Origin of the sequence: Streptomyces sp. NPDC093089, assembly GCF_044754405.1 — a bacterium.
Taxonomy (GTDB): domain Bacteria; phylum Actinomycetota; class Actinomycetes; order Streptomycetales; family Streptomycetaceae; genus Streptomyces.
Window position 1 is genome coordinate 146,464 of sequence record NZ_JBIVPA010000001.1, and the last position, 55,763, is coordinate 202,226.

At 72.5% G+C, this 55,763-nt stretch carries 53 protein-coding genes and 1 tRNA gene (1 of these 54 running past the window's edge); 24 read left to right on the plus strand and 30 right to left on the minus strand.

Annotated elements, in window-relative coordinates; genetic code table 11:
* The 3 genes in view from ACIQFX_RS00650 to ssd are tightly spaced (each overlapping or abutting the next) and all read right to left on the minus strand, a layout consistent with a single transcriptional unit that may run on beyond the window.
* Positions 1 to 346, minus strand: the 5' portion of a protein-coding gene (locus ACIQFX_RS00650; protein WP_402457181.1) for a type II secretion system F family protein. It extends 548 nt beyond the left edge of the window; only the first 346 of its 894 coding nucleotides appear in the window; the start codon lies at positions 344 to 346; its stop codon lies off the left edge, out of view.
* The gene (locus ACIQFX_RS00655; protein WP_402457184.1) at positions 346 to 1,524 is read right to left on the minus strand and encodes a TadA family conjugal transfer-associated ATPase; all 1,179 of its coding nucleotides are present in this window, start codon (positions 1,522 to 1,524) and stop codon (positions 346 to 348) included. The genes ACIQFX_RS00650 and ACIQFX_RS00655 overlap by 1 nt, the downstream gene beginning before the upstream one ends.
* Positions 1,521 to 2,642 (minus strand): septum site-determining protein Ssd, encoded by a 1,122-nt coding sequence (gene ssd, locus ACIQFX_RS00660; RefSeq protein WP_402457187.1) that lies wholly within the window; start codon positions 2,640 to 2,642, stop codon positions 1,521 to 1,523. Before ssd ends, ACIQFX_RS00655 begins: the two co-directional genes overlap by 4 nt.
* A gap of 448 nt (positions 2,643 to 3,090) precedes the next feature.
* On the opposite strand from ssd, the gene ACIQFX_RS00665 reads away from it, so the two are divergent.
* Positions 3,091 to 3,957, plus strand: a complete 867-nt coding sequence (locus ACIQFX_RS00665) for an HAD family hydrolase (protein WP_402457190.1) — start codon at positions 3,091 to 3,093, stop codon at positions 3,955 to 3,957.
* Between the two features lie 441 nt (positions 3,958 to 4,398).
* Here ACIQFX_RS00665 and ACIQFX_RS00670 read toward each other — a convergent pair whose 3' ends face one another.
* Positions 4,399 to 5,217 carry an oxidoreductase gene (locus ACIQFX_RS00670; protein WP_402457193.1) on the minus strand — a complete coding sequence of 273 codons (819 nt, stop codon included), beginning with the start codon at positions 5,215 to 5,217 and terminating at the stop codon, positions 4,399 to 4,401.
* A gap of 102 nt (positions 5,218 to 5,319) precedes the next feature.
* Between ACIQFX_RS00670 and ACIQFX_RS00675 the strand changes: the two genes are divergently transcribed.
* Entirely contained in the window at positions 5,320 to 6,306 is a 987-nt protein-coding gene (locus tag ACIQFX_RS00675) for an ATP-binding protein (protein WP_402457196.1), read from the plus strand.
* Here ACIQFX_RS00675 and ACIQFX_RS00680 read toward each other — a convergent pair.
* Entirely contained in the window at positions 6,284 to 7,615 is a 1,332-nt protein-coding gene (locus ACIQFX_RS00680) for a hypothetical protein (protein WP_402457199.1), read from the minus strand. The genes ACIQFX_RS00675 and ACIQFX_RS00680 overlap by 23 nt on opposite strands.
* Before the next feature lie 261 nt (positions 7,616 to 7,876).
* Between ACIQFX_RS00680 and ACIQFX_RS00685 the strand changes: the two genes are divergently transcribed.
* The 6 genes from ACIQFX_RS00685 to ACIQFX_RS00710 all read left to right on the plus strand — a co-directional run bounded on the left by ACIQFX_RS00685 (position 7,877) and on the right by ACIQFX_RS00710 (position 15,944).
* A complete protein-coding gene (locus ACIQFX_RS00685; protein WP_402457202.1) occupies positions 7,877 to 10,231 on the plus strand; it encodes a SulP family inorganic anion transporter in 2,355 nt (784 codons plus the stop codon).
* Between the two features lie 252 nt (positions 10,232 to 10,483).
* Complete coding sequence (gene acs / locus ACIQFX_RS00690; RefSeq protein ID WP_402457206.1) at positions 10,484 to 12,439, plus strand: acetate--CoA ligase; 1,956 nt, start codon at positions 10,484 to 10,486, stop codon at positions 12,437 to 12,439.
* Between the two features lie 347 nt (positions 12,440 to 12,786).
* A complete protein-coding gene (gene nhaA, locus ACIQFX_RS00695; protein WP_402457209.1) occupies positions 12,787 to 14,178 on the plus strand; it encodes a Na+/H+ antiporter NhaA in 1,392 nt (463 codons plus the stop codon).
* Positions 14,179 to 14,216: 38 nt separating this feature from the next.
* On the plus strand, positions 14,217 to 14,702 hold the full coding sequence (locus tag ACIQFX_RS00700; protein ID WP_402457212.1) for a phage holin family protein: 486 nt from the start codon (positions 14,217 to 14,219) through the stop codon (positions 14,700 to 14,702).
* Positions 14,699 to 15,634 (plus strand): alpha/beta fold hydrolase, encoded by a 936-nt coding sequence (locus ACIQFX_RS00705; RefSeq protein ID WP_402457215.1) that lies wholly within the window; start codon positions 14,699 to 14,701, stop codon positions 15,632 to 15,634. The genes ACIQFX_RS00700 and ACIQFX_RS00705 overlap by 4 nt, the downstream gene beginning before the upstream one ends.
* A 121-nt stretch (positions 15,635 to 15,755) precedes the next feature.
* A complete protein-coding gene (locus ACIQFX_RS00710; protein WP_384897798.1) occupies positions 15,756 to 15,944 on the plus strand; it encodes a hypothetical protein in 189 nt (62 codons plus the stop codon).
* Between the two features lie 20 nt (positions 15,945 to 15,964).
* On the opposite strand, the gene ACIQFX_RS00715 is transcribed toward ACIQFX_RS00710, so the two are convergent.
* From ACIQFX_RS00715 to nth, 3 genes are all read right to left on the minus strand, one after another.
* On the minus strand, positions 15,965 to 17,164 hold the full coding sequence (locus ACIQFX_RS00715) for a MarP family serine protease (protein WP_402457220.1): 1,200 nt from the start codon (positions 17,162 to 17,164) through the stop codon (positions 15,965 to 15,967).
* 81 nt (positions 17,165 to 17,245) lie between these two features.
* Positions 17,246 to 17,950: an NUDIX hydrolase gene (locus ACIQFX_RS00720; protein WP_402457223.1), complete on the minus strand. Its 705-nt coding sequence runs from the start codon at positions 17,948 to 17,950 to the stop codon at positions 17,246 to 17,248.
* Positions 17,951 to 18,059: 109 nt separating this feature from the next.
* The gene (gene nth / locus ACIQFX_RS00725; RefSeq protein ID WP_402457227.1) at positions 18,060 to 18,908 is read right to left on the minus strand and encodes an endonuclease III; all 849 of its coding nucleotides are present in this window, start codon (positions 18,906 to 18,908) and stop codon (positions 18,060 to 18,062) included.
* 230 nt (positions 18,909 to 19,138) lie between these two features.
* Between nth and ACIQFX_RS00730 the strand changes: the two genes are divergently transcribed.
* Entirely contained in the window at positions 19,139 to 19,813 is a 675-nt protein-coding gene (locus ACIQFX_RS00730; protein ID WP_015034542.1) for a Crp/Fnr family transcriptional regulator, read from the plus strand.
* A 74-nt stretch (positions 19,814 to 19,887) separates the two neighbouring features.
* On the opposite strand, the gene ACIQFX_RS00735 is transcribed toward ACIQFX_RS00730, so the two are convergent.
* From ACIQFX_RS00735 to ACIQFX_RS00755, 5 genes are all read right to left on the minus strand, one after another.
* A complete protein-coding gene (locus ACIQFX_RS00735) occupies positions 19,888 to 20,772 on the minus strand; it encodes a prohibitin family protein (RefSeq protein WP_402457230.1) in 885 nt (294 codons plus the stop codon).
* 111 nt (positions 20,773 to 20,883) lie between these two features.
* Positions 20,884 to 21,714, minus strand: coding sequence for an MBL fold metallo-hydrolase (locus tag ACIQFX_RS00740; RefSeq protein ID WP_402457233.1), 831 nt, complete (start codon positions 21,712 to 21,714; stop codon positions 20,884 to 20,886).
* On the minus strand, positions 21,711 to 22,598 hold the full coding sequence (locus ACIQFX_RS00745; protein WP_402457236.1) for an NUDIX hydrolase: 888 nt from the start codon (positions 22,596 to 22,598) through the stop codon (positions 21,711 to 21,713). Before ACIQFX_RS00745 ends, ACIQFX_RS00740 begins: the two co-directional genes overlap by 4 nt.
* A gap of 89 nt (positions 22,599 to 22,687) precedes the next feature.
* Positions 22,688 to 23,158, minus strand: a complete 471-nt coding sequence (locus ACIQFX_RS00750; protein ID WP_402457239.1) for a RidA family protein — start codon at positions 23,156 to 23,158, stop codon at positions 22,688 to 22,690.
* The gene (locus ACIQFX_RS00755; protein ID WP_015034547.1) at positions 23,155 to 23,313 is read right to left on the minus strand and encodes a DUF4177 domain-containing protein; all 159 of its coding nucleotides are present in this window, start codon (positions 23,311 to 23,313) and stop codon (positions 23,155 to 23,157) included. The genes ACIQFX_RS00750 and ACIQFX_RS00755 overlap by 4 nt, the downstream gene beginning before the upstream one ends.
* Before the next feature lie 192 nt (positions 23,314 to 23,505).
* On the opposite strand from ACIQFX_RS00755, the gene ACIQFX_RS00760 reads away from it, so the two are divergent.
* Entirely contained in the window at positions 23,506 to 24,468 is a 963-nt protein-coding gene (locus ACIQFX_RS00760; RefSeq protein ID WP_402457242.1) for an ArsA family ATPase, read from the plus strand.
* Between the two features lie 164 nt (positions 24,469 to 24,632).
* Positions 24,633 to 25,955, plus strand: a complete 1,323-nt coding sequence (locus ACIQFX_RS00765; RefSeq protein WP_402458529.1) for an ArsA family ATPase — start codon at positions 24,633 to 24,635, stop codon at positions 25,953 to 25,955.
* Between the two features lie 19 nt (positions 25,956 to 25,974).
* Here ACIQFX_RS00765 and ACIQFX_RS00770 read toward each other — a convergent pair whose 3' ends face one another.
* The gene (locus tag ACIQFX_RS00770; RefSeq protein ID WP_030206027.1) at positions 25,975 to 26,319 is read right to left on the minus strand and encodes a WhiB family transcriptional regulator; all 345 of its coding nucleotides are present in this window, start codon (positions 26,317 to 26,319) and stop codon (positions 25,975 to 25,977) included.
* Positions 26,320 to 26,735: 416 nt separating this feature from the next.
* On the opposite strand from ACIQFX_RS00770, the gene ACIQFX_RS00775 reads away from it, so the two are divergent.
* A complete protein-coding gene (locus ACIQFX_RS00775) occupies positions 26,736 to 28,976 on the plus strand; it encodes a transglycosylase domain-containing protein (RefSeq protein ID WP_402457245.1) in 2,241 nt (746 codons plus the stop codon).
* 164 nt (positions 28,977 to 29,140) lie between these two features.
* On the opposite strand, the gene ACIQFX_RS00780 is transcribed toward ACIQFX_RS00775, so the two are convergent.
* Positions 29,141 to 29,605, minus strand: a complete 465-nt coding sequence (locus ACIQFX_RS00780; protein WP_402457248.1) for a GatB/YqeY domain-containing protein — start codon at positions 29,603 to 29,605, stop codon at positions 29,141 to 29,143.
* Positions 29,606 to 29,679: 74 nt separating this feature from the next.
* On the opposite strand from ACIQFX_RS00780, the gene ACIQFX_RS00785 reads away from it, so the two are divergent.
* The 3 genes from ACIQFX_RS00785 to ACIQFX_RS00795 all read left to right on the plus strand — a co-directional run bounded on the left by ACIQFX_RS00785 (position 29,680) and on the right by ACIQFX_RS00795 (position 31,486).
* Positions 29,680 to 30,618 (plus strand): metallophosphoesterase, encoded by a 939-nt coding sequence (locus ACIQFX_RS00785; protein WP_402457251.1) that lies wholly within the window; start codon positions 29,680 to 29,682, stop codon positions 30,616 to 30,618.
* Between the two features lie 18 nt (positions 30,619 to 30,636).
* Positions 30,637 to 31,374, plus strand: a complete 738-nt coding sequence (locus tag ACIQFX_RS00790; RefSeq protein ID WP_402457254.1) for a Pr6Pr family membrane protein — start codon at positions 30,637 to 30,639, stop codon at positions 31,372 to 31,374.
* Positions 31,375 to 31,412: 38 nt separating this feature from the next.
* Positions 31,413 to 31,486 (plus strand) — tRNA-Pro (locus ACIQFX_RS00795).
* A 109-nt stretch (positions 31,487 to 31,595) separates the two neighbouring features.
* Here the strand turns inward: ACIQFX_RS00795 and ACIQFX_RS00800 are convergent.
* Positions 31,596 to 32,474, minus strand: coding sequence for a glycosyltransferase family 2 protein (locus ACIQFX_RS00800; protein WP_402457258.1), 879 nt, complete (start codon positions 32,472 to 32,474; stop codon positions 31,596 to 31,598).
* 228 nt (positions 32,475 to 32,702) lie between these two features.
* On the opposite strand from ACIQFX_RS00800, the gene ACIQFX_RS00805 reads away from it, so the two are divergent.
* The gene (locus ACIQFX_RS00805) at positions 32,703 to 33,899 is read left to right on the plus strand and encodes a protein kinase (protein WP_402457261.1); all 1,197 of its coding nucleotides are present in this window, start codon (positions 32,703 to 32,705) and stop codon (positions 33,897 to 33,899) included.
* A gap of 67 nt (positions 33,900 to 33,966) precedes the next feature.
* Here ACIQFX_RS00805 and ACIQFX_RS00810 read toward each other — a convergent pair whose 3' ends face one another.
* A complete protein-coding gene (locus tag ACIQFX_RS00810) occupies positions 33,967 to 34,248 on the minus strand; it encodes a hypothetical protein (protein WP_367823341.1) in 282 nt (93 codons plus the stop codon).
* A 154-nt stretch (positions 34,249 to 34,402) separates the two neighbouring features.
* On the opposite strand from ACIQFX_RS00810, the gene ACIQFX_RS00815 reads away from it, so the two are divergent.
* Positions 34,403 to 36,244: an alkyl/aryl-sulfatase gene (locus tag ACIQFX_RS00815; protein WP_402457266.1), complete on the plus strand. Its 1,842-nt coding sequence runs from the start codon at positions 34,403 to 34,405 to the stop codon at positions 36,242 to 36,244.
* A 30-nt stretch (positions 36,245 to 36,274) separates the two neighbouring features.
* Here the strand turns inward: ACIQFX_RS00815 and ACIQFX_RS00820 are convergent, their stop codons facing one another.
* Positions 36,275 to 37,282: a YdcF family protein gene (locus ACIQFX_RS00820; RefSeq protein WP_402457269.1), complete on the minus strand. Its 1,008-nt coding sequence runs from the start codon at positions 37,280 to 37,282 to the stop codon at positions 36,275 to 36,277.
* A 40-nt stretch (positions 37,283 to 37,322) separates the two neighbouring features.
* The gene (locus tag ACIQFX_RS00825) at positions 37,323 to 38,681 is read right to left on the minus strand and encodes a tetratricopeptide repeat protein (RefSeq protein WP_402457272.1); all 1,359 of its coding nucleotides are present in this window, start codon (positions 38,679 to 38,681) and stop codon (positions 37,323 to 37,325) included.
* A gap of 196 nt (positions 38,682 to 38,877) precedes the next feature.
* Here ACIQFX_RS00825 and ACIQFX_RS00830 point away from each other — a divergent pair, with 196 nt between their 5' ends.
* Together ACIQFX_RS00830 and ACIQFX_RS00835 are read left to right on the plus strand one after the other, a co-directional pair.
* On the plus strand, positions 38,878 to 39,915 hold the full coding sequence (locus tag ACIQFX_RS00830) for an Lrp/AsnC family transcriptional regulator (RefSeq protein WP_402457275.1): 1,038 nt from the start codon (positions 38,878 to 38,880) through the stop codon (positions 39,913 to 39,915).
* A gap of 42 nt (positions 39,916 to 39,957) precedes the next feature.
* Complete coding sequence (locus tag ACIQFX_RS00835; RefSeq protein WP_376488440.1) at positions 39,958 to 40,248, plus strand: DUF6191 domain-containing protein; 291 nt, start codon at positions 39,958 to 39,960, stop codon at positions 40,246 to 40,248.
* 37 nt (positions 40,249 to 40,285) lie between these two features.
* Here ACIQFX_RS00835 and ACIQFX_RS00840 read toward each other — a convergent pair whose 3' ends face one another.
* Entirely contained in the window at positions 40,286 to 41,116 is an 831-nt protein-coding gene (locus ACIQFX_RS00840; RefSeq protein ID WP_402457279.1) for a class I SAM-dependent methyltransferase, read from the minus strand.
* Positions 41,117 to 41,187: 71 nt separating this feature from the next.
* Between ACIQFX_RS00840 and ACIQFX_RS00845 the strand changes: the two genes are divergently transcribed.
* Together ACIQFX_RS00845 and ACIQFX_RS00850 are read left to right on the plus strand one after the other, a co-directional pair.
* Positions 41,188 to 43,011 (plus strand): prolyl oligopeptidase family serine peptidase, encoded by a 1,824-nt coding sequence (locus ACIQFX_RS00845; RefSeq protein WP_402457282.1) that lies wholly within the window; start codon positions 41,188 to 41,190, stop codon positions 43,009 to 43,011.
* Between the two features lie 142 nt (positions 43,012 to 43,153).
* Positions 43,154 to 43,894, plus strand: a complete 741-nt coding sequence (locus tag ACIQFX_RS00850) for an SURF1 family protein (protein ID WP_402457286.1) — start codon at positions 43,154 to 43,156, stop codon at positions 43,892 to 43,894.
* A gap of 72 nt (positions 43,895 to 43,966) precedes the next feature.
* On the opposite strand, the gene ACIQFX_RS00855 is transcribed toward ACIQFX_RS00850, so the two are convergent.
* The 7 genes from ACIQFX_RS00855 to ACIQFX_RS00885 all read right to left on the minus strand — a co-directional run bounded on the left by ACIQFX_RS00855 (position 43,967) and on the right by ACIQFX_RS00885 (position 50,407).
* Entirely contained in the window at positions 43,967 to 45,220 is a 1,254-nt protein-coding gene (locus ACIQFX_RS00855; RefSeq protein ID WP_402457289.1) for a hypothetical protein, read from the minus strand.
* A complete protein-coding gene (locus tag ACIQFX_RS00860) occupies positions 45,217 to 45,969 on the minus strand; it encodes a SigE family RNA polymerase sigma factor (protein WP_402457291.1) in 753 nt (250 codons plus the stop codon). Before ACIQFX_RS00860 ends, ACIQFX_RS00855 begins: the two co-directional genes overlap by 4 nt.
* Positions 45,970 to 46,232: 263 nt before the next feature.
* Positions 46,233 to 47,291 carry an aspartate-semialdehyde dehydrogenase gene (locus ACIQFX_RS00865; protein ID WP_402457295.1) on the minus strand — a complete coding sequence of 353 codons (1,059 nt, stop codon included), beginning with the start codon at positions 47,289 to 47,291 and terminating at the stop codon, positions 46,233 to 46,235.
* On the minus strand, positions 47,288 to 48,559 hold the full coding sequence (locus ACIQFX_RS00870) for an aspartate kinase (protein ID WP_376488433.1): 1,272 nt from the start codon (positions 48,557 to 48,559) through the stop codon (positions 47,288 to 47,290). Before ACIQFX_RS00870 ends, ACIQFX_RS00865 begins: the two co-directional genes overlap by 4 nt.
* Positions 48,560 to 48,698: 139 nt before the next feature.
* The gene (locus ACIQFX_RS00875) at positions 48,699 to 49,367 is read right to left on the minus strand and encodes a DUF5063 domain-containing protein (RefSeq protein WP_402457299.1); all 669 of its coding nucleotides are present in this window, start codon (positions 49,365 to 49,367) and stop codon (positions 48,699 to 48,701) included.
* Between the two features lie 35 nt (positions 49,368 to 49,402).
* Entirely contained in the window at positions 49,403 to 50,002 is a 600-nt protein-coding gene (gene recR, locus ACIQFX_RS00880; protein WP_033202382.1) for a recombination mediator RecR, read from the minus strand.
* 69 nt (positions 50,003 to 50,071) lie between these two features.
* Positions 50,072 to 50,407, minus strand: coding sequence for a YbaB/EbfC family nucleoid-associated protein (locus tag ACIQFX_RS00885; RefSeq protein WP_376488431.1), 336 nt, complete (start codon positions 50,405 to 50,407; stop codon positions 50,072 to 50,074).
* Positions 50,408 to 50,697: 290 nt separating this feature from the next.
* On the opposite strand from ACIQFX_RS00885, the gene ACIQFX_RS00890 reads away from it, so the two are divergent.
* On the plus strand, positions 50,698 to 51,402 hold the full coding sequence (locus tag ACIQFX_RS00890; protein ID WP_402458532.1) for an SLATT domain-containing protein: 705 nt from the start codon (positions 50,698 to 50,700) through the stop codon (positions 51,400 to 51,402).
* 95 nt (positions 51,403 to 51,497) lie between these two features.
* Here the strand turns inward: ACIQFX_RS00890 and ACIQFX_RS00895 are convergent, their stop codons facing one another.
* From ACIQFX_RS00895 to ACIQFX_RS00905, 3 genes are all read right to left on the minus strand, one after another.
* Entirely contained in the window at positions 51,498 to 52,148 is a 651-nt protein-coding gene (locus tag ACIQFX_RS00895; RefSeq protein WP_402457302.1) for a hypothetical protein, read from the minus strand.
* A 127-nt stretch (positions 52,149 to 52,275) separates the two neighbouring features.
* Positions 52,276 to 52,989, minus strand: coding sequence for a GntR family transcriptional regulator (locus ACIQFX_RS00900; RefSeq protein WP_402457305.1), 714 nt, complete (start codon positions 52,987 to 52,989; stop codon positions 52,276 to 52,278).
* A gap of 88 nt (positions 52,990 to 53,077) precedes the next feature.
* Positions 53,078 to 54,442 carry an aspartate aminotransferase family protein gene (locus ACIQFX_RS00905; protein WP_402457308.1) on the minus strand — a complete coding sequence of 455 codons (1,365 nt, stop codon included), beginning with the start codon at positions 54,440 to 54,442 and terminating at the stop codon, positions 53,078 to 53,080.
* Between the two features lie 144 nt (positions 54,443 to 54,586).
* On the opposite strand from ACIQFX_RS00905, the gene ACIQFX_RS00910 reads away from it, so the two are divergent.
* Positions 54,587 to 55,192: a DJ-1/PfpI family protein gene (locus ACIQFX_RS00910; protein WP_402457311.1), complete on the plus strand. Its 606-nt coding sequence runs from the start codon at positions 54,587 to 54,589 to the stop codon at positions 55,190 to 55,192.
* The gene (locus ACIQFX_RS00915; protein ID WP_402457313.1) at positions 55,189 to 55,680 is read left to right on the plus strand and encodes a MarR family winged helix-turn-helix transcriptional regulator; all 492 of its coding nucleotides are present in this window, start codon (positions 55,189 to 55,191) and stop codon (positions 55,678 to 55,680) included. Before ACIQFX_RS00910 ends, ACIQFX_RS00915 begins: the two co-directional genes overlap by 4 nt.
* The last annotated feature ends 83 nt before the right edge of the window (positions 55,681 to 55,763 follow it).

Consider the following 55,763-nt stretch of genomic DNA (forward strand, 5'->3'; position numbering starts at 1 on the left):
TCCTGCGTCCGGCGGCCCGCAGACGCCGCTCCACCACCGGCACGGCGACCGCTCCCAGTACCAGCGGCACCGGCGACTCCCCGAGCAGTGCGAGCACTCCGGCCGCCGGCAGGCACAGCCAGGCGCGCCGCCCCCGCAGCACGGCCCACCACCGCGCGGCCATCTCCGGCCACGCCGCCCCGGCGCCGGACCGGACTTCACGGCTGCCGGAAGCGCCGGCCGGGAGCAGCGCCCGCGCCCGGCCCAGGCCGCGCCGCCGTTCGACCGCCCACCACAGGGCGAGGACCGCGCAGAGCACCGCCGCGCCTTGTGCCGAGTCCTGTGCGAGCACCGCTCGCCCCGTCATCACGACCCCTCTCCGATCAGGGCCCTCAGCCGCTCCCAGCCCTGCTCCCGTTCGAAGCCGGAGGCGCTCCACCGCAGCGCGGGAACCGTGCGGACGAGGCCGTCCCGGTCGCGCTCCAGGACGTGGACCTCGGCGATCCGCCGCCGTCCGTCCCGGTCCCGTACGAGGTGGAGGACCGCGGAGAGTCCGGCGCCCAGTTGGCTGTGGAGGGCGGCCCGGTCGAGCCCGGCCGCCGTTCCGAGGGCTTCGAGGCGGGCCGGTACGGCCGCCGCCGTGTTGGCGTGGAGCGTGCCGCAGCCTCCGTCGTGGCCCGTGTTGAGGGCAGCGAGGAGGTCCACTGCCTCGCCGCCCCTGACCTCGCCGACGACGAGCCGGTCGGGCCGCATCCGCAGGGCCTGGCGGACCAGGTCCCGCAGGGTGACGAGTCCGGCGCCCTCCTGGTTGGCGGGCCGTGCCTCGAGGCGGACCACGTGCGGGTGGTCCGGTCGCAGCTCCGCCGAGTCCTCGGCGAGCACGATCCGCTCCCGCTCCCCCACCAGGCCGAGCAGGGAAGCGAGCAGCGTGGTCTTCCCGGTCCCCGTGCCGCCGCTGACGAGGTACGACACGCGCGCGTCGATGAGGGCCCGGAGGACCGGGGCGCCGCCCGGCGGCACCGTGGCCGCCGCGGCGAGCTCGTCGAGCGAGAAGGCGCGCGGGCGCACCACCCGCAGCGACAGGCAGGTCGAGCCGACCGCCACCGGCGGCAGCACCGCGTGCATCCGGGTGCCGTCGGGGAGCCGCGCGTCCACCCAGGGGCGGGCGTCGTCGAGTCGGCGCCCGGCCACCGCCGCGAGCCGTTGCGCGAGCCTGCGGACGGCGGTGGCGTCGGGGAAGGCCACCGGGGCCCGTTCGAGCCCGGCGCCGCGGTCCACCCAGACCCGGTCGGGCGCCGAGACCAGGACGTCGGTGACCGCCGGGTCGGCGAGCAGCGGCTCCAGCGGTCCGGTGCCGATCAGTTCGCACCTCAGTGCCTCGGCCGCGCCGAGGACTTCCGTGTCGCCGAGCAGTCGGCCCTGCGCCCTCAGCGCGGCGGCGACCCGCGCCGGGGTGGGTTCGGCGCCGCTCGCCGCGAGCCGCTGCCGTACGGCGTCGAGGAGCCCCGCGCCGCCGCCCCCGCCGCCGGGCCACGTGCCGGTCATGCGGCACCGCCCGGGGCGAGCGCGCGCTCCCAGAACGCGCCGCAGAACCGTCCGAGCGGCCCGCGGGGTTCGGCGCCCGGCGGCACTCCCGCGTCCTGGTCCGTCACGATCCCCGGGTCGTAGGGGAGTTCACCGGCGAGCGGCAGCCGCAGCGCGTCGGCGACCCACCGCTCGTCGAGTCCGGCCGCGTAGGGTCCGCGGACCACGGCCCGCACGTCGCGGACGGCCGTGCCGAGGGTGGTGGCGACCCGGTGGGCGGCCGCGACGGCCCGCAGCTCGCCCGGTACGACGAGCAGGCCGAGGTCGAGCTGGGCGAGCGCCTCGGCCGCCGCCCCGTCGGTCGCCCGCGGCAGGTCGACCACGACGACCCCGCCCCGGCGGCGCGCAGCGCCGAGCACGGACCGCACCGCCTCGGGCGGCACCGGCGCGGCGGGCTCCCTGCCCCAGCTGAGCACCCGGACCCCCCGCACCGACGGCAGGGACTCCTCCAGGGCGCCGCCGGCCAGGCGGCCCTTCGAGGCGGCGAAGTCGGGCCAGCGTCTGCCCTCCTCGCGTTCGCCGCCGAGCAGTACGTCGAGCCCTCCGCCCAGCGGGTCCCCGTCGACGAGCAGGGTGCGCCGCCCGGTGCGCGCGGCGGCGAGCGCGAGGCCGCACGCCAGGGTGGAGGCGCCGGCGCCGCCGCGGCCGCCGACGACCCCGACGGTCAGCGCCTGCCGGCCGGCTCCCTCCGCCGCGTCGGCGATCCGGTCGACGAGGAGGCCCTCGGCGTCCGGCAGTCGCAGCACGCTCTCCGCGCCGATCTCGACGGCCAGTCGCCACACCCCCGGGTCGTCCCGGTCGCGGCCGACGAGGAGGGTTCCCGGCCGTCGCTCGGCGCCCCGGCAGCGGGCCGCCGCGTCGTCGCCGACGAGCACGAGCGGCGGTTCGGTCCAGCTCGCGCGCCGCTCCGGCACGCCGTGGTGCACCTCGGGCTCGACGCCGGCCGCGGCGCACAGCCGGAGGAGGTCGTCGAGCAGCCCGAGGTCCTCGGTGACGATCAGCGGCCCGGCACGGCGCGGTTCGTCCGGAGCCGTCGACTCCGTCCGGCGCGATTCCGTACCCGTCCTGGATGCCTCCACGGCACGCCCCTCTCGTGATTCCTGCCGTCCGCGAACTTCGCGTCGGGAATCACCGTGGGGCCCTCGGGGAAATCGTGCGGAAGTCACCTAGAAACTGGGGATAACCGAAGCCCTGTGAATAACTTCGCCACCCCTCGGAGGACTCCCCGGAACGCATCCCGCCGGTTACTGTGGGTGATGAATCGAGCGTCCGGCGAGCCGCGCACGGACGGGCGGCCGAAGGCCGGAGAGAAGGGAGCAGGCCATGTCCCACGGGACCGAAACGGCTCCGGACATGCGACGACCCCCGCCGGGGGGGAGAGCGGGGGTCGTCTTTCCGGCCGACTCGGGGGGGGAGGAGCCGGACCGGGTTAGCACGGTCGCGAACGATCCGTGACTTCCATGGTGTACCCGAGAGCCTTCTCAGGCAAACCCACGCGCCCCAGCGTACGCCGAATGGCGGGCACCTATGCTCAGCCTTGTGGAAAACCACTCCTTGCCGCGCACAGCCGCCTTCTTTGACCTGGACAAGACGGTCATTGCGAAGTCATCGACGCTGACCTTCAGCAAGTCCTTCTACCGAGGCGGACTGATCAGCCGCCGCGCCGCCCTGCGGACGGCGTACATCCAGTTCGTCTTCCTGGCGGGCGGGGCCGATCACGACCAGATGGAGCGGATGCGCGAATACCTTTCCGCGCTCTGCAAAGGCTGGAACGTCGCCCAGGTGAAGGAGCTCGTCGCCGAGACCCTTCACGACCTGATCGACCCGATCATCTACGACGAGGCCGCCTCCCTCATCGAGGAGCACCACGCCGCGGGCCGGGACGTCGTCATCGTGTCGACGTCCGGAGCCGAGGTGGTCGAGCCGATCGGCGAGATGCTCGGGGCGGACCGTGTCGTCGCCACCCGGATGGTGGTCGGCGACGACGGCTGCTTCACCGGCGAGGTCGAGTACTACGCATACGGCCCGACGAAGGCCGAGGCGGTCAGGGAGCTCGCCGAGTCGGAGGGCTACGACCTCTCGCGCTGCTTCGCGTACAGCGACTCGGCGACCGACATCCCGATGCTGGAGGCCGTCGGCCACCCGTACGCGGTCAATCCCGACCGGACGCTCCGCCGCGAGGCCACCGCCCGGGAATGGCCGGTTCTCTCCTTCGAGAAGCCGGTCCGGCTCAAGCAGCGGCTGCCCGAGTTCCGGATGCCGCCCCGGCCCACGCTCGTCGCCGCGGCGGCCGTGGGCGCGGCGGCGGTGGGCGCCGGCCTCGTCTGGTACGCCGCCCGGCGCAGGCAGGCCGCGCTCGCCCACCGGCTCGCCGATGACTTTGCCCGAATTTGAGCAATGCGCCAGAGAAGTGAGGCCAGCACTTTCGCTTCCTCACGGACAGGAGTAAAAAGGAATCAGGCCCGCGAGACCGAGGACATCCGAGAGGATCACCTGTTGAGCATGAAGGCCCCACGGACCTAAGCACCGAAACCGGGCACCCACGCGACGTCGACCCGTCGATTACGGGCCAGCCGCACCAGGCCACGGGCAAAGTTCCCGGCCTGATGGGCACATATCGAGGACGCTTGGTAACTGGGTGGAAGTGCCAGCGGCGGTACCAGGACTGGTGCCGCCGCAACCCGTTCCGGGCCCCGCGCGGGGCCCGGAATCTTTTTGCCGCCTCACCCGAGTCCGAGCCCACCCCGAGCCCGGCCCACCCCGAGCCCCGGCCGGGCGCGGACCGTTCGCGGACCGTTCGCGGAGGCGACGGCCCCGGGTCCGGCCCCGGCCGTCTCAGGCGGCGCCGCGCTGGAGCGCCTCGCAGACGGCGGTCGACTCGCGGACTCCCAGTTCGACCGAGCGCCCGCAGTGGGCGATCCAGGCTCCGACGCCCTCCGGGGTGCCCGACAGGTAGCCCTCGAACGCCGACACGTAGGCGGCGCGCCCCTGCTCCGCGTGGCCGACCTCGGCCGGGCAGATCGCCTTCGGGTCGAGGCCGCTGCCGATCAGCGCGATCCGCTCGGCCGCGCGCGCGACCAGACCGTTGTACGAGGTGAAGGGGCGCAGCGCGAGCAGTTCGCCGTGCACCACCGCGGCCGTCACCAGGGCCGGGGCGTCGCCGCCCGCGACGATCAGTTCCGCGAGGCCGTCGAGACGGCCTGCGACCTCGGCGGGGGCGGGCACGGGCGCCTCGATCAGCGGCTCGTCGACGGTCTCGCCGTCCAGCCGGGGCCGCCCCACCGACGCGCCGGGGTCGCCCGCGGCGACCAGGTGGAGCCGGGCGAGCACGCGCAGCGGCGACTGACGCCAGATGGAGAGCAGCTGCCCGGCCTCGGCGCCGAGGCGCAGGGCGGCGCCGACGGTGCGGGCCTCGGGGTCGGCGCTGAAGTCGCTGCGCCGGCGGACCTCTTCCAGGGCCCAGTCGGCGCCGGCGAGGGCGGCCGAGCCGCGTGCTCCGCGCAGTGCCGCCTCGGAGGAGATCTCGTTGCTGCGGCGGCGCATCACGCGGTGGCCGTAGACCCGGTCGACGGCCTTGCGTACGGAGTCCACCGCGTCGGCGACGCCCGGGAGCGAGCCGAGGGCGGCCAAGGGGTCAGAGGCGTGCGTACTCATAAGTAAGGAGGCTACGCGCCCCGGGGGCCCGCCCCACGAAGGAGTGGTCTTCTTCACGCTCCTTGACCACGGCAAGCGATCGTGCCACTACGCTAGGTGAACATGAAGATCGCTTTCGTCGGGAAGGGCGGCAGCGGCAAGACGACGCTGTCCTCGCTCTTCATCCGCCATCTCGCCGCCAACGAAGCCCCGGTCGTCGCCGTCGACGCCGACATCAACCAGCACCTCGGCGCCGCGCTCGGCCTGTCCGAGACGGAGGCCGCCGCGCTGCCCGCGATGGGCGCGCACCTGCCGCTCATCAAGGAGTACCTGCGGGGCTCCAACCCCCGGATCGTCTCCGCCGACACGATGATCAAGACGACACCGCCCGGGGAGGGTTCGCGGCTGCTGCGGGTCCGCGAGGACAACCCGGTGTACGAGGCGTGCTCCCGGCCGGTGCCGCTCGACGACGGCGACGTCCGGCTGATGGCGACCGGCCCCTTCACCGAGGCGGACCTCGGAGTGTCCTGCTACCACTCGAAGGTCGGGGCGGTGGAACTCTGCCTCAACCACCTGGTCGACGGCGCCGACGAGTACGTGGTCGTCGACATGACCGCGGGCTCGGACTCCTTCGCCTCCGGCCTCTTCACCCGCTTCGACATGACGTTCCTGGTCGCCGAGCCGACCCGGAAGGGCATCTCGGTCTACCGCCAGTACAAGGAGTACGCGCGGGACTTCGGCGTCGCGCTGAAGGTCGTCGGGAACAAGGTGCAGGGCCGGGACGACCTCGACTTCCTGCGCGAGGAGATCGGCGAGGACCTGCTCGTGACGGTCGGCCACTCGGACTGGGTCCGCGCGATGGAGAAGGGCCGCCCGCCCCGCTTCGAGCTCCTGGAGGCGGACAACCGCATGGCCCTCCAGGCCCTCCAGGACGCGGCCGACGACTCGTACGCCCACCGCGACTGGGACCGCTACACCCGTCAGATGGTCCACTTCCACCTGCGCAACGCGGAGAGCTGGGGCAACGTGAAGACCGGGGCCGACCTGGCTTCGCAGGTCGACCCCGGGTTCGTGCTGTCGGAAGGGCTCAGCGCCGTTCAGCCTGCTTGACGGCGGGCGCCGGGACCGCCGGGACGCCTCCCGCCGGGGCGCCGGCGGGGGCCGCGGGCTGGGGGGCGAGGAAGGTCTTCCAGCCGCCGGCGGGGGCCTCGCCGACCTTGAGGGTGCGCATCTTGGCGATGACGTCGGGGTCCTGGGCGTCGAGCCAGTCGGCGAGCTGGCGGAAGGAGACGCACTTGACGTCCCGCTGCACGCAGACCGTGGCGATGGTCTCCTCGATGGCCCGCATGTACGTGCCGCCGTTCCAGGACTCGAAGTGGTTGCCGATGATCAGCGGCGCCCGGTTGCCCCGGTAGGAGCGCTCGAAGGCCTGCACCAGGCCGTCGCGCATCTGGTCGCCCCAGTAGGCATGCCGGGAGGGGTCGCCCTGGGTCGTGCCGGGGGACTGGTTGACCAGGAAGTTGTAGTCCATGGAGAGCGTCTGGAAGGCGCGGCCGGGGACCGGTACGAGCTGCATCGACAGGTCCCAGAGGCCCAGGTCCTTCTTGGGCCAGATCTGGTCGTTGACGCCGCTGGTGTCGTAGCGGAAGCCCATCTGCGCCGCCGCCTGGACGAAGTTCGTCCGGCCTTCCAGGCAGGGGGTGCGGGCGCCGACGAGCTCCTGGTCGTAGTCGAAGGGGAGCGGCTGCTCGGAGCGCAGTCCGGCGTTGGTCTTCCAGTTCTTGACGAAGGACTTGGCCTGCTGGATCTCGCTCTTCCACTCCTCGACGGACCAGGTGCCGACGCCGCCGTCGGCGCCGCAGAAGTGCCCGTTGAAGTGGGTGCCGACCTCGTTGCCCTCCTGCCACGCGCCGCGCAGTTCGCGGACGGTGGCGCGGATGCCCTCGGTGTCGTTGAAGCCGATGTCGGAGCGGCCGACGCCGTGTTGCGGCGGGTCGTAGAGGTGCTTCTTCTCCTCGGGCAGCAGGTACACGCCGCTGAGGAAGTACGTCATCTTGGCGTCGTACTTCTTGCCCACCGCGCGGAAGTGGGAGAACAGCTTCTGGCTGTCCTCGCCGGCGCCGTCCCAGGAGAAGACCACGAACTGCGGCGGGGTCTCCCCCGGCTTGAGGCGCTGCCAGACCGGCTGGTGGGGCTGGGCACCGGTGAAGGCGGTGGAGCCGTCGCCGATCAGCCGGGGCGCGGCCTGCGGGGCCGCCGCGGGGGGCTTCTTGGCGCCGCTGCCGCCCGGCGTGCCCTTCGTGGCCGTGTCGCCGGAGCCGCCCGAGCAGCCGGCGAGGCCGGTGGCGAGAGCCAGCGCGAGGGCGCCGGTGGCGAGCGCCCTCTTCTGGACAGTGGTCGTTCTCCCGGCGGCTGTCATCCGCGCACCTCTCCTCGGATCCTCAGATTTCCCTACAAGCGGCGTCAACGTCGCACCGCCGGGACCGGAGCGCGTCAACGACAAGCGGCATAGGCACGTTCTGTCACCGGAACCGGTGAATCATTGCCCTATTTGCCCTGAAAATAATGCCGGACTCTTTACTCTCCATTACTCTTCATTTACCAAGAGTTAGCTCATCGGTGTCCCCGCCGCACCACCCCGCACGAGCCGCGACCGCGCTGCCCCGGAGGAGACGGGAACATGACCCTCTGCCCCCCTGCCCGCACGACCACCCGGCCGCGAGTCCAGCGGCCCCACAGTCCGCCGGACGGACCACGCCGCTTCCGCATCGCCGGCGCCGACCTGTCCGCCTCGATCGCCGTCTTCCTGATCGCGCTGCCGCTCTCCCTGGGCATCGCGCTCGCCACCGGGGCCCCGCTCCAGTCCGGACTGGTCGCCGCCGCCGTCGGCGGCCTCGTGGCCGGCCGGTTCGGCGGCTCGCCGCTCCAGGTGAGCGGCCCCGCGGCCGGTCTCACCGTCGTGACGGCCGAGCTCATCCAGCTGTACGGCTGGCGCACCACCTGCGCCATCACCGTCCTCGCGGGCCTCGCCCAACTGGGGCTCTCCGCCCTGCGGGTGGCCCGTTCCGCGCTCGCCGTCTCCCCCGCCATCGTGCACGGCATGCTGGCCGGCATCGGCGTCACCATCGCCCTCGCGCAGCTCCACATCGTGCTCGGCGGCACCCCACAGAGCTCCACCGTGGACAACGCCCTGGGCCTGCCCGCCCAGTTGGCGCACGTCCACCCGGCCGCGCTCGGCATCAGCGCCCTCACCGTGGCCGTCCTGCTCTGCTGGCCGCGGCTGCCGGGCCGGGCCGGACGTCTCCTGCGGAAGGTTCCGGCCGCGCTCGTCGCGGTGGCCGGGGCGACGGCGGTGGCGGCGTTCGCCGGGCTCGCCGTCCCCCGGGTCGACCTGCCGTCCTGGAGCAGCCACGCCCTGCCGGGACTGCCCGAGGGCCCGGTCCTCGGCATCGCGGCCGGCGTGCTCACGATCACGCTGGTCACCAGCGTGCAGTCGCTGCTCTCCGCCGTCGCGGTCGACAAGCTCGTCGCCGGCCGTCCGGGCGGCGCGCAGGGCGTCCCGCGTTCCCGCCTCGACCGCGAACTCGCCGGCCAGGGCGCGGCGAACGTGCTCTCGGGCGCCCTCGGCGGGCTCCCGATCGCCGGGGTCGCGGTCCGCAGCGTCGCCAACGTCTCGGCGGGTGCGGTGAGTCGGGCCTCGACGATGCTGCACGGCCTGTGGATCGTGCTCGCGTCCCTGCTGCTCGTGCCGCTGCTCGACCTGATCCCGCTGCCCGCGCTCGCCGCCCTCGTCATGGTGGTCGGCATCCAGATGGTCAGCATCACCCGCATCCGTACGGTCACCCGGCACCGCGAGGTCGTGGTCTACGCGGTGACGCTGACGGGTGTCGTCCTCGTCGGACTCCTGGAGGGGGTCGCCCTCGGCATCGTCGTGGCCATCGCGGTGGCCCTGCACCGGCTCGCGCGCACCCGCATCACGCAGGAGGAGCGGGACGGGCGCCAGCTGCTGCGCGTGCGGGGCCAGTTGACCTTCCTGGCAGTCCCCCGGCTGAGCCGGGCGCTGCACCAGCTGCCGCACGGCTCCGACGTGGTGGTGGAGCTGGACGGCTCCTTCATGGACCACGCGGCCTACGAGACGCTGACCGACTGGACCGCCGGGCACCTCGCCCACGGCGGCACCGTCGAAACCACCGGTCCCTCCGGTGCCCGGATCGCCGAACCCGCTCCGGGCCCCGCCTCCGCCTCGCACTCCTGCTGCCGCCCCTGGACGCCCTGGCACAACCACCAGTGCGGGGAGGAGCTGGTCGAGCGGGCCGCGAGCGACGCCCCCGAGCGGACGACGGGGCTGCACCTGGCGAGCGGCATCGGCAAGTTCCAGCGGAACACCGCCCCGCTCGTCCGGGACGAGCTCGCGCGGCTCGCCCGCGAGGGCCAGAGCCCCTCGCAGCTCTTCCTGACCTGCGCCGACTCCCGACTCGTCACGAGCATGATCACGTCGAGCGGCCCCGGCGACCTCTTCACCGTGCGCAACGTCGGCAACCTCGTGCCGCTCCCCGGCGAGGAGAGCGGTGACGACTCGGTGGCGGCGGCGATCGAGTACGCGGTGGACGTGCTCCGGGTCGACTCGATCACCGTCTGCGGCCACTCCGGCTGCGGCGCGATGCAGGCCCTGCTGAACGGCGGCCCCGACGACCCGCCCACACCGCTCCGCCGCTGGCTGCGCCACGGCCGGCCCAGCCTGGAGCGGATGGCGAGCCGCCGGCACGCCTGGGCCCGGATCTCCGGGCGCCTGCCGGCCGACGCGGTCGAGCAGCTCTGCCTGACCAACGTGGTCCAGCAGCTGGAGCACCTGCGGGCGTACGAGCCGGTGGCGCGCCGGCTGGCCGAGGGGACGCTCACGCTGCACGGCGTGTACTTCCACGTGGGCGAGGCGCAGGCCTATCTGCTCGCCGACGCGGACGAGGTCCACAGCTACGACGACGTCTTCACCCAGGTACTGCCGACGGACCACCTGGAGGCGGCACGGGCGTCCTGAACCGGCGCTCGGGATCGCGCCACTCCCCGGCGCGGGAACGCGCCACTGCGCGTCCTGAACCTTCGGCCCCGGCCGTCCGTGAGACTGTGTGGCCCCTTTCTCCCACCGCTCGGGAGCAAGGGGCCACCGCACGTCTGGCGACTCACAGGTCTAAACCAATTGCCTGGAGGCTCTTGTCACCCGGGCATCTGACTGGTGAGCTATGACGCGGGACACACAAGTACAGAGGACGCCCTGGGAAAGGGAGATGTCGTGAGCAACGAAAGCCTGGCCAATCTGCTCCGGGAAGAGCGCCGCTTCGCGCCGCCCGCCGAGCTGGCCGCGCACGCCAACGTGACGGCGGAGGCGTACGAGCAGGCCAAGGTGGACAGGCTGGGCTTCTGGGCCGAGCAGGCCAAGCGTCTGACCTGGGTCACCGAGCCGACCGAGACCCTCGACTGGTCGAACCCGCCGTTCGCCAAGTGGTTCGCGGACGGCGAGCTGAACGTGGCGTACAACTGCGTCGACCGGCACGTCGAGGCCGGCCACGGCGACCGGGTCGCCATCCACTTCGAGGGCGAGCCGGGCGACAGCCGCGCCATCACCTACGCCGAGCTCAAGGACGAGGTCTCCAAGGCCGCCAACGCCCTGACCGAGCTGGGCGTCGGCAAGGGCGACCGGGTCGCCGTCTACCTCCCGATGATCCCCGAGGCGGCCGTCACCATGCTGGCCTGCGCCCGCCTCGGCGCCGCCCACTCGGTGGTCTTCGGCGGCTTCTCGGCCGACGCCGTGGCCTCCCGCATCCAGGACGCCGACGCCAAGGTGGTCGTCACCGCCGACGGCGGCTACCGCCGCGGCAAGCCGAGCGCCCTGAAGCCGGCCATCGACGAGGCCGTCGCCAAGTGCCCGCAGGTCGAGCACGTCCTCGTGGTCCGCCGTACGGGCCAGGAGACCGCCTTCACCGAGGGCCGCGACGTGTGGTGGGACGACATCGTCACCCGCCAGTCCGCGGAGCACACCCCGGAGTCCTTCGACGCGGAGCACCCGCTCTTCATCCTCTACACCTCCGGCACCACCGGGAAGCCGAAGGGCATCCTGCACACCTCCGGCGGCTACCTCACCCAGGCCGCGTACACCCACCACGCCGTCTTCGACCTCAAGCCGGAGACCGACGTCTACTGGTGCACCGCCGACATCGGCTGGGTCACCGGCCACTCGTACATCGTCTACGGCCCGCTGGCCAACGGCGCGACGCAGGTCATGTACGAGGGCACCCCGGACACCCCGCACCAGGGCCGGTTCTGGGAGATCGTGCAGAAGTACGGCGTCACCATCCTCTACACGGCGCCCACCGCGATCCGCACCTTCATGAAGTGGGGAGACGACATCCCCGCGAAGTTCGACCTGTCCAGCCTCCGCGTGCTCGGCTCGGTGGGCGAGCCGATCAACCCCGAGGCCTGGGTCTGGTACCGGGAGCACATCGGCGCGGGCAAGACCCCGATCGTGGACACCTGGTGGCAGACCGAGACCGGCGCGATGATGATCTCGCCGCTGCCCGGCGTCACCGAGACCAAGCCGGGCTCCGCCCAGCGCCCGCTGCCGGGCATCTCCGCCACCGTCGTGGACGACGAGGCGAACGAGGTCCCGAACGGCGGCGGCGGCTACCTGGTCCTCACCGAGCCGTGGCCGTCGATGCTCCGCACCATCTGGGGCGACGACCAGCGCTACATCGACACGTACTGGTCCCGCTTCGAAGGCAAGTACTTCGCCGGTGACGGCGCCAAGAAGGACGACGACGGCGACATCTGGCTGCTCGGCCGGGTCGACGACGTCATGCTCGTCTCGGGCCACAACATCTCGACGACCGAGGTCGAGTCGGCCCTGGTGTCGCACCCGTCCGTCGCCGAGGCGGCCGTCGTCGGCGCCGCCGACGAGACGACCGGCCAGGCCATCGTCGCCTTCGTCATCCTGCGCGGCACCGCGAGCCAGGACGAGAACCTCGTCGCCGACCTGCGCAACCACGTGGGCGCGACGCTCGGCCCGATCGCCAAGCCGAAGCGGATCCTGCCGGTGGCGGAGCTGCCGAAGACCCGCTCGGGCAAGATCATGCGCCGTCTGCTGCGCGACGTGGCGGAGAACCGGGAGCTCGGCGACGTCACCACGCTGACCGACTCCTCGGTCATGTCGCTCATCCAGACCCAGCTGCCGGACGCCTCCAGCGAGGACTGAGCCGCAGCGGCCGTACGACGTGAGCGCCCGTACGACGTGAGCGCCCGTACGACGTGAGCGGCCGCCCCGAACCGTTCGGGGCGGGCGCTCACGCGTCCCCCCAGGGGCAGGCGACGGGTACCCCCAGGCGCGCGGGCGCACCCGGGGCGGGCGCTCAGGCTCGCCCCTCACCCCCGTCCGGCGGGACGAAAGCGATGATTCTCCCTAAAGTGAATCTCGCCGGACACAACCCTTCGCTCGTTAGGTAAGGTAAAGATCGCGTCAGGAACGCGTCAGTAACACCTAGGTGCGCCGGGAAGTCTGGTCGGCATGTGCTTCGCCCTGCCTGCCCGACGGAGGACCCCCACGTGTCTGCGCCCACCGACCGCAAGTTCCTCGGACTGCTCCCCCTGCCCGAGCGGCGGTACCTGACCGACGCCCTGCGCACCGAGACCGTCGGCGGCGTGCTGCTCCTCGTCGCCGCCGTCGCCGCCCTGATCTGGGCCAACTCGCCGCTGAGCGAGAGCTACGAGTCCGTGCGGAACTTCCACATAGGACCGGCCGCCCTCGGCCTCGACCTGTCGATCCAGCACTGGGCCGCCGACGGACTCCTCGCGGTCTTCTTCTTCGTCGCCGGCATCGAGCTCAAGCGCGAACTCGTCGCGGGCGAGCTGCGCGACCCCCGGGCCGCCGCGCTGCCCGTCGTCGCCGCGCTCTGCGGCATGGCCGCGCCCGCCCTCGTCTACACCCTGGTCAACACCCTCGGCAACGGCTCGCTGGACGGCTGGGCCGTGCCCACCGCGACCGACATCGCGTTCGCGCTCGCCGTCCTCGCCGTCATCGGCACCTCGCTGCCGTCCGCGCTGCGCGCCTTCCTGCTGACCCTCGCCGTCGTCGACGACCTCTTCGCGATCCTGATCATCGCGATCTTCTTCACCGGCGACCTGAACTTCGCCGCGCTCGGCGGCGCCTTCGCCGGCCTCGCCGTCTTCTGGCTGCTGCTCCGCAAGGGCGTCCGCGGCTGGTACGTGTACGTGCCGCTCGCCCTGGTCGTCTGGGGCCTGATGTACAACAGCGGCGTCCACGCCACCATCGCCGGCGTCGCCATGGGCCTGATGCTGCGCTGCACCCCCCGGGAAGGCGAGGAGCACTCCCCCGGCGAGCACATCGAGCACCTGGTGCGGCCGGTCTCGGCGGGCCTCGCCGTCCCCCTCTTCGCGCTCTTCTCCGCCGGCGTGAGCGTCTCCGGCGGCGCGCTCCGCGACGTCTTCACCCAGCCGGTCACCCTCGGCGTCGTTCTCGGCCTCGTCGTCGGCAAGGCGGTCGGCATCTTCGGCGGCACCTGGCTCACCGCCCGGTTCACCCGTGCGGAGCTCAACCCCGACCTGTCGTGGCCGGACGTGTTCGCCGTCGCCACGCTCGCCGGGATCGGCTTCACCGTCTCGCTCCTCATCGGCGAACTCGCCTTCGCCGGGGACGCCGTCCTCACCGACGAGGTGAAGGCCGCGGTCCTGATCGGCTCGGCCGTCGCCGCCGTGCTCGCCTCGGTCCTGCTGAAGCTGCGGGTCCGGAGGTACCGGGCGATCTGCGCCGACGAGGAGCGCGACGACGACCAGGACGGCATCCCCGACATCTACGAGCAGGACAATCCGGAGTACCACCTCCGGATGGCGGAGATCTACGAGAAGAAGGCCGCCGAACACAGGGAGCGCGCCGAACTGGCGGGGGCATCGCGCGACCGGGCCGACGGTCCGGCATGATCTGAGTCGGACCGTAGACAGAAGGAGAGGGAGCAGCGATGAGCGACCCGTTCGACGGCACGGAGCGCAGCCTCGGCCAACTGGTCGCCTCGGCGACCGCCGAGATGTCCGCATTGGTGCACGACGAGATCGCCCTGGCCAAGGCCGAGATCCGACAGGACGTCAAGCGGGGGGCCATGGGCAGCGCGGCGGGCATCGCGGCCGCTGTGGTGCTGCTGTTCTCGCTGCCGATGCTGAGTTTCGCGCTGGCGTACGCCATCAACACCTGGACCGGCGGGCACAACGGCAACGGGGGCTGGAACCTCGTCTGGTGCTTCCTGCTGTCCTTCGCCTTCAACGTGCTGCTCGCGGTGCTGCTCGGCCTGATCGCATACGCCAAGTTCAAGAAGGTCAAGCCGCCGGAGAAGTCCATCGCCTCCGCCAAGCAGACGGCGGCGATCATGCAGAACGCGAAGCCGCACCCCCGTCCGGCGCGCAGGCCGGCCCTCGACAAGGCCCCCACTGTGGCACGCTCGTCCGTATGACCCTCCCCGAGAGCAGCAACGGCAACGCCGGGCCCGTACGGCTCGACGGGCCGTGGACCCATCGCGACGTGGCGGCCAACGGCGCCAGGTTCCACATCGCCGAGATGGGCGACGGCCCGCTGGTGCTGCTCCTGCACGGCTTCCCGCAGTTCTGGTGGACCTGGCGCCACCAGCTGCCCGCCCTCGCCGAGGCGGGGTTCCGGGCCGTCGCGATGGACCTGCGCGGGGTGGGCGGCAGCGACCGCACGCCCCGGGGTTACGACCCCGCCAACCTGGCCCTCGACATCACCGGTGTCGTCCGCTCCCTCGGCGAGCCCGACGCGGCGCTCGTCGGGCACGACCTGGGCGGCTACCTCGCCTGGACGGCGGCCGTGATGCGGCCCAAGCTGGTGCGCCGCCTGGTGGTCTCCTCGATGCCGCACCCGCGCCGCTGGCGCTCGGCGATGCTGTCGGACTTCGCCCAGTCGCGGGCCGGCTCGCACATCTGGGGCTTCCAGAGGCCGTGGATTCCGGAGCGTCAGCTCGTCGCGGACGACGCGGCGCTGGTGGGCGAACTGATCCAGGACTGGTCGGGGCCGAAGCCGGCCGACGACGAGGCGATCGAGGTGTACCGGCGGGCGATGTGCGTCCCGTCGACGGCGCACTGCTCGATCGAGCCGTACCGCTGGATGGTGCGGTCCCTGGCCCGCCCGGACGGCATCCAGTTCAACCGGCGCATGAAGCGGCCGGTGCGGGTGCCGACGCTGCACCTGCACGGCTCGATGGACCCGGTGATGCGGACCCGCAGCGCCGCCGGTTCGGGCGAGTACGTGGAGGCGCCGTACCGCTGGCGGCTCTTCGACGGCCTGGGGCACTTCCCGCACGAGGAGGACCCGGTGGCCTTCTCCACGGAGCTCGTCAACTGGTTGAAGGACCCCGAGCCCGACCGCTGACGCGCCCTCACCCTCCGGGAGGGGCACGGATGTCCCTCGAACGGCCATGTGCCCGGCGCATACTCCAATTGGCGGGCCCCCGGGCGGTTACCGACCTTGGGGCCCGGGCAGAGGTCGGAGTATGGGCTGGACGCACGACTACAGTGACACAGCACGCGACCGCCGCTCGGCCACGGGGCCGGCCTCCCGGGAGAGGGGTGGCCCGCAGGACCAGGGCCGCGCGCACGCCGTGCCAGAGGTGGGGATCTCGCGCATCCTGCGCCGCCGGGCCCGCTGGGTCTCGGCCCGGCTCCGGCATCCCCGCGACTGACCCGAAGGCCCCCTGGGGGCCTACAGGGCGCAGGCCTGGGTGTCGACCTGCTGGTTGGCGGTCCGGCCGCGCTCGATGTCCTCGCGGATCTCGTCGACCGTCAGGGCGTATCCGGTGTTCGCGTCGTCGAGGGAGCGGGCGAAGATCACGCCGTACACCTCGCCGTCCTCGGTGAGGAGCGGGCCGCCGGAGTTCCCCTGCCGGACCGTCGTGTACAGCGAGTAGACCTCCCTGCGGACCTGGTCGCGGTGGTAGATGTCGGGCCCGGTGGGGCTGATGCGGCCCCGGACGCGCGCCGACCGGACGTCGTACGAGCCGTTCTCCGGGAAGCCGGCGACGATCGCGCCGTCGCCGCTGCGGGCGTCCTCGTCGGTGAAGGTCAGCGGCGTGGCCTTGAGGTCGGGCACGTCCAGGACGGCGATGTCGCGCTGCCAGTCGTAGAGGACGACCTTGGCGTCGTAGAGCCTGCCCTCGCCGCCTATCTGGACGGTCGGCTCGTCGACGCCGCCGACGACGTGGGCGTTGGTCATGATCCGGCGGTCGGCGAAGACGAAGCCGGTGCCTTCGAGGACCTTGCCGCAGCTCTGGGCGGTGCCGACGACCTTGACGATGGAGCGCTGGGCGCGTTCGGCGACGGGGCTGCGGGCGAGCGCCGGGTCCGGGGGCAGGACCTCGGTGATGGGCTCGTTCGCGAACGGGCTGAAGACCTGGGGGAAGCCGCTGCGGGCGAGCGTCGAGCTGAAGTTGGCGAACCAGGTGGAGGCCTGATCCGGCATCACCCGGGACACGCCGAGGAGCACCTTCGAGTTGCGCACCTCCTTGCCCAGGGTGGGCAGTGTGGTGCCGGCCAGGGCGGAGCCGATGAGCCAGGCCACCAGGAGCATGGCGACCACGTTGACCAGGGCGCCGCCGGTGGCGTCGAGGGCGCGCGCGGGCGACCAGGTGATGAACCGGCGCAGCTTGTTGCCGAGGTGGGTGGTGAACGCCTGGCCGATCGAGGCGCAGACGATGACGATCATCACGAAGACGACCGTCGCCGAGGTCGACACCTCGCTGTTGTCGGTCAGCTGGTCCCAGAGGATCGGGAGCAGCAGGACGGCGACGAGACCGCCGCCGAGGAACCCGAGCACCGAGAGGATGCCGACCACGAATCCCTGGCGGTAGCCGATGACCGCGAACCAGACGGCGGCGACCAGCAGCAGGATGTCCAGCACGTTCACCGTCAGTAGCCTCGCAGATTCGTTTCCGGTCGCCCGGGGCGAGCTCGACCGAGGCCGGGACCCGCACCGAAGGTCAGCCTGTCATGAGCGCCAGTCGAGCGGGACCTGTCTCGTGCGGTCCCAGGGGCGCTCCCAGCCGGCGAAGTGGAGCAGCCGGTCGATCACTCCGGCGGTAAAACCCCAGACCAGAGCGGATGCGACGAGGAACGCGGGGCCCTGGTGGCCGCTCGGGTGGAGGGTGGTCGCGCGGTTCGCGGGGTCCGTGAGATCCGCCACGGGCACGGTGAAGACCCGGGCGGTCTCGCCGGGGTCGACGACCCCGACCGGGCTGGGGGTGCGCCACCAGCCGAGGACGGGGGTGACGACGAAGCCGCTGACCGGGATGTAGAGCCGGGGCAGTACGCCGAAGAGCTGGACGCCCGAGGGGTCGAGGCCGGTCTCCTCCCGGGCCTCGCGGAGGGCGGCGCGCAGCAGTCCGCCGTCGGCGGGGTCGCCGTCCTCGGGGTCGAGGGCGCCGCCGGGGAAGGAGGGCTGTCCGGCGTGCGAGCGGAGGCTGCCGGACCGCTCCATGAGGAGCAGCTCGGGTCCGCGCTCGCCCTCGCCGAAGAGGACGAGGACGGCGGACTGGCGTCCGGCCCCGCTCGCGGGCGGCAGGAAGCGGCTCAGCTGCTCGGGCTCGACCGTGCGGGCGGCCCGGTCGACGGGGCCCAGCCAGGCGGGCAGGCCGTCCCGGCTGAGCAGGCCGCCGGTGCCGGTCCCGTGGATGTCTTCGTCAGTGCGCGTCATAGGCACCCCCGTGGTTCACAACGCGATCGGTGGACGGGTTCGTTCCCGTGACCCCCGTTCGGGGGCCCGGCTCCGGGGGTGGGGCCGCGGCCCCACCCCCGGGGAGGCGTCAGTCGCTCGCCCCGGGGGGCGGCGCCGGGCGTCCGGGGTAGCCGGGCGGCGGGTTCAGCCGCTGGCCGGGGAGGCCGCCCATCTCGTACTTGAGCAGCTTCCTGGCCTTCTCGGGATCGGTCTCGCCCTCGCCGTACGAGGGGCAGAGGTGGGTGATCGGGCAGGCGCCGCAGGCGGGCTTGCGGGCGTGGCAGATCCGGCGGCCGTGGAAGATCACCCGGTGCGAGAGCATCGTCCACTCGCTCTTCGGGAAGATCTCGGCGATCTCGGCCTCGATCTTGACCGGGTCCTCCTGATCGGTCCACTTCCAGCGCCTGGCCAGGCGCATGAAGTGGGTGTCGACGGTGATGCCGGGGACGCCGAAGGCGTTGCCCAGGACGACGAAGGCGGTCTTGCGGCCGACTCCCGGGAGCTTGACGAGGTCGTCGAGGCGGCCGGGGACCTCGCCGCCGAAGTCGTCCCTGAGGGCGGTGGCGAGCCCCATGATCGACTTGGTCTTGGCGCGGAAGAAGCCGGTGGGGCGGATGAGCTCCTCGACCTCCTCGGGCACGGCGGCGGCGAGGTCCTCGGGCGTGGGGTACTTCGCGAAGAGGGCGGGGGTGGTCTGGTTGACCCGCAGGTCGGTGGTCTGTGCCGAGAGGACCGTGGCGACGAGCAGCTCGAAGGGATTGCGGAAGTCGAGCTCCGGATGGGCGTACGGGAAGACCTCGGCCAGTTCCCGGTTGATCTTCCGTGCTCTGCGGACCATCGCAAGCCGTGACTCGGGCTTCGACGCCTTCCGATTCGGGGCTTTCACCCGTTTCGACACGCCGTGTTCGCCCACGGCGGAATTACCTTCGGCCGACACTCTTCCAGCCCCCTTGGCCTGCGCTCTCACCGGCGAGTTGGACACCCGGCCAGCCTAGGGGCCACCGCCGACATCCGCCCCGGGCACGGCCGATCGGAGTCCAATCGGGCCCCTGACGTACGGACGGGTAGCTCTGTGGGTCAAACTTGCTGTGATTGATCGCACGGTTTTGTGCGTCCGGCATCATGGGACCCAGGTCCTTTGAGCAGGTCGACAGTAGGAGAGAACTCGTGGACGACGTTCTGCGGCGCGCCCCGCTCTTCGCGGCGCTCGATGACGAGCAGGCAGCCGAGCTGCGCGCCTCGATGAGTGAGGCGACGCTCGCCCGTGGCGACGCGCTCTTCCACGAGGGCGACCCCGGTGACCGCCTGTACGTGGTCACCGAGGGCAAGGTGAAGCTGCACCGCACCTCCCCCGACGGGCGCGAGAACATGCTGGCCGTCCTCGGCCCCGGCGAGCTCATCGGCGAGCTCTCGCTCTTCGACCCGGGCCCGCGCACCGCCACCGCCACCGCGCTGACCGAGGTCAAGCTGCTCGGCCTCGGCCACGGCGACCTCCAGCCCTGGCTGAACGCCCGCCCCGAGGTCGCCACCGCGCTGCTGCGCGCGGTCGCCCGCCGGCTCCGCAAGACCAACGACCAGATGTCCGACCTGGTCTTCTCCGACGTCCCGGGCCGTGTCGCCCGCGCGCTCCTCGACCTGTCGCGCCGCTTCGGCGTGCAGTCGGAGGAGGGCATCCACGTCGTCCACGACCTCACCCAGGAGGAGCTGGCCCAGCTGGTCGGCGCCTCCCGCGAGACGGTCAACAAGGCGCTCGCCGACTTCGCCCAGCGCGGCTGGCTGCGCCTGGAGGCCCGCGCCGTGATCCTGCTCGACGTCGAGCGCCTCGCGAAGCGCTCGCGCTAGCACCCCGCCGTACGCGGAAGGCCGCCCCGGTCCGAGGACCGGGGCGGCCTTTCACGTGTCCGCCGGGCGGGCGGTCAGCGCTTCGAACCGTCCACGATCACCGGGGTCGAGGTGCCGTCGCCGCAGGGCACCGCGTAGACGGCGTTCTTCGCGGCGGCCTCCTTGAAGGCGTCGATGCACTGGTTCATGAGGACCTTGTCGGTCAGCGAGTCGTTGAGGATCTTGTTGGCGCGGGCGATGCCCTCCGCCTCGATGCGGCGCCGGTCGGCCTCGGCCTTGGCCGTACGGGAGGCCTCGATCGCCCGCTCGGTGGCCTGCTGCTGCTGGATCTTGCGGTCGATCTGGCCCTGGAGGGCGTCCGAGGGCTTCACGTTGCGCAGGTTGACCGTGGTCACGACGATGCCGCGCGGGGCCAGGCGCTCCTTGATCAGGTCACCGATCTCGGCGTTGATCTTCTCGCGGTCGGAGGCGTACCCCTGCTCGCTCGAGTAGCGGGCGAAGACGTTGCGGACGATCTCTCGGCTGTCCGGGTAGACGAGCCGCTGCTGGATGGCGTCCTCGGTGCCCGCGAGCTTGTAGAGCTCGACGGCCTTGGACGGGACGACGGCCCACTTCACCGTCACCTCGGCGTACATGACACCGCCCTGGGAGGAGCGGACCTCGACCACGTCCTTGTCGGAGAGGTTGAGGTCGACCGGGCGGGTCGAGAACGTCGTGACGTTCGTGAACGGCGACTTCACGTGCATGCCCGAGGTCATGGGCGAGCCCACCTTGCCGAAGGCGACCGGCACGCCGACCTCGTACGCGCTGATCACGTACGTCATGCTCACGATCAGCGAGAAGACGCCGGCCAGGACCGCTCCGAGGGCGCCGAACTTCAGCCCGTTGGAGTCGTTGGCACGACCGACGAAGTAGAGCACCACTGCGGCGATGACCAGCAGGATGGCGATGACGAACACGGGCGTTCCCCCCGAAAGCTACGGCCAGAAGTAAGCGGAGCGTAAAACACGGGTCAAGAAGACCGAAGGGTCGGGGGCCCTCTCGGTTCAGGATCGTGACAACTCCGCCGCTCAGACCTGTCCGCGCTCCCTCAGGTACTCCAGCTGCGCCCGGACGGACAGCTCCGCCGCAGGCCACAGCGAACGGTCCACGTCCGCGTAGACGTGGGCGACGACCTCCGACGCCGTCCGCAGGCCGCCCGCGACCGCCGACTCGACCTGGGCCAGCCGGCCCGCCCGGTGCGCGAGGTAGAACTCCACGGCCCCCTGCGCGTCCTCCAGGACCGGCCCGTGCCCCGGCAGGACCGTGTGGACCCCGTCGTCGACGGTCAGCGAGCGCAGCCGCCGCAGCGAGTCCAGGTAGTCGCCGAGCCGCCCGTCCGGATGCGCGACCATCGTCGTCCCGCGCCCCAGGATCGTGTCGCCCGTCAGCACCGCCCGGTCGGCGGGCAGATGGAACGAGAGCGAGTCCGAGGTGTGCCCGGGCGTCGGGACGACCCGCAGCTCCAGACCGCCGACGGTCACCACGTCCCCCGCGCCGAGCCCCTCGTCGCCGAGCCTCAGCGCCGGGTCGAGGGCCCGTACGGCCGTCCCCGTCAGCTCGGCGAAGCGCCCGGCGCCCTCCGCGTGGTCCGGGTGGCCGTGGGTCAGCAGGGTCAGCCCGACCCGCTTGCCGAGCTTCTCGGCCGTGTCGACCACATGGCGGAGGTGGCCCTCGTCGAGCGGACCCGGGTCCACCACGACGGCGAGCTCCGAGCCGGGCTCCGAGAGGAGCCAGGTGTTGGTGCCGTCCAGCGTCATCGCGGACGGGTTCGGCGCCAGGACGTTCACGGCGCGGTCCGTCGCGGGCCCGGAGGCCACCAGACCGCGCGGCTGCCCCGGCAGCGCCGCCGCGTCGCTCATCGCCCGTCCCCCGTCGGAATGATCTTGGTGAACTCCTCGTGCCCCGGCCAGCTCAGCACCAGCTCGTCGCCCTCCAGACGGGCCCGGGCGAGCACCGGCGCCATGTCCTGGCCGCCCGCCGCCGCCGGCACCTCGGCCGCCGTGCCGTACCGCTCCAGGGCGCGCAGCGTCGAGATCGTCGGCGGCATCATCATCAGCTCGCCCCGGTCGTAGCCCGCCGCGGCCTCCGCCGGACGGATCCAGACCGTGCGGTCCGCCTCGCCGGAGACGTCCCGGGTGCGCTGCCCGGCCGGCAGCGCGGCCACGAAGAACCAGGTGTCGTACCGGCGCTGCTCGAACTCCGGCGTGATCCAGCGGGCCCACGCGCCCAGCAGGTCCGAGCGCAGGACGAGCCCGCGCCGGTCGAGGAAGTCGGCGAACGACAGCTCACGGGCGACCAGTGCCTCCCGGTCCCGCTCCCACTCCTCGCCGGTCGTGTCGCCGACCACCGTGTCCGCGGTCTCGCCGGCGAGCAGGACGCCCGCCTCCTCGAACGTCTCGCGCACGGCGGCGCAGACCACGGCCTGGGCCTGCGCGGCGTCGTCGAGGCCGAGCCGCCCGGCCCACTCCTCCAGCGGCGGGCCCGCCCAGCGGACCGGCTGCTCGTCGCGCGGGTCGACACCGCCGCCGGGGTAGGCGTACGCGCCGCCCGCGAAGGCCATCGAGGTGCGGCGGCGCAGCATGTGGACCTCGGGGCCCGCCGCGCCGTCCCGCAGGAGCATGACGGTGGCGGCACGCCGGGGCGTCACCGGGGTGAGCTCACCGGCGGCGAGGGCACGGATGCGGTCGGGCCATTCCGGCGGGTACCACTGACCGTTCGTCTGATTCGGCTGACCATTCGGCATGGCCGGATGCTATGCGCAAGCATCGGAATGCACGAGAGCCGGCTTCCCCGGAACGGGGAAACCGGCTCCACGCGGGTGCGTGCGGGTGATCAGGCCTCGACGAGCTCGACCTGGACCTCGACCTCGACCGGGGCGTCGAGCGGCAGCACGGCCACGCCGACGGCGCTGCGCGCGTGCACGCCCTTCTCGCCGAGCACGGCGCCGAGCAGCTCGCTGGCGCCGTTGACGACGCCCGGCTGGCCGGTGAAGTCGGCGGCGGAGGCGACGAAACCGACGACCTTCACGACGCGCTTGATGCGGTCGAGGTCACCGGCGACCGACTTCACGGCCGCGAGGGCGTTGAGCGCGCACGTGGCGGCGAGCTGCTTGGCCTCCTCGGCGGTGACCTCGTCGCCGACCTTGCCGGTCACCGACAGCTTGCCCGCCACCATCGGGAGCTGGCCCGAGGTGTAGACGTACACGCCCGACTGCACGGCCGGCTGGTACGCGGCCAGCGGGGGCACGACCTCCGGCAGGGTCAGGCCGAGCTCGGCGAGCCTCGCCTCGACGGCCCCGCTCACGACTTGGCCCGCTTCAGGTAGGCCACGAGCTGCTCGGGGTTGTTCGGCCCGGGCACGACCTGGACGAGCTCCCAGCCGTCCTCGCCCCAGGTGTCCAGAATCTGCTTGGTCGCGTGCACCAGAAGCGGCACCGTGACGTACTCCCACTTGGTCATGGGGCCGACTGTATCCGCTGCCGCGGGGCTGCCCTCCGAGGCGGCCCCCGCAGCCGCCCGACGGCTCCTCGCCGCATCCCTGCTCGTGCCCTCCGCCGCGCCCCTCCTCGTGTCCCCCGACACGTCCCCTAGGGAGCTTCTCCGGGGCGGTCCCCTGATTGGGCACGGCCGCCAGTGGTTAGGCTCGACAGCGTGAGCAGGCTCCAGGTCGTCAGCGGCAAGGGTGGTACCGGTAAGACGACGGTCGCCGCCGCCCTCGCCCTCGCCCTCGCGACGGAGGGGAAGCGAACCCTCCTCGTCGAGGTCGAAGGCAGACAGGGCATCGCACAGCTCTTCGAGACGGAGGCCCTTCCGTACGAGGAGCGCAAGATCGCCGTCGCGCCGGGCGGCGGCGAGGTGTACGCGCTGGCGATCGACGCCGAGCGCGCGCTCCTCGACTACCTCCAGATGTTCTACAAACTGGGCAGCGCGGGCCGGGCCCTGAAGAAGCTCGGCGCGATCGACTTCGCGACGACGATAGCCCCGGGCGTCCGGGACGTGCTGCTGACCGGCAAGGCCTGCGAGGCGGTCCGGCGGCGCGAGAAGCACGGCGGCCACACCTACGACCACGTCGTCATGGACGCCCCGCCCACCGGCCGCATCACCCGCTTCCTCAACGTCAACGACGAGGTCGCCGGCCTGGCCAGGATCGGCCCGATACACAACCAGGCGCAGGCCGTCATGCGGGTCCTCAAGTCCCCCGAGACGGCGGTCCACCTGGTGACCCTCCTGGAGGAGATGCCGGTCCAGGAGACCGCCGACGGCATCGCCGAGCTCCGCGCCGCCGAACTCCCGGTGGGGCGGGTCGTGGTGAACATGGTCCGCCCGCACGTCCTCGACGGCGCGGCCGTACGGGCCGCCTCCGGCGACCACCGGGACGCCATCGCACGGACCCTGGCCTCGGTCGGCGTCGCGGGCGGCGCGGGCCTGGTCGAGCCGCTCCTCGACGAGGCGGTCGAGCACGCCCGCCGGGTGGAGCTGGAGCGGGACCAGCGCGCCGTCCTGGACGGCATCGGGGTCCCGGCGTACGAACTCCCCTTCCTGGGGGACGGGGCGGACATCGCGGGGCTCTACCGGCTCGCGAAGGAACTGCGGAAGCAAGGGGTGGGCGCGTGACGCAGCAGGCAGCCACCGGCGGTCCCGACACAGTGCCCGCCGCGGACGCCCCCGACCGGACCGCCCCGGCGCCCGGCCCCGGCGCGGCCACCGCCGCGGACGGCCCCGGCGCGGCCACCGCCTCGGACGGTCCCACCCCGGCCGTCGCGAGCGGGCTCGATGCTGTGCCGGTGCTGGACCTGGATCCGCTGATCGACGACCGGGGCACCCGGATCATCGTCTGCTGCGGTGCCGGCGGGGTCGGCAAGACGACCACGGCGGCGGCGCTCGGCGTGCGGGCGGCGGAGCGCGGACGGCGGGTGGTGGTCCTCACCATCGACCCGGCCCGCCGACTCGCCCAGTCCATGGGCATCGACTCCCTCGACAACACCCCGCGCAAGGTCGACGGGATCAAGGGCTCCGACGGCGGCGAACTGCACGCGATGATGCTCGACATGAAGCGGACCTTCGACGAGATCGTCGAGGCGCACGCGGATCCCGAGCGGGCGCGGGCGATCCTGGGGAACCCCTTCTACCAGTCCCTGTCGGCCGGGTTCGCCGGTACGCAGGAGTACATGGCGATGGAGAAGCTGGGGCAGCTCCGGGCCCGCGACGAGTGGGACCTGATCGTCGTCGACACCCCGCCGTCCCGGTCCGCGCTGGACTTCCTCGACGCGCCGAAGCGCCTCGGGTCGTTCCTCGACGGGAAGTTCATCAAACTGCTGATGGCCCCGGCGAAGGTGGGCGGCCGGGCCGGGATGAAGTTCCTCAACGTCGGCATGTCGATGATGACGGGCACGCTCGGGAAGCTGCTCGGGGGTCAGTTCCTCAAGGACGTCCAGACGTTCGTGGCGGCGATGGACACGATGTTCGGCGGTTTCCGGACCCGCGCCGACGCCACGTACAAGCTGCTCCAGGCCCCGGGCACGGCGTTCCTCGTGGTCGCGACGCCGGAGCGGGACGCGCTGCGGGAGGCCGCGTACTTCGTGGAGCGGCTGGCCGCCGACGAGATGCCGCTGGCGGGCCTCGTGCTCAACCGCGTCCACGGCAGCGGCGCCGCCCGGCTCTCGGCCGAGCGGGCGCGGGCCGCCGCGGAAAATCTTGACGAGGGGCGCATTGTGGATCAGGGGGGCGGGAAGGCTGAACTGCGTGGCTCCCCGGCCACCGAGCCCGAGCCGTCCGACCTCGCCACCGCCGCCGCAATCCCCGTTCCACAGGCTGCCCCCACAGCCGAACCGGGCGCACAGCACGACGACGAAGCCGCAGACACCAGCACGGCCCCTGACACGGACGCCGACGTCCGTCATCTCACCGCGGGACTCCTGCGCCTGCATGCCGAGCGCATGCGGGTGCTCGCGCGTGAGCAGCGCACGCGCGACCGCTTCACCGCGCTCCACCCCGAGGTGGCGGTGGCCGAAGTGGCCGCCCTGCCCGGCGACGTGCACGACCTCGCCGGGCTGCGGGCCATCGGTGACCGGCTCACGGCCGGTCGAATGCCCTCGTCCTGAGGGGCGTACGGGTCGGGGTCTAGCCGACCGCCGCGTACGCCTCGTACGTCGCGTCGTCGTCCATCGCGACGGGCAGCAGGCCCGCGCCGCGCTCGTACTCCGTGCGCGCGGTCTCCAGGAGGCGGCGCCACGAGGTGACGGTCGGCCTCCTGCGCAGCAGGGCGCGGCGCTCGCGCTCCGTCATGCCGCCCCACACGCCGAACTCCACCCGGTTGTCCAGGGCGTCGGCGAGGCACTCGGTCCGCACCGGACATCCGGTGCACACCGCCTTTGCCCTGTTCTGTGCCGCTCCCTGCACGAATAGTTCATCCGGATCGGTAGTGCGGCAGGCCGCCTGCGCACTCCAGTCAGCTACCCAGCCCATACCGGCGCCGTCCTCTCCCGAATCGAGGCTCCCCCACGGCGACAGCGGCATATTCACCGCTGCCAGTTGGGACGTTACGGAAGGTGGGCACAGCGCAACACCCCCTTCGGGCCCAATCTTGGATGGCCCGAACGGACTATGCGTGCGCGTCAGATCACCCAGGGGAGTGATCGAAGGACATGCGTGTGATAGCGGACATACCGCACAGATACGCCCTTCCTCGACGGGACCACTCCGGGCACCGCGTGACGCATGAGACGCAATCGGACACGAGCTTCCCGTGTTTCGGGGTCACGGGAATTCATTCCGATGTCACGCATGGGTCTTGATGCGAGACCGCACTGCTGTGACAGTTGTGAGCAGCTTAGGCCAAGGCATATACGCGTGTCCGGCGAATGAGAACGTAGGCTGCCCCCATGGCAAAGAAGCGCTCGGGCGGTGGTCTGACCGGGACCCAGCAAGCCGCCAAGTTCCTCGGTGTCAGTGTGCTCTCCGGAGCCGTGCTGGCGGGCATCGCCCTGCCCGCGGCCGGCGCACTGGGACTCGCGGCGAAGGGCACGGTCGAGGGGTTCGACGAGATCCCCTCCAACCTGAAGACCCCGCCGCTGAGTCAGCGCACCACGATTCTCGACTCCGAGGGCGGACTCATCGCCACGGTGTACTCCCGGGACCGGAAGGTCGTCCCGCTGGAGCGGATCTCCCCGTACATGCAGAAGGCGATCGTCGCGATCGAGGACGGCCGCTTCTACGAGCACGGGGCGATCGACCTCAAGGGCGTGCTGCGCGCGATCAACCGCAACGCGCAGTCGGGCGGTGTCGCGCAGGGCGCGTCCACCCTCACCCAGCAGTACGTGAAGAACGTCTTCGTCGAGGAGGCCGGTGACGACCCCGAGAAGGTCGCCCAGGCCACCCAGCAGACCATCGGCCGCAAGGTCCGCGAGCTGAAGTTCGCGATCCAGGTCGAGGAGGAGCTGGGCAAGAAGAAGATCCTCGAGAACTACCTCAACATCACGTTCTTCGGGCAGCAGGCGTACGGCATCGAGGCCGCCTCCCAGCGGTACTTCTCGAAGCCGGCCGCCAACCTCACCCTGGGCGAGGCGGCGATGATGGCCGGCCTCGTCCAGTCGCCGAGCCGCTACGACCCGATCAACGACATCCAGGAAGCCACCAAGCGCCGCAACGTGGTCCTCCAGCGGATGGCCGACGTGAAGGACATCAGCCAGGCCGAGGCCGACGAGGCGAAGGCGGCGCCGCTGAAGCTGAAGGTGAAGACGCCGAAGAACGGCTGCATCACCGCCGTCGACGGCTCCGGCTTCTTCTGCGACTACGTCCGCAAGACGATCCTCAACGACCCCACCTTCGGCAAGACGGCCGAGGAGCGGCAGAAGCTGTGGAACCTGGGTGGTCTCACCATCAAGACCACGCTCGACCCGCGCGCCCAGGCCGCCGCCAACGAGGCCGCCATCGCGAAGATCAACAAGGACGACCAGGTCGCGGCCTCGGTCGTCCAGGTCAAGCCCGGCACCGGCAAGATCATCTCGATGGGCCAGTCCCGCCCGTACGGCCTGGACCAGAAGCAGCACCAGACCACGCTCAACCTCGCCGTCGGCAGCAAGATGGGCGGCACCACGTACGGCTTCCAGGTCGGCTCGACCTTCAAGCCGATCACCGCGGCCGCGGCCCTGGAGAAGGGCCTGAGCCCGGCCCAGGTCTTCGACACCCCCACCAAGATCAATATCCCGGAGACCGACTACACCCGCTGCGACGGCAAGCCCGCGGGTTACGGGAACTGGGAGGTGAACAACGAGATCGAGTCGGAGAAGGGCGCCTATGACATGACCAGCGCCCTCGGCAAGTCCATCAACACGTACTTCGCCAAGCTGGAGCAGATGGCCGGCCTGTGCGAGACGCTGACGATGGCGAAGCACGTCGGCTACGAGCGCGAGCTGGGCAAGCCCGTGAAGCAGAGCCCCTCCATCACGCTCGGCAGTATCGAGAGCACCCCGCTCGACATGGCGTCCGTCTACGCGACCTTCGCCAACCGGGGCATGTACTGCACCCCGGTCGTCATCGAGTCGATCAAGGCCGCCAACGGCGACAAGCTGAACGTGCCCCAGACGAAGTGCTCGCGCGCGATGTCGCAGCACACCGCCGACGTCATCAACCAGATGCTGAAGGGCGTCGTCGAGGACGGCACCGGCACCAAGGCCGGTCTGAGCGACCGCGACAACGCGGGCAAGACCGGTACCACCAACGACCGCAAGGACGCCTGGTTCGTGGGCTACACCCCGAACCTGTCCACCGCCGTCTGGGTCGGTGACGACGTCGGCGAGAAGAAGTCGATGTACGACATCACCATCGGCGGCGAGTACTACGAGAAGGTCTGCGGTGGCTGCCTCCCCGGCCCCATCTGGAAGATCGCGATGACGGGCGCGCTCGACGCCTCCGAGACCCCGGGCTTCAACACCGTCTCCGTGCCGCGGGCCGAGAAGCCCAAGGACCCGGAGAAGGAGGGCGACGAGGGCCCGAACAAGCCCCGCAAGCCGGCAGACGGCAAGCCGGGCGACACCGACCCGACCAACCCGTTCCCCGGCATCACGATCCCACCGGACATGCTGGGCGGCGGCGACGGTCGACCGGGCCGCGGCAACCGCTGACACCTCGACACGCGAGAGGGCGCCCCCACCTGGTGGGGGCGCCCTCTCGCGCATCGACCGCCGGATCGCGGCGGAGTCGGTCGCCGGATCGGCGCGGCGACCGTCTGATCTCAGCGGAGTCGACCGCCGGATCGGCGCGGATCAGCCCGCCGGATCGGCGCGGATCAGCCCGCGAGCAGCTTCTTGACGGAGGCGGCGACGCGGCCGCCCTCGGCCTGGCCGGCCACCTTCGGGTTCACGATCTTCATCACGGCGCCCATGGCGCGCGGGCCCTCGGCACCCGCCGCCTTCGCCTCCTCGACGGCCGCCGCGACGATCCCGTCGAGCTCCTCGTCGCTGAGCTGCTTCGGCAGGTAGGCGTCGAGCAGGACGCCCTCGGCCTTCTCCCGCTCGGCGGACTCGTGGCGGCCGCCCTGGGCGAAGGCCTCCGCGGCCTCGCGGCGCTTCTTCGCCTCCTTGGCGATCACCTTCTGCACCTCGTCGTCGGAGAGTTCGCGCTTGGTCTTGCCCGCGACCTCCTCCTTCGTGACGGCGGTGATGGTCAGCCGCAGCGTCGAGGAACGCAGTTCGTCGCGGTCCCTGATCGCGGCGTTGAGGTCGGCCTGGAGCTTCTCCTTGAGCGTGGTCATGGGGTCAAGTGTGGCAGGTGCACCGCCCCACCCGCCCGCGCATTTCCACCGCACGGGTCTGCGACGATGGGGGGATGCGCGCACGGTACGGGATTCCCCTGAAGGTCACGGCAGGTCTGACGGCGGCGGCCGCGGCCGGACTCGTCTACGCGGCCGGCTTCGAGGCCCGCTCGTTCCGGCTGCGCCGGGTGACGGTCCCGGTCCTCCCGCCCGGCATGCGCGACCTGCGGGTCCTCCAGGTCTCCGACATCCACATGGTGTGCGGCCAGCGCAAGAAGCGCGCCTGGCTCCAGTCCCTCGCGGGGCTCCGCCCCGACTTCGTCGTCAACACCGGCGACAACCTCTCCGACCCGGACGCGGTGCCGGAGGTCCTGGACGCGCTCGGCCCCCTGATGGAGTTCCCCGGCGTGTACGTCATGGGCTCCAACGACTACTACGGGCCGACGCCCCGCAACCCCGGCCGCTACCTGAAGGAGAAGGCCCAGGGCCGCCACGGGCTCAACGGCAACGGGCCCGTCGTCGGCGCCCGCCACAACCCGTGGGAGCCCATGCGGGACGGCTTCGACGCGGCCGGCTGGGTGGACCTCACCAACACCCGCGGCCTGCTGAAGCTGCCCGAGGCCGACGTGGCGTTCACCGGCCTCGACGACCCGCACATCAAGCGCGACCGCTACGAGCGGGTGGCCGGCGGCCCCGACGCCTCGGCCGACTTCACGGTGGGCGTCGTCCACGCCCCGTACCTGCGCTCGCTCGACGCCTTCACGGCCGACGGGTACGAGCTGATCCTCGCCGGGCACACCCACGGCGGACAGCTGTGCATCCCCTTCTACGGGGCGCTCGTCACCAACTGCGACCTCGACACGGACCGGGTGAAGGGGCTCTCCACGCACACGGTCGCCGACCGGACCTCGTACCTCCACGTCTCCGCGGGCTGCGGCGCCAGCCGGTACACCCCCGTCCGTTTCGCCTGCCCGCCCGAGGCCACGCTGCTCACCCTGACGGCGCGCGCCTGAGCCCCTACGGTGAGGGGCATGATCACGCCCCGCTCCGCGACCGTCCCGGCCGCCGCCGTCGCACCCCCCGCCCCGCGCAGGCCGTACGCGGCGGCGTTCCGGGCCCTGGTCGCCCTGTCGGCGCTGACGGGCCTGGTCGTCGAGTGCGTCCACGGGAACGTGTTCGTCGTCCTCAGCTTCTTCACGATCTGGTCCAACGTCCTGGTCGCCGTCGTCCTCGGCTGGGGCGCCACCCGCGCCTGGACCCGGCGCCCCCCGCTGCCCGCGCTGTGGACCGGCGGGGTCCTGCTCTGCATCGCGGCGGTCGGCCTCGTCTTCCACCTGGTCCTCGACAACCCGGCGAGCGAGTTCAACCAGGCCGCCGAGATCGCCCGCCTCGGCGGACCGCGGGCCGTCGCCAACCAGCTCCTCCACACCGTGACCCCCCTCGGCACGGCCCTCGACTTCCTCCTCCTCACCGCGCCGGGCGCCCTCCGCCTCCGCCACGCCGCCCAGTGGCTCGCCGTCCCCGGCCTCTACCTCGCGTTCGCCCTCGTCCGCGGCGCGCTCCTCTCCCCCGGCTCCGCCGCCCGCTACACGTACCCCTTCGTCGACGTCACCGTCCACGGCTACGCCGGCGTCCTCCTCAACGCCGTCGTGCTCGGCGCGGCCTTCTACCTCCTCGGCCTCGCCATCGTCGGCCTCGACCGCATCCGACCTGCACCGCCGTCCCCCGAATACCGGATTTCGTCTGAGCGCGCGCGTGGGCTAAAGTAAGCGATGTCGCCGCGACGTGGAGAACAGAGCAGCGACATCGGGGTGTAGCGCAGCTTGGCAGCGCGCTTCGTTCGGGACGAAGAGGTCGTGGGTTCAAATCCCGCCACCCCGACAGCCGTAACAGCAGGTGAGGCCGGTACTGATTCCAGTACCGGCCTCATCTGTTTCTGCTTTTTCCGGAGGGGCGGGCTTCCCCGGAGGGAGCCCGCCTCAGGGGTGGGTCAGATGATCGGGGGGCGGCCCAGGCGGGTCATGTGGAGGACGGTGGACCAGCGGATGGGGCGGCGGGGGCCGCAGGGGCGGCGGAGGCCTTCGGCGAAGCCGGCGAACCAGGCGGCGAGGCCGCGGGCGGAGCGGGTGCGGGCCAGGGTGAGGAGGGTCCAGACGGCGAGGTAGACGGGGACGAGGAGGGCCGGGAGGTTGCGCTTGGCGAGCCAGACGCGGTTGCGGGCGGTCATCCGGTGGTAGACGGCGTGGCGGGCCGGGCTGGTCCTGGGGTGCTGGAGGAGCAGCTCGGGCGCGTAGAGGACCTTCCAGCCGTCGTCGAGGGCCCGCCAGGCGAGGTCGGTCTCCTCGTGGGTGAAGAAGAACTCCTCGGGCCAGCCGCCGACGCGGTCGAGCATCCGCATCGACAGGCCGTGGCCGCCGCCGAGGAAGGTCGTCACCTCGCCGCCGCGCAGCGGGTCCTTGGCGCCGAGCCGGGGGACGTGCCGGCGCTGCGTCTCGCCGGTCTCGTCGGCGATGCGGAACGAGACGACGCCGAGGGCGGGGTCGGCCGCGTACAGGTCGGCGAGGCGGCGGAGGACGTCCGTGTCGACGAGGAGGCCGTCGTCGTCGAGGTCGACCACCACGTCCACGTCGCCGAACGCGCGCAGGGTCTCGATCGCGACGTTCCGGCCGCCCGACACACCGCGGTTCTCCGGCAGTTCGACGCCCGTCACGCCCTCGGGGAGCTCCGGCAGCGAGCCGGTGCCGTTGCCGACGACGACGATCCGGGCGGCCGGCTCGTCCTGCCGTGCCACGGCGTCGAGCAGCAGCCGCAGCTCGGCGGGGCGGGTGCCCATCGTCAGTACCGCCACACCCGTACGCGGTCGTGCCACGACCCACTCCGTCCCACACGCGTGAATACTCCGGGCCGCGATGCTAACCGCCGGGCGCCACCTCGCGTTCACCCGGCGTCCAGTGGGGCGCCGGCGGGCCGTCACGCCTGGCGGGTCGTCACGTCCGGGGGGCCGCGGGGAGGGGAGCGCCGCGAGGTGCCGGGGCGGGCGGCTCTACGCTTGTCCCCTTCCGTCAGGTTGATCGATCGTCGAAAGGGTGGTCTCCAGGTGCTGGTCGCGGACCGATATCGGCTTCACGTGTGTATCGGCCGGGGCGGCATGGGCGAGGTGTGGCAGGCCACCGACGAGGTGCTCGGGCGGGCCGTGGCCGTCAAGCTGATGCTGGCGCAAGGGACCGATCCGTCGGCCGCCGACCGGTTCCGCCTGGAGGCGCAGACCGCGGCGCGGCTGAGCCACCCGCACGTGGTGGGCGTCTTCGACTTCGGCACGTGGGACGGAAAGCTTTTCCTGGTCATGGAGTTGGTCGAGGGGGCCAGCCTCGCGGGAAGCCCGTCCGAACCGCTGCTGCTGCCCCCCGAGCGGGTCGCCGCGGTGGCCGCGCACGCCGCCGCCGGGCTCGCGGCCGCACACCGGCAGGGCGTGGTGCACCGGGACATCAAGCCCGGGAACCTGCTCGTCGACGCCGAGGGGACGGTGAAGCTGGCCGACTTCGGCATCGCGCGGTTCGTCGACGACCCTTCGGCGGCGCTCACGACGACGGGCCAGATCGTGGGCACGGGGCTGTACCTGGCACCGGAGCGGGCCCTCGGGCAGCCGGCCTCGCCCGCCTCCGACGTGTACTCGCTGGGCTGCGTGCTCTACCAACTGCTCACCGGCCGAACGCCGTTCCGGGCGGACACCGCGACGGCGCTGCTGTACCAGCACATCGACACCCCGCCGGTGCCGCCGACCCGGCTCGGCGCGGCGCTGCCGCCCGAGTTCGAGACGTACCTGCTGAGCCTGCTGGCCAAGCAGCCGGAGCAGCGGCCCTCGGCCCAGTCGATCGCGGACTGGTTCTCCTCCGGGGCGTGGCGGGCCTACCCGCAGCCCGCCCCGGCGGGCATGCCCCTGCAGACGCGGACGCCGGCACCGTCGCCGATGACCGCCTCGGCGCCGATGCCGGGGGCCGCCGTGCCCGCGCGCGGAGGCGTACCCATGCCGGGGGCCGCGCCGATGCCCGGGTCCGCGCCCGCGCACGGCTCCGCGCCCCGGTCGGCGCCCCGGTCCGCGCCGCGATCGGCACCCCGGTCCTCGACCGGTCCGATGGCCGCGCCCGCCGGTGCCTCGCGCAGGCGGGAGCGTCCGGGCGGCGCCGGCGCCGGGCTCGCCGAGCTGTCCAGACGGCGGCCGCGGAAGACGGCGGCGGTGGCCGGGGCCATCGCGTTCGTCGTCTTCCTGATCATCGGCATGGCCTGGCTCTCCTGAGCCGTGCCGGAACCGCAGCCGAGCCCGGGGCCTGCCGGTGCTCGGTGCTCGGTGCCCGGCTCTCGGTTCAGTACAACCGCGGGGCCATCACCTGCCCCTCTCCGTCCGCCGTGGCGAGGAGCAGGCAGCGCGGGACGCCGGGTCCCGGGGTCGCCCGGACCGTGACGGGGGTCGGCGGGTCGGTGGGGAGTTCGACGGGAACGGTGACGGGCCGGTCGTCCTTGGTGGTGGCGTAGCCGGTCTCCTTGCCGTCGACGAGGACCTCGACGACGGGGGTGTGACCGGTCTGGACGGTCGCGGAGACCGAGTGCCCGAGATAGTCGATGTGGAAGTGGTGGCGTGCCCTCATGGGCCACCTCCGTACCGCCGGAGTGGGACGAGTACCTCCAGAGTAGGTACGGTCCGGCGGTCCCGCCGCTCCGAAGTGCGGTCGTAGTGGCCCGGTGTTCAGATGGGTCGGTACGCCGAACCACCGGCCCGCGCGGAACGGAGCCCACGGACACATGAGCGACACCCTGCCCTCCTTCGAGGACACGACCGACTTCGAGAACGCCGACCGCGGATTCCTCGGCGCGCTCGTCCCAGGCGTCGTGACTGCCGACGACGGCCGTGTGATCTGGGACAACGACGCCTACGACTTCCTCAAGGCCGAGTGCCCGGACACCGCGCACCCCAGCCTGTGGCGGCAGGGGCGGCTCTGCGCGCGGCAGGGGCTGTACGAGGTCACCGAGGGGATCTACCAGGTCCGCGGCCTGGACATGTCGAACATGACGATCGTCGAGGGCGAGCGCGGGATCGTCGTCATCGACCCGCTGATCTCCGTGGAGACGGCGGCCGCCGCCCTCACCCTGTACAAGGAGCACCGCGGTGACCGGCCGGTCACCGGGGTGATCTACACGCACTCGCACGGCGACCACTTCGGCGGTGTCCGGGGCGTCCTCCCGCACGGCAGCGAGGAGGGCGTGCCGATCCTCGCCCCCGAGGGCTTCCTGGAGCACGCGGTCAGCGAGAACGTGTACGCGGGCAACGCGATGACCCGCCGGGCGAGCTACATGTACGGCGTGGGGCTCCCGAAGGCCCCGGACGGCCAGATCGGCGTGGGGCTCGGCCAGGGCGGCTCCACCGGCACCATCAGCCTGATCCCGCCGACCGTGGACATCACGGAGACGGGGCAGGAGGAGACGGTCGACGGCGTGCGGATCGTCTTCCAGCTCACGCCGGGCACCGAGGCGCCGGCCGAGATGAACTTCCTCTTCCCCGACCACCGCGCCCTGTGCCTGGCGGAGAACGCCACGCACAACATGCACAACGTGCTCACCCTGCGCGGTGCCGTCGTCCGCGACTCCCGGATCTGGGCGCGGTACCTGGACGAGGCGATCGAGTACTTCCACGGGCGGTACGACGTCGGCTTCGCCTCCCACCACTGGCCCACCTGGGGCCACGACAACGTGGTGGCGTTCCTCGCCGAGCAGCGCGACCTCTACGCGTACCTGCACGACCAGACCCTCCGCCTGCTGAACGCGGGGCACACCGGCGCCGAGATCGCCGAGCTGATCGAGCTGCCGCCCGCCCTGGAGAAGGCCTGGCACGCCCGCGGCTACTACGGCTCGCTCAGCCACAACAGCAAGGCGGTCTACCAGCGCTACCTCGGCTGGTACGACGGCAACCCGGCCCACCTCTGGGAGCAGCCGCCCGTGGAACTGGCGCGGCGGTACGTGGAGGTGGCCGGCGGGCCCGCCGACGCCCTCGCCAAGGCGCGGGCGTACGCCGAGGACGGCGACCTGCGGTTCGCCGCGACCCTCCTCAACCACCTGGTCTTCGCCGACCCGGGCGACGCGGAGGCGAAGGAGGTGCTCGCCGGGGTGTACCAGCGCCTCGGGTACGGCGCCGAGAACGCCACGTGGCGCAACTTCTACCTGCGCGGCGCCCAGGAGCTCCGCGAGGGCGTCGGGGGCGACATGGTCGACATGACCAACCCCGAGATGGCGATGGCGCTCACCGTCCCGATGCTGATCGACTCGGTGGCGATCGCGATCGACGGCCCGCGCGCCTGGGACGACGACCTGACGATCGACCTGGTCCTGCTCGACGGCCCCACGGGCGCGGGCGAGCGGCGGCGCCTCACCCTGCACAACGGGGTGCTGACGCACCGGGTGGTCGCCGCGCCCCGGACGCCCGCCGGACTCACCCTCACCCTCGGGGGGAAGGCACAGCTCCTCGGCCTCCTCGCGGGGCGGAGCCCCGAGGAGCTCGGGATCGGCGTGGAGGGCGACGCGGCGCTGCTCGCCCGCCTCTTCTCGTACGTGACGAAGCCCGACCCGCAGTTCCCGATCGTCACCCCGTGAGGAGGCCGTGATGGACCGGACGGGCCGCGCTCAGCTCACGACCCACGCCAGGAACCCCAGCAGGATCAAAGTGAGGCAGATCCCGAGGTTGACCACCTTGTACTGGAGGAAGACCGCGGCGAACTCGCGGATGGTCGCCGACGGCCAGAAGTAGGCGGCGGTCGGCGAGCCCACCACCTGGCCGTCCACGCCCGCCTTCCGGGCCGTCAGGGCGGCCCGGAAGGCGTGGAAGTCGTTGGTGACGATGACGCAGGAGGAGCCGGGGCGGTCCCGCTCCATCAGCTCCTTGCTGAGCAGCAGGTTCTCCTCGGTCGTGCGCGAGCGGTCCTCGCGCACGACCGCGTCGGCCGGGAAGCCGCGCTCGACGAGGTAGTCGGCCATCGCGTGGGACTCGGGCAGCTCCTCGTCGGGGCCCTGCCCGCCGGAGGTGATGAGGACGGGCGCGTCCCCGCCGCGCGCGGCCAGCATCTCGTACACCTGCCGTCCCCGGTCGAGGCGGCTCGCGAGGAGGGGCGGCACGCGGCGGCCGCCGATCAGTCCGGAGCCGAGGACCACGACGTAGTCGGCGTCGCGGCGGATCCGCATCCGGCCGTACAGGTGGGCGTAGCCGACGAAGCAGAGGAAGAGGAACGAGACGTAGGCCAGCACGAGCAGGGTGGTGCCGACGAGGACGCCGAGGACCGGTGAGCGGGTGACGGCCGCCGCGACGGCGAGGCCCATCACGGCGAACATGCCGACGCCGACGAGGAGCGCGAGCAGGTTGGCCGGGCGTCTGCCCTCCTTGCGGACCATCTGCACGCCGTTCGCGGTGAGCAGTCCGGCGAGGACGACCGGGCCCAGGCCGAGGGCGAGCAGGAAGACGATCATCACGGTCTCGGCGACGCCGGGCGGGGCGTCGTCGATGCCCGCGAGGAGCCCGAGGCCGAGGAAGGTGACGGCGAGGCCGAGGTACACGGCGTTGCCGAAGCGGCGCCGGTCGCGCCGGACACCGGCCCCGAAGAGCAGCAGGAACACGGCGGCCACGACGAAGGCGAGCATGCCGACATCGTAGGCACCGCGACCGGCGGCGGCCGGGACGCTAGACCTCGCCCGACAGCGCGAACAGGCCTCGCCGCGCGCCCTCTTCGTACGCGCTCCTCAGCTCGGGGTCGTCGAGCAGCGCCCGGAGGGCGGCCTCCCCGCGGGCGCGTGTCACCACGCAGTACTCCGCCGGCCGGTACGAGGAGTCGAAGACCGAGGTGCGCAACAGGTCGACCGCGCCGAGCAGATGGGCCGCCACGTCGTGCCGCCCGTCCATCGCCCTTATGTGGGCGAGGACTTCCGCCGCACAGGCCGCGCCGACGGTGGAGCCGAGCCGCAGGTGCTCGCGCAGGGCCCGCCGGGCGTACTCGGCGGCCCGCTCCCGGTCGCCGTCCCAGGCGACGAGTTCGGCCCGCACGTGGTACGCCCAGGCGTCGGCGAACAGGTCGCGGCCCACCCAGGCCCGGCGGCTCGCGCGGTCCTGGTCGCCCTGGTCCAGCGCCTCCTGCGCGGCCTCCGGGTCGGAGCGGCACAGGGAGAGCGCGAGGCCGACCCAGCACGCCTGGCGGGTCGGACCGAACTCCGGGTGCTCCCCCATCAGGGCCAGCGCGTCCCGGAATTCGGCCGCCGCCGCGCGCGTACGCCCCTGGTAGAGGGCGGTCGCGCCGCGCAGATGGGCCAGGAGCGCCAGGCAGCGGTCGTCACCGTCCCGCACGGCCGCCGCCCACGACTGGGCGAGGAGCGGGTCGGCGTCCTCGGGGCGGCCCGACTCCAGCTCCAGGAAGGCCGCGAGCCACAGGGCGCGGGCGGGCACCGGACCCGGGTGCAGGCTGAGGGCGTGCCGCAGCCGGGCGCGGCCCTCGGCGACCCGCCCGCAGGCCAGCCACAGGAACCACAGGGAGACGGCGACCTCGACGGCGGTGTCGGCCTCGGTGCTCGGCGACAGCGGCGCGGTGGTCGGGTCCATCGCGGCGGCCAGGTCGGGGAGTTCCCGCAGGGCGAGGTCCCTGGCGTCGAGCTGCCGGCCCCGCTGCCACCATTCGGCGGCCCGCCGCGCGCGCTTCACGCACCACCTGCGGTGGTGCAGGACGACCACCCAGCGGTCGCCGCGCGCGGTGAGCCGGCGGGCGCCGACGGCCCGCATGGGGTGCGGCATCCAGTAGCGGGGCAGGCCGTCCTCGCCGTCGAAGAGGTCGTCGACGGGGAGGAGCGCGAGGGGTGCCAGGCGGTCGAGGACCTCCTGGATCTCCGCGGCGGGCAGCGAGCCGGAGGCGCAGACCTCGCGGACGGCGTCCCGGCCGAAGGCGCCCTCGAAGACGGACAGCCGCTCCCACAGGAGCTGTTCGGCCGGTCCGGCGCTCGCGTAGCCTCGTTCAGCCGCGGCGAGCTGGTCAAGGCCGACCGGTTCACCCCACAAGATCTCGGTTTCCGCCGATTCCCCTGTCCACATGTGCCCAGCCCCCGTGTTCCTTCCCCGTCCCTCTCCTGTGACTCAGGACGGATTCAATGGAAATAAGCCACCGTCGCGGCTTGAATGCATTTGCCCCGGTCCACATCCTGGGGCTTCCCGCAGCCCGCACCCAGGGATTGGCCGGGATCGACCAAGGAGGTACATGGATACCGGGGAATCCGTCCTGGGAGAAGCGGATCTGTCGCTGATTCACGCACTCCAGATCGCCCCGCGCGCCAGCTGGACCCAGCTGGCGGGGGTTCTGGGGACGAGCCCCGACACCCTCGCCCGGCGCTGGGAGCACCTCAATTCCGGCGGCTACGCCTGGAACTCGCTCCTCGCGGCCCGGCTGGGCACGGACGCCACGCTGTACGCCTGGGTCGAGCTCGAGTGCGTCCCCGGCGACGCGGAGGCCACCGCGACCCAGGTCGCCGGCGACCCCTGCACCCTCGGCGTCCACCAGGTGACCGGCGAGGCCGACCTCGTCCTGCTCGTCGTCTGGCCCGACCTGTACGCGCTCGACGCCTACCTCGCGGACCGCATCCGCCGACTGCCCGGGGTGCTCCGGACCCGCACCCAGGTCGTCACACGGCTGCACAACCGCCCCTACCGGTCGCGGATCGAGCAGCTCCCCCCGTCGCAGGCCCAGTTGCTCGCCGACGCCGTGAACGGCGACCGGCGGCCCCGCTCCACGCACGCGCGCGCGTACCCGTGCGTGACGGAGCTCGACCGGCGGCTGGTCGCGGAACTGGCCGGGGACGCCCGCCGCAGCGCCGCCGAACTCGCCCGGCAGTGCGGCACCAGCGAGTCCACCGTGCGCCGCAGGCTGGAAGCCCTCACCAGCTCCGGCGTGCTCCACCAGCACTGCCAGGCGGCCCCCCGGTTCTCCGGGCGCCCGGTCTGGGCGATGGTCACGGCCGACGTCCCGCCCCTCGACGTGCCGGCGACCGTGGCGGCGCTGGCCCGGCTGCGGCAGACCCGCGTGATCACCTCGGTCACCGGGCCGCACAACCTGGCCCTCGCCATGTGGCTCCGCACCGTCGACGAACTGCACGACATCACGGCGGCCATGGTGCGGGCCGCCCCGGCGCTCCGCGTCGCGGGCACCTCGCTGTCGCTCCGCACCCACAAGATCGGCGCGCAGGTCCTCGGCCCCGACGGCCGCCGCACGCACCACGTGCGGCCCTACTGCGACCCCTGAGGGACGGCTGACAGACGGCCCGGGCCGTGTTCTGATGGCCGCATGGAGTTCGCCGTGTTCGTGACGCTGCCCGGCCTCGTCATCCTGCTGACCGTGATCGCCTTCGCCGATCAGCTGCTGCGCATGACCGGGCGCGGCAAGCGCACCGGCCAGGTCTCCTCGACCGGCTTCGAGCAGCTGCACGCCACCTTCTCGCAGGGCAAGCAGAACGAGCTCAAGGAGCGCCAGAGCTCCCTCGTGATGCGCGACGACGAGGAGGACGGCGCGCCGCCCCACCACTCCACGGTGGACCTGAAGGGCGGGCGCGCCGTCATCAGGCTCGGCGGGTCGTAGGAGCGTCCCCGGGGCGGGCGCGTCGGGCCCGGGCCGGTCAGGCCGGGCGGGAGGCCTTGACCGAGTACATCAGGGGGATGCGGGGACGGTCCGCGGGGAAGCGGTAGTAGCCGTCCTCGTGCCGCTGGAGCGCGCCGTAGCGCGGGAACAGCGACGCGTCGTGCTCGTGCAGGAACTCGATCCGCAGACCGGCCTTGGCGAGCGCCGTGACGACCTCGCCGACCGGGTGCACCCACTCCACGCTGCGGTTGTGGACGGTGGCCGCGTCGAGATCGGCGTACGTGCCCGGGGAGGTGTCCACCCAGGGGTCGCGGACGAAGTAGTCGTGGACGATCCGGCTGCCGGTCTCGTCGTCGAGCGAGTCGGTCAGCGGGTGGAACTCGGCCACGTACAGGAAGCCGCCGGGCGCGACGAGCGCGGCGGCGGTCTCCGCCCAGCGGTCGATGTCCGGGAGCCAGCACAGCGCCCCGCTGCCGGTGTAGACGATGTCGTACGCGCGGTCCGGGACGGCCTCCGCGGCGTCGTACACGTCGGCGGCGACGAACGCGGCGCGGTCCTGCGCGAGGCCCAGGTCGGCCGCGAGCGAGCGGGCCGTCTCCACGGCCGGCTCGGAGAAGTCCAGGCCGACGACGTGCGCGGCGCCGTGCCGGGCCCAGGAGAGCGTGTCGAGGCCGATGTGGCACTGGAGGTGCAGCAGGGAGCGCCCGGTGACGTCACCGACCTCGGCGAGCTCGAAGTCGCGCAGGGCGTCCTTGCCAGCGCGGAAGGCGTCGAGGTCGTAGAACTCGCTCGCGGCGTGGATCGGGACGCGCTCGTCCCAGCGCGCGCGGTTCGCCTCGAGCCAGTCTTCAGGGGTCGGAGAGTACATGTCGGCGAGGTTATCCACAGGCCGGGGAGGACGCGACCCGAATTGTCGGCCGCCCGGAGCATCATGGGTCCATGACTGAGAGCAAGAGCACCGAGCGCACCGCGGAGGCCCCGGCGTGGGAGCGGCGCTTCCGCGCGCCGCGCGTCTCCCTGCCCGAATGGGCCGAGGAGGCCCCCGACCGCTCGCTGTTCGTGTCCAACGCGACGGGGACGTACGAGCTGTACGCATGGGACCGGGCGAGCGGCGAGCAGCGGCAGGTCACGGACCGGCCGAACGGCACGACGGACGGCACGCTGTCCCCGGACGGCGCGTGGATCTGGTGGTTCGCGGACACCGACGGCGACGAGTTCGGGGTGTGGATGCGCCAGCCGTTCGCCGGCGGCCCGGACGAGCCCGCCGTGCCCGGCCTCGACGCCTCCTACCCGGCCGGACTCGCCATCGGCCGCGAGGGCACGCTCGTGGTGGGCCGCTCCACGGACGAGGACGGCTCCACGGTCCACCTCGTACGCCCCGGGGCCGGCGCCCCGGTCGAGGTCTACCGGCACCGGGAGTCGGCCGGGGTCGGTGACCTGTCGTACGACGGCGCGCTGATCGCGATCGAGCACACCGAGCACGGCGACGCGATGCACTCGGCGCTGCGGGTGCTGCGCGCCTCGGACGCGGCCGTCCTCGCCGAGCTCGACGACACCAAGGGCGGCACGGAGGAGCTGGGGCTCACGGTCCTCGGCTTCGCCCCGGTGGCGGGGGACGCCCGGCTGCTCGTCGGGCACCAGCGGCGCGGCCGCTGGGAGCCGATGCTGTGGGACGTGGCGGCGGGCACCGAGACCGACCTCCGGCTCGACCTGCCGGGCGACGTGTCGGCGGAGTGGTACCCGGACGGCTCCGGCCTGCTGATCGTGCACAGCTTCGAGGCCCGCAGCGAGCTCTGGCGGTACGAGATCGCCACCGGCGCCCTGGTCCGGGTGGAGACCCCGGCAGGTTCGGTGTCGAGCGCGACGGCCCGGCCCGACGGCAGCGTCGAGTACCTGTGGTCGTCGGCCGCCGAGCCGCCGGTGGTGCGCTCCACGGCCGGCGGTGTCGTCCTCGACCCGCCCGGCGCGAAGGCCCCGCCGTCGGTGCCGGTGGAGGACGTGTGGGTGGACGGGCCCGGCGGCCGGGTCCACGCGCTCGTGCAGCGCCCCGCGGAGGGCGAGGGCCCCTTCCCCACGATCTTCGAGGTGCACGGGGGTCCCGCCTGGCACGACAGCGACGCCTTCGCGTCGGGACCGGCGGCCTGGGTGGACCACGGCTACGCGGTGGTGCGGGTCAACTACCGGGGCTCGACGGGGTACGGCCGGGAGTGGACCGACGCGCTCAAGCACCGGGTCGGTCTGATCGAGCTGGAGGACATCGCGGCGGTCCGCGCGTGGGCGGTGGCGAGCGGCCTCGCCGACCCGTCGCGCCTCGTCCTGTCCGGCGGGTCCTGGGGCGGCTACCTGACGCTCCTCGGCCTGGGCACCCAGCCGGACGACTGGGCGGTCGGCCTGGCGGCGGTCCCGGTCGCGGACTACGTCACGGCGTACGAGGACGAGATGGAGGCCCTCAAGGCGCTGGACCGGACCCTGCTCGGCGGTTCGCCGGAGGAGGTACCCGAGCGGTACGCGGCCTCGTCGCCGCTGACGTACGTGGACGCGGTGAAGGCCCCGGTGCACGTCTCGGCCGGCGTCAACGACCCGCGCTGCCCGATCCGGCAGATCGACAACTACGTGGACCGGCTGGCGGCCCGGGGCGCGGTGCACGAGGTGTACCGGTACGACGCGGGCCACGGCTCGCTGGTGGTGGAGGAGCGGATCAAGCAGGTCGCCCTGGACCTGGCGTTCGCCGCGAAGCACCTGGGGGTGTCCGGCCCGGCCTGACCGACGGGCCGGCCTGACCGACGGCCCGGGGGACGCCGGGCCGACCGGCCGTCCCCCGGGTACGGCGGCCCGGGGACCCGGCCGACGGGAAGCCGGGGACCCGGCCGACGGGGAGCGGGGCGGGCTTGCGTACCGTGGGGGCGTGTACCGGTTCCTGAGAACGCCCCGCTGGTGGGGGATCAACGCGTTCGTCCTCCTTGCGATCCCGTTCTGCGTCTTCATGGGCACCTGGCAGCTCGGCAAGTTCGAGGACCGCGTCGACTCGCACCAGGAGGCCGAGCAGCGGCCCGCCCCGAGCTCGCTGAAGGCGGAGCCGCTGGCGTCCCTGCTGCCGGTGGACACGGAGACCTCGGGCCGGTCGGCGGAGGCCCGCGGCCGGTTCGGGGAGCAGTTCCTCGTCCCGGACCGCGAGCTGGACGGCCGCCCCGGCTCGTACGTCCTGACGCTGCTCAGGACGGACGGCGGCCGGTCCCTGCCGGTGGTCCGCGGCTGGCTCCCCAGGGGCGCGCAGGCGCCCGCCCCGCCGTCCGGCGAGGTCACGGTGGTGGGCGCGCTCCAGGCGTCGGAGAACGCGGGCACGAAGGGCGTCCGGGCCGCGGGCGGCCTGCCCGAGGGCCAGCTCGGCATGATCAGCGCGGCGTCCCTGGTGAACGTGGTGACGGACGACGTCTACGACGCCTGGATCACCCTCGCCGACTCCCCCGCCGGCCTGACGCCGGTCCCGGCCGCCGCCGCGGCGGGCACCGGCCTGGACGCGAAGGCCTTCCAGAACCTCGGCTACACGGCGGAGTGGTTCGTCTTCGCGGGCTTCGTCGTCTTCATGTGGTTCCGCCTCGTGCGCCGCGAGGCGGAGGCGTCCCGGGACGAGGCACTGGGCCTGTAGCGCCCCGGCCTCCGGGGGACACCAGCCTCCCAGGGACTCCAGCCTCCCGGGGCACCAGCCTCCCGGGGTGTCTCAGGAGGCGTTCAGGATGCCGGTCCGGTAGATGACGCCGGCGCAGGCGTTCGTGACGATCGCCGACGCCGTGGGGCCGCCCGGCTCCGCGGTGTGGCTGACCACGACGCTGCCGTCCGCCGGGGCGCCGTCCTCGTGGAGCAGCTGGGGCGTGGTGCCGGTCCCGGCATCGGAACCCGCGCCCGCCTCCGCGCCCGAGCCCGCCGTGCCGGTGCCTCCGGTGCCCGTGGAGGGGCCGGGGTCGGCGGTGGTGGTCGGCGCGACCGTCGGCGGCTGCGTGGTGGGCTGCTCGGTCGGGGTGGGCGGCGGCGGGGTCGGTGTCGTCCCCGTCGTCGGACAGGTCTCGCTGGGCACCCAGACGAACTTCACCTCGTACGAGCCGTTCGGCTTCAGGACGAGCGAGGACGACTCCTGCGACGGGTCGGGCAGGCCGCTGCCGTTGTCCCCGGAGGTGTGCCGGACCACCGCTATCCGCCCGGGGTCGGCCGCGCCCCGCGCCTCGAAGCCGACGACGCCGCTGCCGTCGACGACGCAGTCCTGGCCCGACACGTTGGCGATGCGGAAGTTGCCGTAGAACCTGCCCTGGTCGTCGGGGCCGTGGGCTCCCTCGCTGCTGACGCCGAGCTGGTCGGGGGCGCAGCGGGACGCGGAGCCGTTGCCCGCGCCCTGTGACTGCTGGGGCCCGCCGGCGGCGCCCGGCGACTGCCCGTCGCCGGCCCCCTGGTCGGCGCCCTGGCTCGGCTGTCCGCCGTTCGCGGGGCCGTGGGTGCCCTGGCCGCCCTCGACGCCGGTCTCGGCGCCGGTGCCGCCCTGGGCGTCCTCGCCGTGGCCGGCGTTCACGGCGTCGGACGCGGAGAGGCCGCCGGAGGAGGCGACGTGCACGAAGGCGGGAACGGCCGTCCCGATGAGGACGACGGCGGCGCAGGCGCCGACGAGGGCCTGGCGCTTGCGGGCGCGGCGCGCGGGGACGGCGCGGCGCAGGTGGTCCAGCGAGCCCGCGGAGGGCTCCAGGCCGGCGACGGCCCCCTGGAAGAGCCGCCGCAGCGCGAGTTCGTCGTCGCCGTCGCCCTCGCCGGGTCCGGGCTCGATGTTCACCATGCGCTGTCCACTCACGTCGTTGCGTTCATCCAGGGCGTCGCGCTCGTCACGAGCACCGCCGTCCTCACGGGCCGTCCGACCCGACACCGCATCGGGTGTCGTGTCCGACACCGGGTCGGGCACCTCGTCGGGTGACCTGCCGGAGGCCTCGCTCATGCCGTCGCTCCCATCGCGACGCGCAGCGCCGCGATGCCCCGCGAGCCGTACGCCTTCACGGACCCCAGGGATATCCCGAGCGTCTCGGCGACCTGAGCCTCGGTCATGTCGGAGAAGTACCGCAGGGCGAGGACCTCGCGCTGGCGCCGCTGGAGGCCGCGCATCGCCTTGATCAGGTCCTCGCGCTCCAGCTGCTCGTACGCCCCCTCCTCCGCGCTGGCCATGTCCGGCATGGGCTTGGACAGCAGCTTGAGGCCGAGGATGCGGCGGCGCAGCGCGGACCGGGAGAGGTTCACGACGGTCTGGCGCAGGTAGGCGAGCGTCTTCTCGGGCTCGCGGACGCGCTTGCGGGCCGAGTGGACGCGGATGAACGCCTCCTGGACGACGTCCTCGCAGGAGGCCGTGTCGTCGAGGAGCAGCGCGGCGAGGCCGAGCAGCGACCGGTAGTGGGCGCGGTAGGTCTCGGTCAGGTGGTCGACGGTGGTTCCGGCGGCCAGGGCGCCCTCGGCGCTGGCGCGGGGCGCGGGGATGGCGTCCATCCCGGTCGCGCGGGGCGCGGCGGGCACGGGGGCGATCACCGGCATCCCGCCGAGTGCGCGCGGGCGTCGGAACGGACGGACCGCGGGGCCGCGCACGGGGCCGACGGCACTTCCGCGCAGGGGGAGCACCGCGGCGCCCCGAACGGGGAGCACGCCTGTGCCCGCGCCGCGGAGCGGGGCGATGGTCGCGATGTCGAGTACGTCTGCCACGCCTGTTGGACACGCGTCCCCCCGACAGGGTTGTACGCGTACGCCACCCTTTTTGACGGTGAGTCGTATGTCCTCATGCGTAACCGTTCTCCCCCTGTACCCCGCTTTCACAGCGTGTTCCGCGCCACACGGTCGTGGGTGAACGCAGAGACGCCTCCGCCCGGCCGTTGGTTGCGGCAGGGGGGAAAAGCATCCTCTTCCACGGCATCGCCGCAGTTCAAGAGATATCTGACGCCTAATTGCTCACAGGGTGTTCACAGATCCTACAAAGCCGTGACAACCGATTCCGCGATCTGAAGGGCGTTCAGGGCCGCGCCCTTGCGCAGGTTGTCGGCGACGACGAAGAAGTCGAGCGCCCGCTCGTCGTCCATGGAGCGCCGGACCCGTCCCACCCAGGCGGGGTCGGTGCCGACGGCGTCGGCGGGGGTGGGGAAGTCGCCGGCGGCGGGATCGTCGTACAGCACGACGCCGGGGGAGGTCGCCAGGACCTCGTGGGCGCGCCCGACCGGCACGGGGTGCTCGAAGCGCGCGTGCACGGTGACGGAGTGCCCGGTCACGACGGGCACGCGGAGGCAGGTGGCGGCGACCCGCAGGGCGGGGAGGCCGAGGATCCGGCGGGTCTCGTCCCGGACGTGCTCCTCCTCCGAGGAGGACCCGTCGGCGCCGGGGGTGCCCGACCAGGGCAGGACGTTGAGCGCGAGGGGTCCGGGGAAGGGGCCGGTGCCCTCGCCGACGGCCCTCCGTACGTCACCGGGGTGGGTGCCCAGGTCGGCGTCGCCGGCGACCAGGCCCAGCTGGGAGCGGAGCGCCTCGACGCCCGCCCGTCCGGCGCCGGCGCCGCTCGCGGCCTGCTGGGCGGTGACGACGAGCTCGGACAGCCCGAACTCGGCGTGCAGGGTGCCCACGGCGACGATCAGCGCGAGGGTGGTGGAGCCGGGGCTCGCGACGATGCCGCGGGGCCGTACGCGCGCGGCGTGGGGGTTGGTCTCGGGGACCACCAGGGGCACGTCGGGGTCGGCCCGGAAGGCCGCGGAGGTGTCCACGACGACGGCGCCCTTGGCGGCGGCGATGGGCGCCCACTGCGCCGCGACCGCCTCGGGTGCCAGGAAGAGCGCCAGGTCGACGCCTTCCAGGGCTTCCTCGCAGAGCGCGAGGATCTCGCACTCCTCCCCGCGCACGGAGGCCTTGCGGCCCGCCGAACGCGGGGAGGCGAGGAGTCGGATCTCGCCCCAGACGTCCGCGTGGTGCGACAGCATCTGGAGCATCACCGAGCCGACGGCTCCGGTCGCACCGACGACCGCGAGCGTCGGCTTCGGCGTCATCGGCCGGTGCCTCCGTAGACGACGGCCTCGTCCGAGTCGCTGTCCAGACCGAAGGCGGTGTGGACGGCGCGCACGGCCTCGTTGACGTCGTCGGCGCGGGTGACGACCGAGATGCGGATCTCGGAGGTCGAGATGAGCTCGATGTTCACGCCCGCGTCGGACAGCGCCTTGAAGAAGTCCGCGGTGACGCCCGGGTTCGTCTTCATGCCGGCGCCGACCAGGGAGATCTTGCCGATCTGGTCGTCGTAGCGGAGCGAGTCGAAGCCGATCGCGCTCTTCGCCTTCTCCAGCTCGTCGAGCGCCTTGCGGCCCTCGGCCTTGGGGAGGGTGAAGGAGATGTCCGTGAGGCCGGTGGAGGCCGCGGACACGTTCTGCACGATCATGTCGATGTTGATCTCGGCGTCCGCGACGGCGCGGAAGATGGCCGCGGCCTCGCCCGGCTTGTCCGGCACGCCGACGACGGTGATCTTCGCCTCGGAGGTGTCGTGGGCGACACCCGAGATGATGGCCTGCTCCACCTTCTGGTCCCCTTGCGGTTCGTTGCTGACCCACGTGCCCTGCAGTCCGGAGAAGGACGAGCGGACGTGGATCGGGATGTTGTAGCGGCGCGCGTACTCGACGCAGCGGTGCAGCAGCACCTTGGAGCCGGAGGCGGCGAGCTCCAGCATGTCCTCGAAGGAGATCCAGTCGATCTTCTTCGCCTTCTTCACGACGCGCGGGTCTGCCGTGAAGACGCCGTCGACGTCGGTGTAGATCTCGCAGACCTCGGCGTCGAGCGCGGCGGCGAGCGCCACGGCCGTGGTGTCGGAACCGCCGCGGCCCAGCGTGGTGATGTCCTTCTTGTCCTGGGACACGCCCTGGAAGCCCGCGACGATGGCGATGTTGCCCTCGTCGAGGGCGGTACGGATCCGGCCCGGCGTGACATCGATGATGCGCGCTTTGTTGTGGACCGAGTCGGTGATGACGCCTGCCTGGCTGCCCGTGAAGGACTGGGCCTCGTGGCCCAGGTTTTTGATCGCCATGGCCAGCAGGGCCATGGAGATCCGCTCTCCGGCGGTCAGCAGCATGTCGAACTCACGCCCGGCAGGGATCGGGGATACCTGCTCGGCGAGATCGATCAGCTCGTCCGTCGTGTCGCCCATCGCGGAAACCACGACGACGACCTGGTGGCCGTCCTTCTTGGTGTCCACGATCCGCTTGGCGACGCGCTTGATGCCTTCGGCATCGGCAACGGAGGAGCCTCCGTACTTCTGCACGACAAGGCCCACGTGCGCTCCTCGCTCAGTCTGTGCCGCAGCCGGCGCTGCGATCGGCTCAGTCTAACGAGCGACCCGGAAACGCCGACCGTATATCACATCCTGAGATGCGGTGCTCAGCAAGTGATCAAGAGGTGGTCCCGCACGGCGGTTACTTCCCGACGGAACGGCCCCGCAGGCCCAGGGGGGCCGCGATCTCCTCGAGCATGACGCGGCCGGCCTCTTCGGCGAGGTCGTCCTCGGTGAGGTCCTCGTCGGTGTCGAGGCCGTCGAGGGCGGCGAGGGGCTGGTCGAGGCGGACGTGCGCGACGAGGGACTGGAGGGCGCGGAGGGTGGCGGAGGCGGTGGGGCCCCAGTTGGAGAAGTAGGAGAACTGCCACCACCAGAGGGCCTCGGTGGTGCGGCCCGCGCGGTAGTGGGCCAGGCCGTGCCGGAGGTCGGTGACGATGTCGGCGAGGTTGTCGGAGATCCGGGCCGGGACGGGTGCCTTGCGCGGCTCGTACGGGTCGAAGACCTCGGAGAAGACGTCGACCGGGTCGAGCATCACCGCGAACCGTTCACGCAGCTCGTCGACGTCCGGCTCGGGTCCCGTGTCGGGCTCGTAGCGCTCGTCGGGGACGATGTCCTCGTGGGCGCCGAGCCGACCGCCCGCGAGGAGCAGCTGGGAGATCTCCAGGAGCAGGAAGGGCACGGCGCTGTCCGGCTCGTCGCCCTTGGCGACCTCGGTGGTCGCGACGATGAAGCTCTCGATCGAGTCGGAGATCTGGACCGCGAAGTCGTCGGGGTCCTGCGTGACGGAGTGCAGTGTGGCGTCAGACATCGAGCATCCTCCCTGAGAGCGCACCGGCCCTGTCGTCATACATCTAGCAGCCTCCGTCCCTCGAAGGCACGGCCGAGGGTCACCTCGTCGGCGTACTCCAGGTCGCCGCCGACCGGGAGCCCGCTCGCGAGCCGGGTCACCTTCAGCCCCATGGGCTTGATCATCCGCGCCAGGTACGTCGCGGTGGCCTCGCCCTCCAGATTCGGGTCGGTCGCGAGGATCAGCTCGGTGACGGCGCCGTCCGCGAGCCGCGCGAGGAGCTCGCGGATGCGCAGGTCGTCCGGGCCGACGCCCTCGATGGGGCTGATCGCGCCGCCGAGGACGTGGTACCGCCCGCGGAACTCGCGGGTCCGCTCGATCGCCACGACGTCCTTGGGCTCCTCCACCACGCAGATGACGGTGAGGTCGCGCCGCGGGTCCCGGCAGATGTTGCACTGCTCCTGCTGCGCCACGTTGCCGCAGACCGCGCAGAACCTGACTTTCTCCTTGACCTCCAGGAGCGCGTGCGCGAGCCGCCGGACGTCCGTGGGCTCGGCCTGGAGGACGTGGAAGGCGATCCGCTGCGCGCTCTTGGGACCGACGCCGGGCAGCCTGCCCAGTTCGTCGATGAGGTCCTGAACCACGCCTTCGTACAACGGAACGCCCTCCTCGGGAGTGCTTGATTCTTACGGTAGTGGCTGGAAGTGCTCGTTAGAAGAGCAGGCTCAGAAGCCCAGGCCCGGCATGCCGCCCATGCCCTGCGCCAGCGGGCCGAGCTTGGCCTGCTGGAGCTGCTGCGCGTTGTCGTTGGCGGCCTGGACGGCGGCCACGATCAGGTCGGCGAGGGTCTCGGTGTCCTCCGGGTCGACCGCCTTGGGGTCGATCACCAGGCCGCGCAGTTCGCCGGAGCCGGTGACGGTCGCCTTCACGAGGCCGCCGCCCGCCTGGCCGTCGACCTCGGTCGCGGCCAGCTCCTGCTGAGCCTTGGCGAGGTCCTGCTGCATCTTCTGGGCCTGCTGGAGAAGCTGCTGCATGTTGGGCTGGCCACCACCGGGAAACACGGTCACTCACTCCTGGGGTTCGTCGCGTCCGAAGTTCGGTACGTCCGTATGTGTCGGTACGCCGAGCCTACGTGGTCCCCGCCCACCCCGCCTCCATCACTCTTTCGGGTGAGAAACTGCGGCCTCCTCTACCTGATCAACACCCTCTTGCGGGCGGAAATCCCGGGATTCCGGGTCCGCCGCCCACCATTCGGCGGTAGGAAGGGCAGGCACCACGTGCACCGCACGTCACAGAAGGACATTTGCACTGAGCTGAACAGAGGAGTCCCCCGGTGAGCCAGCAGCCGGAGATGCAGCCGCCGGGGCCCCCCGGGGGAGACGTCCAGCGCGATCTGACCGGTACGCCGTTCCCCCTGGGCGACTGGGGCGAGCCGGCCGAACGGCTCGACGAGCTGTACCGCTGGGTGGAGTCCCAAGCCATCCGCACGGCGGAGTGGTACCTGTCGGACCGCGTCTGGAAGCGCCGCTGCGCCCGGGCCCTGCGGGTGGGCACGGCCGCCGGGGTGATCGCGGGCGCCGCGCTGCCGCTCCTCGACCTGACCGGGGTCGCCGAGGGCACCGCCGGCTGGGGCTACCTGTCGCTGCTGCTCGGGGCCGCCTGCATGGCCTGCGACCGCTACTTCGGCCTGACGTCGGGCTGGATAAGGAACGTGGCGACGGCCCAGGCCGTGCAGCGCCGCCTCCAGGCGCTGCAGTTCGACTGGGCCTCGGAGAGCGTCCGCGAGGTCCTCGGCCCCACGGAGGGCACGGCCAGCGAGGCCGCGGAGCGATGTCTGGGGGTGCTGCGCCGCTTCTCGGAGGACGTGACGGAGCTCGTACGGGCGGAGACCGCGGACTGGATGGTCGAGTTCCGCTCGGGGCCGACGCCGCTCGCGCTGCAGTCGGTGGGCGTGGTGCCCGCGCGGGCCGAGAGCCACCACCCGGCGGGCCGCTTCCCGCTGCCGCCCGGCACCCGTCCGAGCATGCCGCGCCAGCGGCCCCCGGAGGCCCGCTAGGGCCCGTGCCCGACCCCTGCCCGGCCCCTGCTCCCCCGGACAGGCCCTGGGGCCTTTCCGGGGGGTGGCAGCGGGTGAGCGGCGGGCCGACGGGCTCAGCTCAGGATGATCATCGAGCCCTGGGCGAGGCTGCGGACCGCCGCCGCGTGCAGGCCCAGCCACACGTGGCGCTCCCGGGCGAAGGGGCTGCCGTCGTACGGGACCGGGGCGGCCGGCTCCTCCAGGGAGGTCGGGCGCTCCGGCGGCAGCGGGGCCGCGGGCGGGTTCGCCGGGTCGATGCCGATCGAGGGCGCCACGAACTCGAGCTCCCGGAGCAGCCCGTACGAGGAGCCGAGGGGTCCGCCGCCCTCCAGGAGCTCGTCGGTGGTGAGCGGCGCCGGGAAGTCGACCGGCACGTACGCGCCCGCGTGGTCGTAGTGCCAGACAAGGTGGGACTGCTGGGCGGTCGCCTCGAACATCTCCAGGAGCTGCTCGTAGTCCCCGCCGAGCTCGCCGACCGGCTCGACCGGCAGCCCGCACACCTGGAGCAGGTAGGCGCGGCGCAGGAAGTGGAGGGCCTCGTAGTCGAAGCCCGCGACGGGGGCGACGTCCCCGGAGAGCCCCGGCATGTACGCGTAGACGGGCACGGTGGGCAGGCCGGACGCGCTGAGCACCGAGTCGAAGACGGCTATCTCTTCGGCGAACGGGTTGTCGGGGCTGTGGCACAGCACGTCGACGAGGGGGACCAGCCACAGGTCACAGGCCAAGGGAGGCTCGCTCTCCGTCGGTTGCAGGGACGGCCAGGGTAATCGGCGCGCCGCCGACGACGCCCACCCGCTGAGGAACTGCCCCCGGAGGCCGGGCCTCAACCCGACCTTTCGGTCCGACGGCTCTTCAGCGGGCCTGCTGCTCCAGGCGGTCCGCCCATTCCAGCGAGTGCGCGTTGTAGTCCCGTACGACCGCGACGGCCGCTTCGGCGTCGGCGCGCGTGATGGCGTCGACGAGTTCCACGTGCCCGCCCCACAGCCAGCCGAGGAGGTCGCGCTCGGAGCGCAGGTAGGGCACGGAGAAGGCCCAGGCCTGGACGCGCAGCCGGTGCAGGAAGTCGGCGATGTAGGTGTTGGCGGCGACCAGGCCGCCGAGTTCGCGCCAGTAGCGGATGTCGTAGCCGATGAGGATGTCGAGGTCGCCGGCGCGGGCGGCGCGGGCGGCGGCCTCGCCCCTGCGCCGTACGGAGACGAGCGCGACGCCGATGCCGTGGTCGGGCACGGCGGGGCCGGGCGGGGCGGCCTGCGGCGGGAGGGGCGCGCGGCGGCGGAAGATGCCGTCGACGACGAGCATCCGGGCCTCGACCATGCCCCGGTAGTCGTCGACCGAGTACTGGTGGACGCGGAAGCCGCGGTGCTGGTCGGAGTCGAGGAGGCCCTGTGCGCAGAGGTCGACGAGCGCTTCCCGCACGGGCGTCGCCGAGACGCCGTACTGGTCGGCGATCTGCTTGACGGTGAAATCCTCGCCGGGCTGGAGACGGCCGGCGAGCACCTCGTCACGCAGCGCGTCCGCGATCTGCTGTCGCAAGGTGCTGCGGGTGACAGCTCCGCTCAAGGGCATGGGTCGGCCCCCTCCGTCCGGCTTCGGGACACCCTAGTCCAGACGGAGGAAACCTCCCCGGTACTGCGGTTACGCGGTAGTACTGCGGTTACGCGGTGTGCTCGTCGGCCACCGACAGGGCCGCGTCCAGCGCCGCCAGGCCTTCCTTGACCTCCGCCTCGGAGACGTTGCAGGCGGGAACGGCGTGGGTGCGGTTCATGTTCACGAAGGGCCACAGGCCCTGCTTCTTGGCCGCGGCGCCGAAGGCGGCCATCGGCGCGTTGGCCTCGCCGGCCGCGTTGTACGGGACGAGCGGTTCGCGCGTCTCGCGGTTCTTGACCAGGTCGAGCGCCCAGAAGACGCCCATGCCGCGGACCTCGCCGACCGACGGGTGGCGCTCGGCGAGCGCGCGCAGGCCGGGGCCGAGGACGGTCTCGCCGATGCGGGCGGCGTTCTCGACGACCTTCTCGTCCTCCATCACGTTGATGGTGGCGACGGCGGCGGCGCAGGCCAGCGGGTGGCCGGAGTAGGTCAGGCCGCCCGGGTAGGGCCGCTTGTCGAAGGTGGCGGCGATCTCGGCGTTGATGGCGACGCCGCCGAGGGGCACGTAGCCGGAGTTGACGCCCTTGGCGAAGGTCATCAGGTCGGGCACGACGTCGAAGTGCTCGGCGGCGAACCACTTGCCGGTGCGGCCGAAGCCGGCCATGACCTCGTCGAGGACGAAGACGATGCCGTACTTGTCGCAGATCTCGCGGACGCCGGCGAGGTAGCCGGGCGGCGGGGTCATGATGCCGGCGGTGCCGGGCACGGTCTCCAGGATGATCGCGGCGATCGTCGCCGGGCCCTCGAAGGCGATGGTGTCCTCGAGGTGCTGGAGGGCGCGGGCGCACTCCTCCGCCTCGGTGGTGGCGTAGAAGGGCGAGCGGTAGAGGAACGGCGCCCAGAAGCGCACGACGCCGGCGGAGCCGTTGTCGGAGGCCCAGCGGCGCGGGTCGCCGGTCAGGTTGATCGCGGTGGAGGTGGCGCCGTGGTACGAGCGGTAGGCGGAGAGCACCTTCGTGCGGCCGGTGTGCAGCCGGGCCATGCGGACGGCGTTCTCGACGGCCTCGGCGCCGCCGTTGGTGAAGAAGATCTTGTCCAGGTCGCCCGGGGTGCGCTCGGCGATGAGGCGTGCGGCCTCGGAGCGGACGTCCACGGCGAAGGCGGGCGCGAAGGTCGTGAGCTTCCCGGCCTGCTCCTGGATCGCGGCGACCACCTTGGGGTGCTGGTAGCCGATGTTCGTGTAGACGAGGCCGCTGGTGAAGTCCAGGTAGCGGTTGCCTTCGTAGTCCCAGAAGTACGAACCCTCGGCGCCGGCGACGGCGAGCGGGTCGATCAGGCCCTGGGCGGACCAGGAGTGGAACACGTGCGCGCGGTCGGCGGCCTTGACGGCCGCGCCGGCCTGGGGATCGGGTTCGACGACATGAGGGGTCATGGGGTCGAGGGTAAGGAAGCGCAGGTGGGGCGGGCCATGACCATCTTGTCCACCGAGACCGGGACGGACGCGACACCTTGCTCCTTCCCCGTTTCCCACCTCCCCCTTATTGACAGCATGCTGTCGAAGTGACAGTCTTCTGTCATGGGAACCGAGACTGACACCAGGACCGTCCACCTCGCCGTCTACGACACCCTCGCCGACTGGGAGACGGGCCACGCCACGGCCTGGCTCGCCCGCGCCGGCTACACGATCAGGACCGTCGGCCCGGTCGCCGGGCAGCCCGTCGCGACGATCGCCGGGATCCGGATCGTCCCCGACCTCGCGCTCGCCGACCTCGACCCCGCGGACAGCGCCCTGCTGATCCTCCCGGGCGCCGAGAAGTACGACGAGGGCGACGACCTCGCCCCCTTCACCGCCAAGGCGCGCGCCTTCCTCGACGCCGGCGTCCCGGTCGCCGCGATCTGCGGCGCCACCGCCGGCCTGGCCAAGGAGGGCCTCCTCGACGACCGCCCCCACACGAGCGCGGTCTCCTTCTACCTCGACGCCACCGGCTACAAGGGCGGCGAGCACTACGTCGACGCGGACGCCGTGACGGCCGGGGACCTGATCACCGCGGGCCCGACGGAGCCGGTCGCGTTCGCCCGCGAGATCTTCGCCCGGCTCGGCGCGTACGAGGGCAAGCGGGACGCCTGGTACCGCCTCTTCCAGCACTCGGACCCGGCCGCCTTCCACGAGCTCAACTCGTGAGCCGTGCACAGCAGGACGCCCTCTCCCGCACGGCCCTGGGCGTCTTCCGGCTCAACGGCCAGTTCCTCGCCGTCTCGGAGCGGCTCGCCGAACCGGCCGGCCTCACCGCCGCCTGGTGGCAGGTCCTCGGCGCCGTGCTCCGCGAGCCGCTCCCGGTCTCCGGGATCGCCCGCGCCATGGGCATCACCCGCCAGAGCGTCCAGCGCGTCGCCGACCTCCTCGTACGGGAGGGCCTGGCCGCCTACGAGCCGAACCCCGCCCACCGCAGGGCCAAGCTCCTCGCCCCGACGGAGGCCGGGCACGCCGCCGTCCGCCGCATCGACCCCGGCCACGCCGAACTGGCCGCCGAACTCCTGCGGGAGCTGGGCGGGCAGGAGGCCTTCGACGAGACGGTACGGGTGCTTGAGCGGCTCTCGGCCGCCCTGGAGGCCGTCAGCGCGCGCCACGAGGGCCGGGGGGCCGACACGGAGCCACCGACGCGCGGGTGAGGGCGGGCGGGGGTGGGGGTCGGCCTGGGCGAGCGTGTGGCGGGTCGGCCTGGGCGAGCGTGTGGCGGGTCGGCCTGGGCGAG

Excerpts from the sequence above, each read along its gene's own strand:
- ACIQFX_RS00655 (WP_402457184.1), bottom strand. The coding sequence starts at position 1,524 with ATGACCGGCACGTGGCCCGGCGGCGGGGGCGGCGGCGCGGGGCTCCTC.
- ACIQFX_RS00665 (WP_402457190.1), top strand. The coding sequence starts at position 3,091 with ATGCTCAGCCTTGTGGAAAACCACTCCTTGCCGCGCACAGCCGCCTTC.
- ACIQFX_RS00670 (WP_402457193.1), bottom strand. The coding sequence starts at position 5,217 with ATGAGTACGCACGCCTCTGACCCCTTGGCCGCCCTCGGCTCGCTCCCG.
- ACIQFX_RS00675 (WP_402457196.1), top strand. The coding sequence starts at position 5,320 with ATGAAGATCGCTTTCGTCGGGAAGGGCGGCAGCGGCAAGACGACGCTG.
- ACIQFX_RS00680 (WP_402457199.1), bottom strand. The coding sequence starts at position 7,615 with ATGACAGCCGCCGGGAGAACGACCACTGTCCAGAAGAGGGCGCTCGCC.
- ACIQFX_RS00685 (WP_402457202.1), top strand. The coding sequence starts at position 7,877 with ATGACCCTCTGCCCCCCTGCCCGCACGACCACCCGGCCGCGAGTCCAG.
- ACIQFX_RS00700 (WP_402457212.1), top strand. The coding sequence starts at position 14,217 with ATGAGCGACCCGTTCGACGGCACGGAGCGCAGCCTCGGCCAACTGGTC.
- ACIQFX_RS00705 (WP_402457215.1), top strand. The coding sequence starts at position 14,699 with ATGACCCTCCCCGAGAGCAGCAACGGCAACGCCGGGCCCGTACGGCTC.
- ACIQFX_RS00710 (WP_384897798.1), top strand. The coding sequence starts at position 15,756 with ATGGGCTGGACGCACGACTACAGTGACACAGCACGCGACCGCCGCTCG.
- ACIQFX_RS00720 (WP_402457223.1), bottom strand. The coding sequence starts at position 17,950 with ATGACGCGCACTGACGAAGACATCCACGGGACCGGCACCGGCGGCCTG.
- ACIQFX_RS00740 (WP_402457233.1), bottom strand. The coding sequence starts at position 21,714 with ATGAGCGACGCGGCGGCGCTGCCGGGGCAGCCGCGCGGTCTGGTGGCC.
- ACIQFX_RS00745 (WP_402457236.1), bottom strand. The coding sequence starts at position 22,598 with ATGCCGAATGGTCAGCCGAATCAGACGAACGGTCAGTGGTACCCGCCG.
- ACIQFX_RS00755 (WP_015034547.1), bottom strand. The coding sequence starts at position 23,313 with ATGACCAAGTGGGAGTACGTCACGGTGCCGCTTCTGGTGCACGCGACC.
- ACIQFX_RS00770 (WP_030206027.1), bottom strand. The coding sequence starts at position 26,319 with ATGGGCTGGGTAGCTGACTGGAGTGCGCAGGCGGCCTGCCGCACTACC.
- ACIQFX_RS00775 (WP_402457245.1), top strand. The coding sequence starts at position 26,736 with ATGGCAAAGAAGCGCTCGGGCGGTGGTCTGACCGGGACCCAGCAAGCC.
- ACIQFX_RS00780 (WP_402457248.1), bottom strand. The coding sequence starts at position 29,605 with ATGACCACGCTCAAGGAGAAGCTCCAGGCCGACCTCAACGCCGCGATC.
- ACIQFX_RS00785 (WP_402457251.1), top strand. The coding sequence starts at position 29,680 with ATGCGCGCACGGTACGGGATTCCCCTGAAGGTCACGGCAGGTCTGACG.
- ACIQFX_RS00790 (WP_402457254.1), top strand. The coding sequence starts at position 30,637 with ATGATCACGCCCCGCTCCGCGACCGTCCCGGCCGCCGCCGTCGCACCC.
- ACIQFX_RS00810 (WP_367823341.1), bottom strand. The coding sequence starts at position 34,248 with ATGAGGGCACGCCACCACTTCCACATCGACTATCTCGGGCACTCGGTC.
- ACIQFX_RS00815 (WP_402457266.1), top strand. The coding sequence starts at position 34,403 with ATGAGCGACACCCTGCCCTCCTTCGAGGACACGACCGACTTCGAGAAC.
- ACIQFX_RS00820 (WP_402457269.1), bottom strand. The coding sequence starts at position 37,282 with ATGCTCGCCTTCGTCGTGGCCGCCGTGTTCCTGCTGCTCTTCGGGGCC.
- ACIQFX_RS00830 (WP_402457275.1), top strand. The coding sequence starts at position 38,878 with ATGGATACCGGGGAATCCGTCCTGGGAGAAGCGGATCTGTCGCTGATT.
- ACIQFX_RS00835 (WP_376488440.1), top strand. The coding sequence starts at position 39,958 with ATGGAGTTCGCCGTGTTCGTGACGCTGCCCGGCCTCGTCATCCTGCTG.
- ACIQFX_RS00840 (WP_402457279.1), bottom strand. The coding sequence starts at position 41,116 with ATGTACTCTCCGACCCCTGAAGACTGGCTCGAGGCGAACCGCGCGCGC.
- ACIQFX_RS00845 (WP_402457282.1), top strand. The coding sequence starts at position 41,188 with ATGACTGAGAGCAAGAGCACCGAGCGCACCGCGGAGGCCCCGGCGTGG.
- ACIQFX_RS00855 (WP_402457289.1), bottom strand. The coding sequence starts at position 45,220 with ATGAGCGAGGCCTCCGGCAGGTCACCCGACGAGGTGCCCGACCCGGTG.
- ACIQFX_RS00865 (WP_402457295.1), bottom strand. The coding sequence starts at position 47,291 with ATGACGCCGAAGCCGACGCTCGCGGTCGTCGGTGCGACCGGAGCCGTC.
- ACIQFX_RS00875 (WP_402457299.1), bottom strand. The coding sequence starts at position 49,367 with ATGTCTGACGCCACACTGCACTCCGTCACGCAGGACCCCGACGACTTC.
- ACIQFX_RS00890 (WP_402458532.1), top strand. The coding sequence starts at position 50,698 with ATGCAGCCGCCGGGGCCCCCCGGGGGAGACGTCCAGCGCGATCTGACC.
- ACIQFX_RS00900 (WP_402457305.1), bottom strand. The coding sequence starts at position 52,989 with ATGCCCTTGAGCGGAGCTGTCACCCGCAGCACCTTGCGACAGCAGATC.
- ACIQFX_RS00905 (WP_402457308.1), bottom strand. The coding sequence starts at position 54,442 with ATGACCCCTCATGTCGTCGAACCCGATCCCCAGGCCGGCGCGGCCGTC.
- ACIQFX_RS00910 (WP_402457311.1), top strand. The coding sequence starts at position 54,587 with ATGGGAACCGAGACTGACACCAGGACCGTCCACCTCGCCGTCTACGAC.